Origin of the sequence: Microbacterium sp. (assembly GCF_052102115.1) — a bacterium.
In the GTDB taxonomy this organism is placed as follows: domain Bacteria; phylum Actinomycetota; class Actinomycetes; order Actinomycetales; family Microbacteriaceae; genus Microbacterium.
Window position 1 is genome coordinate 1 of the sequence record NZ_JBQDVP010000019.1, and the last position, 51751, is coordinate 51751.

The 51751-nt window shown below is 65.6% G+C and carries 59 protein-coding genes and 1 pseudogene; 30 read left to right on the top strand and 30 right to left on the bottom strand.

What is annotated here, in order from left to right; all coding sequences use genetic code 11:
* Positions 1-31 precede the first annotated feature (31 nt).
* From ACTICP_RS07905 to ACTICP_RS07915, 3 genes are read right to left on the bottom strand one after another with little or no spacing between them, the layout of a single operon-like run.
* On the bottom strand, positions 32-397 hold the full coding sequence (locus tag ACTICP_RS07905; RefSeq protein WP_441891134.1) for a HepT-like ribonuclease domain-containing protein: 366 nt from the start codon (positions 395-397) through the stop codon (positions 32-34).
* Positions 394-852, bottom strand: coding sequence for a nucleotidyltransferase domain-containing protein (locus tag ACTICP_RS07910; protein WP_441891136.1), 459 nt, complete (start codon positions 850-852; stop codon positions 394-396). Before ACTICP_RS07910 ends, ACTICP_RS07905 begins: the two co-directional genes overlap by 4 nt.
* Before the next feature lie 57 nt (positions 853-909).
* Positions 910-2253 (bottom strand): DUF222 domain-containing protein, encoded by a 1344-nt coding sequence (locus tag ACTICP_RS07915; protein WP_441891138.1) that lies wholly within the window; start codon positions 2251-2253, stop codon positions 910-912.
* Between the two features lie 509 nt (positions 2254-2762).
* On the opposite strand from ACTICP_RS07915, the gene ACTICP_RS07920 reads away from it, so the two are divergent.
* The gene (locus ACTICP_RS07920; protein WP_441891140.1) at positions 2763-3053 is read left to right on the top strand and encodes a hypothetical protein; all 291 of its coding nucleotides are present in this window, start codon (positions 2763-2765) and stop codon (positions 3051-3053) included.
* Positions 3054-3067: 14 nt separating this feature from the next.
* On the opposite strand, the gene ACTICP_RS07925 is transcribed toward ACTICP_RS07920, so the two are convergent.
* The 9 genes from ACTICP_RS07925 to ACTICP_RS07965 all read right to left on the bottom strand — a co-directional run bounded on the left by ACTICP_RS07925 (position 3068) and on the right by ACTICP_RS07965 (position 9913).
* The gene (locus ACTICP_RS07925; protein ID WP_441891142.1) at positions 3068-3634 is read right to left on the bottom strand and encodes a hypothetical protein; all 567 of its coding nucleotides are present in this window, start codon (positions 3632-3634) and stop codon (positions 3068-3070) included.
* An 87-nt stretch (positions 3635-3721) separates the two neighbouring features.
* Positions 3722-4681: a PfkB family carbohydrate kinase gene (locus ACTICP_RS07930; protein ID WP_441891144.1), complete on the bottom strand. Its 960-nt coding sequence runs from the start codon at positions 4679-4681 to the stop codon at positions 3722-3724.
* A 187-nt stretch (positions 4682-4868) separates the two neighbouring features.
* Complete coding sequence (gene panB, locus ACTICP_RS07935) at positions 4869-5738, bottom strand: 3-methyl-2-oxobutanoate hydroxymethyltransferase (protein ID WP_441891146.1); 870 nt, start codon at positions 5736-5738, stop codon at positions 4869-4871.
* Positions 5735-6145, bottom strand: a complete 411-nt coding sequence (panD, locus tag ACTICP_RS07940) for an aspartate 1-decarboxylase (protein ID WP_441891148.1) — start codon at positions 6143-6145, stop codon at positions 5735-5737. The genes panB and panD overlap by 4 nt, the downstream gene beginning before the upstream one ends.
* Positions 6145-6996: a pantoate--beta-alanine ligase gene (panC, locus tag ACTICP_RS07945; RefSeq protein ID WP_441891150.1), complete on the bottom strand. Its 852-nt coding sequence runs from the start codon at positions 6994-6996 to the stop codon at positions 6145-6147. Before panC ends, panD begins: the two co-directional genes overlap by 1 nt.
* Entirely contained in the window at positions 6993-7781 is a 789-nt protein-coding gene (locus ACTICP_RS07950) for a Rossmann-like and DUF2520 domain-containing protein (RefSeq protein ID WP_441891152.1), read from the bottom strand. The genes panC and ACTICP_RS07950 overlap by 4 nt, the downstream gene beginning before the upstream one ends.
* A gap of 123 nt (positions 7782-7904) precedes the next feature.
* Positions 7905-8570, bottom strand: coding sequence for a nucleotidyl transferase AbiEii/AbiGii toxin family protein (locus tag ACTICP_RS07955; protein ID WP_441891249.1), 666 nt, complete (start codon positions 8568-8570; stop codon positions 7905-7907).
* 9 nt (positions 8571-8579) lie between these two features.
* Positions 8580-9218, bottom strand: coding sequence for a hypothetical protein (locus ACTICP_RS07960; RefSeq protein ID WP_441891154.1), 639 nt, complete (start codon positions 9216-9218; stop codon positions 8580-8582).
* Between the two features lie 257 nt (positions 9219-9475).
* On the bottom strand, positions 9476-9913 hold the full coding sequence (locus ACTICP_RS07965) for a very short patch repair endonuclease (protein ID WP_441891156.1): 438 nt from the start codon (positions 9911-9913) through the stop codon (positions 9476-9478).
* A gap of 78 nt (positions 9914-9991) precedes the next feature.
* On the opposite strand from ACTICP_RS07965, the gene ACTICP_RS07970 reads away from it, so the two are divergent.
* Entirely contained in the window at positions 9992-11287 is a 1296-nt protein-coding gene (locus ACTICP_RS07970) for a DNA cytosine methyltransferase (protein ID WP_441891157.1), read from the top strand.
* Positions 11284-12108 (top strand): endonuclease, encoded by an 825-nt coding sequence (locus ACTICP_RS07975; RefSeq protein ID WP_441891159.1) that lies wholly within the window; start codon positions 11284-11286, stop codon positions 12106-12108. The genes ACTICP_RS07970 and ACTICP_RS07975 overlap by 4 nt, the downstream gene beginning before the upstream one ends.
* A 120-nt stretch (positions 12109-12228) precedes the next feature.
* On the opposite strand, the gene ACTICP_RS07980 is transcribed toward ACTICP_RS07975, so the two are convergent.
* Entirely contained in the window at positions 12229-12789 is a 561-nt protein-coding gene (locus ACTICP_RS07980; RefSeq protein ID WP_441891161.1) for a TetR/AcrR family transcriptional regulator, read from the bottom strand.
* Between the two features lie 71 nt (positions 12790-12860).
* Here ACTICP_RS07980 and ACTICP_RS07985 point away from each other — a divergent pair.
* The 3 genes and pseudogenes from ACTICP_RS07985 to ACTICP_RS07995 all read left to right on the top strand — a co-directional run bounded on the left by ACTICP_RS07985 (position 12861) and on the right by ACTICP_RS07995 (position 14640).
* Positions 12861-13861: pseudogene (locus tag ACTICP_RS07985) on the top strand (SDR family NAD(P)-dependent oxidoreductase).
* A 114-nt stretch (positions 13862-13975) separates the two neighbouring features.
* On the top strand, positions 13976-14212 hold the full coding sequence (locus tag ACTICP_RS07990) for a FitA-like ribbon-helix-helix domain-containing protein (RefSeq protein ID WP_441891163.1): 237 nt from the start codon (positions 13976-13978) through the stop codon (positions 14210-14212).
* Complete coding sequence (locus tag ACTICP_RS07995) at positions 14209-14640, top strand: type II toxin-antitoxin system VapC family toxin (RefSeq protein ID WP_441891165.1); 432 nt, start codon at positions 14209-14211, stop codon at positions 14638-14640. Before ACTICP_RS07990 ends, ACTICP_RS07995 begins: the two co-directional genes overlap by 4 nt.
* Here the strand turns inward: ACTICP_RS07995 and ACTICP_RS08000 are convergent, their stop codons facing one another.
* The 5 genes from ACTICP_RS08000 to ACTICP_RS08020 all read right to left on the bottom strand — a co-directional run bounded on the left by ACTICP_RS08000 (position 14641) and on the right by ACTICP_RS08020 (position 20073).
* A complete protein-coding gene (locus tag ACTICP_RS08000; protein ID WP_441891167.1) occupies positions 14641-15369 on the bottom strand; it encodes an SDR family NAD(P)-dependent oxidoreductase in 729 nt (242 codons plus the stop codon).
* Between the two features lie 63 nt (positions 15370-15432).
* Positions 15433-16449, bottom strand: coding sequence for an ABC transporter permease (locus tag ACTICP_RS08005; protein ID WP_441891169.1), 1017 nt, complete (start codon positions 16447-16449; stop codon positions 15433-15435).
* Entirely contained in the window at positions 16446-18026 is a 1581-nt protein-coding gene (locus ACTICP_RS08010) for a sugar ABC transporter ATP-binding protein (RefSeq protein WP_441891171.1), read from the bottom strand. The genes ACTICP_RS08005 and ACTICP_RS08010 overlap by 4 nt, the downstream gene beginning before the upstream one ends.
* Positions 18027-18066: 40 nt before the next feature.
* Complete coding sequence (locus tag ACTICP_RS08015; protein ID WP_441891173.1) at positions 18067-19044, bottom strand: sugar ABC transporter substrate-binding protein; 978 nt, start codon at positions 19042-19044, stop codon at positions 18067-18069.
* Between the two features lie 45 nt (positions 19045-19089).
* Positions 19090-20073, bottom strand: a complete 984-nt coding sequence (locus ACTICP_RS08020; RefSeq protein WP_441891175.1) for a sugar ABC transporter substrate-binding protein — start codon at positions 20071-20073, stop codon at positions 19090-19092.
* Between the two features lie 256 nt (positions 20074-20329).
* On the opposite strand from ACTICP_RS08020, the gene ACTICP_RS08025 reads away from it, so the two are divergent.
* The 9 genes from ACTICP_RS08025 (at position 20330) to ACTICP_RS08065 (ending at position 26997) form a co-directional block, all read left to right on the top strand.
* On the top strand, positions 20330-21151 hold the full coding sequence (locus ACTICP_RS08025) for an N-acyl homoserine lactonase family protein (protein WP_441891177.1): 822 nt from the start codon (positions 20330-20332) through the stop codon (positions 21149-21151).
* Complete coding sequence (locus ACTICP_RS08030; RefSeq protein ID WP_441891179.1) at positions 21151-21963, top strand: N-acyl homoserine lactonase family protein; 813 nt, start codon at positions 21151-21153, stop codon at positions 21961-21963. Before ACTICP_RS08025 ends, ACTICP_RS08030 begins: the two co-directional genes overlap by 1 nt.
* Positions 21960-22814 (top strand): SDR family NAD(P)-dependent oxidoreductase, encoded by an 855-nt coding sequence (locus tag ACTICP_RS08035; protein WP_441891181.1) that lies wholly within the window; start codon positions 21960-21962, stop codon positions 22812-22814. The genes ACTICP_RS08030 and ACTICP_RS08035 overlap by 4 nt, the downstream gene beginning before the upstream one ends.
* Entirely contained in the window at positions 22807-23718 is a 912-nt protein-coding gene (locus ACTICP_RS08040; protein ID WP_441891183.1) for an NAD(P)-dependent oxidoreductase, read from the top strand. The genes ACTICP_RS08035 and ACTICP_RS08040 overlap by 8 nt, the downstream gene beginning before the upstream one ends.
* A complete protein-coding gene (locus ACTICP_RS08045; RefSeq protein ID WP_441891185.1) occupies positions 23715-24125 on the top strand; it encodes a cupin domain-containing protein in 411 nt (136 codons plus the stop codon). Before ACTICP_RS08040 ends, ACTICP_RS08045 begins: the two co-directional genes overlap by 4 nt.
* Positions 24122-24523 (top strand): carboxymuconolactone decarboxylase family protein, encoded by a 402-nt coding sequence (locus ACTICP_RS08050; protein ID WP_441891187.1) that lies wholly within the window; start codon positions 24122-24124, stop codon positions 24521-24523. Before ACTICP_RS08045 ends, ACTICP_RS08050 begins: the two co-directional genes overlap by 4 nt.
* Positions 24513-25400: an NAD(P)-dependent oxidoreductase gene (locus ACTICP_RS08055; protein ID WP_441891189.1), complete on the top strand. Its 888-nt coding sequence runs from the start codon at positions 24513-24515 to the stop codon at positions 25398-25400. Before ACTICP_RS08050 ends, ACTICP_RS08055 begins: the two co-directional genes overlap by 11 nt.
* Before the next feature lie 104 nt (positions 25401-25504).
* Positions 25505-26170: a GntR family transcriptional regulator gene (locus ACTICP_RS08060; protein ID WP_441891191.1), complete on the top strand. Its 666-nt coding sequence runs from the start codon at positions 25505-25507 to the stop codon at positions 26168-26170.
* A 62-nt stretch (positions 26171-26232) separates the two neighbouring features.
* Positions 26233-26997, top strand: coding sequence for a carboxymuconolactone decarboxylase family protein (locus ACTICP_RS08065; protein WP_441891193.1), 765 nt, complete (start codon positions 26233-26235; stop codon positions 26995-26997).
* A gap of 26 nt (positions 26998-27023) precedes the next feature.
* On the opposite strand, the gene ACTICP_RS08070 is transcribed toward ACTICP_RS08065, so the two are convergent.
* Positions 27024-27632, bottom strand: coding sequence for a MerR family transcriptional regulator (locus tag ACTICP_RS08070; RefSeq protein WP_441891195.1), 609 nt, complete (start codon positions 27630-27632; stop codon positions 27024-27026).
* A 70-nt stretch (positions 27633-27702) separates the two neighbouring features.
* Here ACTICP_RS08070 and ACTICP_RS08075 point away from each other — a divergent pair, with 70 nt between their 5' ends.
* Entirely contained in the window at positions 27703-28209 is a 507-nt protein-coding gene (locus tag ACTICP_RS08075; protein ID WP_441891197.1) for a DUF4188 domain-containing protein, read from the top strand.
* 34 nt (positions 28210-28243) lie between these two features.
* On the opposite strand, the gene ACTICP_RS08080 is transcribed toward ACTICP_RS08075, so the two are convergent.
* Positions 28244-29392, bottom strand: a complete 1149-nt coding sequence (locus ACTICP_RS08080) for a sensor histidine kinase (protein WP_441891199.1) — start codon at positions 29390-29392, stop codon at positions 28244-28246.
* The gene (locus ACTICP_RS08085; RefSeq protein WP_441891201.1) at positions 29389-30087 is read right to left on the bottom strand and encodes a response regulator transcription factor; all 699 of its coding nucleotides are present in this window, start codon (positions 30085-30087) and stop codon (positions 29389-29391) included. Before ACTICP_RS08085 ends, ACTICP_RS08080 begins: the two co-directional genes overlap by 4 nt.
* Positions 30088-30232: 145 nt before the next feature.
* Here ACTICP_RS08085 and ACTICP_RS08090 point away from each other — a divergent pair, with 145 nt between their 5' ends.
* From ACTICP_RS08090 to ACTICP_RS08100, 3 genes are all read left to right on the top strand, one after another.
* Entirely contained in the window at positions 30233-30691 is a 459-nt protein-coding gene (locus tag ACTICP_RS08090; RefSeq protein WP_441891203.1) for a DM13 domain-containing protein, read from the top strand.
* Complete coding sequence (locus ACTICP_RS08095) at positions 30688-31176, top strand: DoxX family membrane protein (RefSeq protein ID WP_441891205.1); 489 nt, start codon at positions 30688-30690, stop codon at positions 31174-31176. The genes ACTICP_RS08090 and ACTICP_RS08095 overlap by 4 nt, the downstream gene beginning before the upstream one ends.
* A gap of 112 nt (positions 31177-31288) precedes the next feature.
* Positions 31289-31663 (top strand): nuclear transport factor 2 family protein, encoded by a 375-nt coding sequence (locus tag ACTICP_RS08100; protein WP_441891207.1) that lies wholly within the window; start codon positions 31289-31291, stop codon positions 31661-31663.
* A 3-nt stretch (positions 31664-31666) separates the two neighbouring features.
* Here the strand turns inward: ACTICP_RS08100 and ACTICP_RS08105 are convergent, their stop codons facing one another.
* The gene (locus tag ACTICP_RS08105) at positions 31667-31843 is read right to left on the bottom strand and encodes a hypothetical protein (RefSeq protein ID WP_441891209.1); all 177 of its coding nucleotides are present in this window, start codon (positions 31841-31843) and stop codon (positions 31667-31669) included.
* Positions 31840-32427, bottom strand: coding sequence for a TetR family transcriptional regulator (locus tag ACTICP_RS08110; RefSeq protein WP_441891211.1), 588 nt, complete (start codon positions 32425-32427; stop codon positions 31840-31842). The genes ACTICP_RS08105 and ACTICP_RS08110 overlap by 4 nt, the downstream gene beginning before the upstream one ends.
* Positions 32428-32499: 72 nt before the next feature.
* On the opposite strand from ACTICP_RS08110, the gene ACTICP_RS08115 reads away from it, so the two are divergent.
* Both ACTICP_RS08115 and ACTICP_RS08120 read left to right on the top strand, forming a co-directional pair.
* A complete protein-coding gene (locus ACTICP_RS08115) occupies positions 32500-33102 on the top strand; it encodes a biotin transporter BioY (RefSeq protein WP_441891213.1) in 603 nt (200 codons plus the stop codon).
* Between the two features lie 149 nt (positions 33103-33251).
* Positions 33252-36404: a BTAD domain-containing putative transcriptional regulator gene (locus ACTICP_RS08120; protein ID WP_441891215.1), complete on the top strand. Its 3153-nt coding sequence runs from the start codon at positions 33252-33254 to the stop codon at positions 36402-36404.
* Here ACTICP_RS08120 and ACTICP_RS08125 read toward each other — a convergent pair.
* Positions 36379-36867 (bottom strand): hypothetical protein, encoded by a 489-nt coding sequence (locus ACTICP_RS08125; RefSeq protein WP_441891217.1) that lies wholly within the window; start codon positions 36865-36867, stop codon positions 36379-36381. The genes ACTICP_RS08120 and ACTICP_RS08125 overlap by 26 nt on opposite strands.
* Positions 36868-37057: 190 nt before the next feature.
* Between ACTICP_RS08125 and ACTICP_RS08130 the strand changes: the two genes are divergently transcribed.
* The 6 genes from ACTICP_RS08130 to ACTICP_RS08155 all read left to right on the top strand — a co-directional run bounded on the left by ACTICP_RS08130 (position 37058) and on the right by ACTICP_RS08155 (position 42362).
* Positions 37058-37603 carry a large exoprotein gene (locus ACTICP_RS08130; RefSeq protein WP_441891219.1) on the top strand — a complete coding sequence of 182 codons (546 nt, stop codon included), beginning with the start codon at positions 37058-37060 and terminating at the stop codon, positions 37601-37603.
* The gene (locus ACTICP_RS08135; protein ID WP_441891221.1) at positions 37603-38229 is read left to right on the top strand and encodes a hypothetical protein; all 627 of its coding nucleotides are present in this window, start codon (positions 37603-37605) and stop codon (positions 38227-38229) included. Before ACTICP_RS08130 ends, ACTICP_RS08135 begins: the two co-directional genes overlap by 1 nt.
* Positions 38230-38333: 104 nt before the next feature.
* Positions 38334-40664 carry a phosphoribosylformylglycinamidine synthase subunit PurL gene (purL, locus tag ACTICP_RS08140; RefSeq protein ID WP_441891223.1) on the top strand — a complete coding sequence of 777 codons (2331 nt, stop codon included), beginning with the start codon at positions 38334-38336 and terminating at the stop codon, positions 40662-40664.
* 40 nt (positions 40665-40704) lie between these two features.
* Positions 40705-40905 carry a hypothetical protein gene (locus tag ACTICP_RS08145; protein WP_441891225.1) on the top strand — a complete coding sequence of 67 codons (201 nt, stop codon included), beginning with the start codon at positions 40705-40707 and terminating at the stop codon, positions 40903-40905.
* A gap of 188 nt (positions 40906-41093) precedes the next feature.
* The gene (locus ACTICP_RS08150; RefSeq protein WP_441891227.1) at positions 41094-41813 is read left to right on the top strand and encodes a DUF2786 domain-containing protein; all 720 of its coding nucleotides are present in this window, start codon (positions 41094-41096) and stop codon (positions 41811-41813) included.
* 195 nt (positions 41814-42008) lie between these two features.
* Complete coding sequence (locus tag ACTICP_RS08155) at positions 42009-42362, top strand: TraR/DksA family transcriptional regulator (protein WP_441891229.1); 354 nt, start codon at positions 42009-42011, stop codon at positions 42360-42362.
* A 148-nt stretch (positions 42363-42510) separates the two neighbouring features.
* On the opposite strand, the gene ACTICP_RS08160 is transcribed toward ACTICP_RS08155, so the two are convergent.
* Positions 42511-44715, bottom strand: coding sequence for a S1 family peptidase (locus ACTICP_RS08160; RefSeq protein ID WP_441891231.1), 2205 nt, complete (start codon positions 44713-44715; stop codon positions 42511-42513).
* Between the two features lie 282 nt (positions 44716-44997).
* On the opposite strand from ACTICP_RS08160, the gene ACTICP_RS08165 reads away from it, so the two are divergent.
* Entirely contained in the window at positions 44998-45414 is a 417-nt protein-coding gene (locus tag ACTICP_RS08165) for an META domain-containing protein (RefSeq protein ID WP_441891233.1), read from the top strand.
* 81 nt (positions 45415-45495) lie between these two features.
* Here ACTICP_RS08165 and gnd read toward each other — a convergent pair whose 3' ends face one another.
* Both gnd and ACTICP_RS08175 read right to left on the bottom strand, forming a co-directional pair.
* Positions 45496-46551 carry a phosphogluconate dehydrogenase (NAD(+)-dependent, decarboxylating) gene (gene gnd, locus ACTICP_RS08170; protein ID WP_441891235.1) on the bottom strand — a complete coding sequence of 352 codons (1056 nt, stop codon included), beginning with the start codon at positions 46549-46551 and terminating at the stop codon, positions 45496-45498.
* Between the two features lie 117 nt (positions 46552-46668).
* Positions 46669-46827, bottom strand: a complete 159-nt coding sequence (locus ACTICP_RS08175) for a multicopper oxidase domain-containing protein (RefSeq protein ID WP_441891237.1) — start codon at positions 46825-46827, stop codon at positions 46669-46671.
* Positions 46828-46874: 47 nt separating this feature from the next.
* Between ACTICP_RS08175 and ACTICP_RS08180 the strand changes: the two genes are divergently transcribed.
* Positions 46875-47537, top strand: coding sequence for a response regulator (locus ACTICP_RS08180; RefSeq protein ID WP_441891239.1), 663 nt, complete (start codon positions 46875-46877; stop codon positions 47535-47537).
* A 28-nt stretch (positions 47538-47565) separates the two neighbouring features.
* On the top strand, positions 47566-48330 hold the full coding sequence (locus ACTICP_RS08185; RefSeq protein WP_441891241.1) for a hypothetical protein: 765 nt from the start codon (positions 47566-47568) through the stop codon (positions 48328-48330).
* 89 nt (positions 48331-48419) lie between these two features.
* On the opposite strand, the gene ACTICP_RS08190 is transcribed toward ACTICP_RS08185, so the two are convergent.
* Genes ACTICP_RS08190 through ACTICP_RS08200 form a run of 3 tightly spaced genes read right to left on the bottom strand, consistent with a single transcriptional unit; the run spans position 48420 to position 51598 of the window.
* Positions 48420-49334, bottom strand: a complete 915-nt coding sequence (locus ACTICP_RS08190) for a glycine betaine ABC transporter substrate-binding protein (protein ID WP_441891243.1) — start codon at positions 49332-49334, stop codon at positions 48420-48422.
* A 48-nt stretch (positions 49335-49382) separates the two neighbouring features.
* Positions 49383-50303 carry an ABC transporter permease gene (locus ACTICP_RS08195; protein WP_441891245.1) on the bottom strand — a complete coding sequence of 307 codons (921 nt, stop codon included), beginning with the start codon at positions 50301-50303 and terminating at the stop codon, positions 49383-49385.
* Positions 50303-51598: a quaternary amine ABC transporter ATP-binding protein gene (locus ACTICP_RS08200; protein WP_441891247.1), complete on the bottom strand. Its 1296-nt coding sequence runs from the start codon at positions 51596-51598 to the stop codon at positions 50303-50305. Before ACTICP_RS08200 ends, ACTICP_RS08195 begins: the two co-directional genes overlap by 1 nt.
* Positions 51599-51751 lie beyond the last annotated feature (153 nt).

Here is a 51751-nt window from a genome sequence, read left to right on the forward strand (position 1 = left end):
TCCGCCGTCGGAGGCCCGCCCATCAGCAGACTCAACAACCTGCCTGGACATCACAGCTAGGGCGCTCGCGTTCGGCACGAACGGCGTCGGCGAGGCTCGGGAAGCTTCCGCTGACCGTCCGCCACAGCAGGTCGGCATCGACACGGGCGTAGTGGTGCACGACGAAGTCGCGCTGGCGAGCGGCCTGCCGCCAGATCGGGTCGCCGAAGCGTTCCGCATCGGCTGCGAGAAGGCGCTTCGCGAGATTGCCGGCGCGATTCGACAGTGCTTCGAGCGCCAGGGGCACGGCAGGGTCCGCGTCGAAGACATCGCGCCCGCGGGCCACCAGTTCGGCAGCCGTTTCAAGCGTGGTGCCGAGGTCATCGAGCCAGCGAGGGACTCGCTCGTCGGCGTTCACAATGACATCGCCTCGTCCAGGAGGGCCGCATCACGCCGCTTGTCGAGAGAGGCGACGGAGATCGCAGTCACGGGTACGCCGATGAGCACCTCCATGTCCATCTCGAACTGTGCGATATCGAAGAGAGTGGCCTCGTCGGCAGGAGTCACCAGAAGGTCGAGATCGCTATCGGCGTGCTGGTCGCCTCGAGCCACTGATCCATAGACGCGCACATCATCGAGGTGCGCCGCGTGCGCAAGGCGCTCGATCACGGGTTTGAGGTGACGGAGATGCTCCATCGAGACCCGCGCTGAGGTCTGAGCTGCGATCCGCTGGTACCCAGCGATGGAGAGCAGAACGACCTCAGGCTTGCGGTGCGACCCGATGGTGACGGGCGCCGCGGAAGGATCGTTGCGCAGCCCTGCGATGAGCTGCGACAACCCGGCGCGTGCATCAGCCACCGAGATGACTTCCATCACCAGCCTCCTGTACATGAATATGTACAGGTTTACCTCGGTCGACGGGTCGGCGGGTCAGGCCGCGATATCGAAGCGTGCGCGGCCGCCGAGCCTGGGGGTGCGAGCAGGGTCGACGTGCGCAGGCGGAATGAACCACACTCGTGCATTCACACCGGCACCGTCGATATGGATGTCCCATCCGTTGTCGTGGATGCGATGGTGACAGCTCTCGCACAGCAGTATTCCGTTGGAGAGATCGGTCCGTCCGTGATGACGTTTCCACCATCGCATGTGGTGCACCCTGGCCATCTCGGGGGGAAGGTTGCACATGGCACATCCGCCGTCGCGCTCAGCAAGAGCGAGGCGTTGCGCCTTGGTGAAGAAGCGCTTCTTCCGACCCCAGTCAAGAATCTCGCTGTCCCCGCCGAGAACGCAGGGGATCACGCCGCCGTCCGCGGCCATCCGTCGGGCTGCGGCTGCGCTGATCGGCTGGTCGATACCATCGATCGTGGCGGTTCCTGTGGTGGAATCCAGATCGTCGACGTGCATCCGGACGATGACCGTGGCTCCTGCGAGGGGAAGCTTCTCGCTCTTGCATCCGAGCGCGTGCGCGCAGAACAGGGCGAGCGCGTCGGCCTGCAGCATCGGCACCGTGCGGTGGTCGGCATCCGGAGCATCCGGATCGGGGGTGGCCTTACGCGCCGCGAATGCGGCACTCACGTACCCGCGAAGCGCGGCGACGATCGGTGCAGCGGTTTCAACGTCGAAGTTCCCGTTCAGGTGCACCTGTCCATCGCGCTCGAAGAACGTCAGCGACCGCTTGCTCCGCTGCTCGTCCTCTCGCGGCTCGATACCATCGGGATCCAGCCACGCTTCGATCCGCACGACGAGCCGGCGGAGTTCGTCGAGCGCGAGCCCCGGCGCAGCGTCGACCAGAAGCCGCTCACCCTCCGCCGTCCGCGCGGGACCGGCGGCGATACGACACCGCTCCAGCACCGCGACAATCAACGCCGATGCCTGCGCGCTGAGAGATCCAGCCTCCAAAGCCTCACCCACGAGCGGATACTTCGACGGCAGCCGGGCACCGAGCAGATCTGTGCGCGCCGCCGTCGCCTCGCCCACCTTGATCAGACGGACGGCATCACCTGTAGACACACCGATGGACGCCGCGATCAGCTTCGCCGGCGTGCGAAACCCGTGTTGCTTCGCCAGGGAATCGCTGCCCAACTCTGTACGCGATTCACTCGCAACCCCGGCGGCGACGCCCACGTGCACAGCATCCAACCGACGCTGTAGCACCCCGATCGCATCCGTCGCCGCGATGAGCTGTTCTCTAGAAAGATTGTTCGAGTCATCAGCATCCGCCCACACGTCATGGAGGCGAGAGAGCGCCTCGTGCAGACCGATTAGCTTTGACATGACTCAACAATACCGCAGTGATGCACTGTTTGTCGAACATTAATTCGAACGAGATCGAGATTGACCCGATTTCGTCTGCACGCAGACGTGCCAACGGGGAGATCGACATTCGTATCTTTGCGCTAATGCCGAACTGCTCCCGTAAGGTCCAGCATCGGCTCCTCGCACTTGCCGAGCGCACCACATCCGCTCATCCACATCCACTCAGCGGCTATGCGGTGGGGCAGATGCCCTAGGTGCCGCCGAGACGATCAGCCCGCTCTCCACAGAACCGGCAGTTGACGAGTTGTGCACCAATCGCGCCTCTCGCCTCTCACGCGAGACACGCAACGCGGCACGGTGGACACATGGGAATCCGATACTTTGCTCATCCAGTCTCACCACGTCAGATCGATCAGTCTCGACAGTGCCCACGCGCGTGCTTCGATGGGGCCGATGCTTGGGAGCATTGGGAGCCCGGTGATGAGCCGACACTGGACCTGGACAAGTGCTATCCAGAGCTTCAATGGATGCTCGGCGAGACTGAGACGTCCCCGGCCCGTCCGTCGTATGCCCTCGTCGAGGGTGCCGTGACGCACACGTCGTGGGGCTGGGTGGCGCATCGACGCGTCTTGGATATCGCCGAAGTACAGTTCATCGCCGACGATCTCGATGACGTCGTCGGAGGTGCCGAGCTGTCTGAAGTCGGATGTCGCTTCGGCGATCGCGAGCCGCACGCCATCGAGAACCTCATCAAGGCGCGTGACTTCACGCGTCGAGTAGCTGAAGCAGGTTTCGGCGTCGCGTACTCAATCGGGTGAATACGGCACACGGATCACGAGTTCTTCTCTTCGCCGGGATCGACTATCTCATCGATCTCAGAGTCGAGCATGCTCCGTTTGAGTGAGCGCTCCGGTGTCGATCTCGCTGCAAGCTTCTTCATCTCGTGCGTGCGGGGAGCCAGTGCTGCGGAAAGCAGATATGGGAGCACAGCCGCGATGAACCGGACCCGCGATATCGCGGGTCGCCAGCCCTTCTCTCGATGATCGCGGACTATGTCGGACCAGTGCGCCTCGGCAATCAACACCGCACGCGGGCCGCCCAAAACGATCTGCTTGGCACCAGGTTCACTTGCGCTGGCGCGCAGATTCGGCCCACCGGTCCTGTCCGAGTGCTCGTCGGCGTGCGTCGTTGACGCATCGCGCAGCTGCGCGGGAACATCGGCGGATTCTGCATACAGGCCGATCTGGCTCAACGTGACATCAATACGTTCGGCGACATGCTCGATAGTCGCTCCCTGCTTCTGATTGCCGACGACGTGCACCACGACGATCCCCGCACGGTACGGCTTAGTCTCCTTCGTCACACGCGGCTGCGCGCGCTTCTGCTTCTGTTTCGCCATAGCCCCCTCCGGCGACGACTGTACAGATGAGGTACGACAGTGCCGCCGCGCGAGGCAAGGCAACTACGTGACCCCAGCGCGGAGGCCTCACTTCCCGCGAAGGAACTCCTCGACCTCGGCCGTGGTCGGCGCCGTCGTCGGTCCGCGGCGGGTGACTTTGATCGCAGCCGAGGCGTTGGCCCGGCGGCAGGCATCCACCCACGTCGCGCCGTCGGCGATGCCCGCCAGCAGCGCACCCGTATGCGTGTCGCCGGCGCCATTGGTGTCGACGGGCGTCTGCGGAAACCCAGGCACGTAGGTCGTATCGCCTGCCGCGTGCACCGCGCAGCCTTCCGCGCCGTCGCGGACGATGGTGATGGCTTCGCTGCGCATCAGGGGTGCGAGGGCGTGTGCTTGCGCCACGATCTCACGGTCGGATGCTTCGACCGGAATCGAGCGCGCCGACAGCAGATCGCTCGCTTCTTCGGCATTGCTGGTCCAGACGTCCGTGTGCCGGAGCATCGTGTCGCGGACCTCGGCCGGCAGTGCGGCGAAGGCCGCGCCGGGATCGAGGACGACGACGGCTTCCTCCGGAAGGGACACCAACCACTCCAGCAGCGGCTGACGCGTCTGCTCGACCGCGAGCGTGTAGCCGGTGACGCACACGAGGTCGCCGGGCTGCACGTCGGCTGTTGCCAGTGAGTCGACCGTGATGTCGCGTTCGGCACCGAGAGTCGTGACGAAAGTGCGCTCAGCGGTCGGTTCGACCATCACGATGCACACGCCGGTGTCCTCTGCCGCGACCGGCGGAGCGGATACGGCGATCTCGTCGGCCACGAGCGCCGCCCGGATCAGATCACCGTTCGGTCCGGTGCCGAGCGCCCCGGCATGCACGCACTGCGCCCCGAGCCGGGCCGCGGCGAGCAGCACCGTGACCGCGCCCCCGGCGTACTGGGCGACGGAACCTGCCATGACGTTCTGCCCGCGCGCGGGCAGGTGGGGGATCTCCACCGTCAAGTCGACCAACGCCTGCCCGGTGTGGATCACTCGTGGTGCGGAGGTGCGCATGCGGTCAGCCTATCCACCGTGCTCGCCGGGCCCGGTCGAGGATGGGTCATCGCGCTAAACGAACATTTGCGGACCCCAAATGTTCGTCAAGTGGGCATAGAGTCACATTATGAGTCGATGACCGCGGGAGAAGCCGCATAACCTCGGCCGTGCCCACCAAGGTCGTCGGTGCCAGAGCATCGACCGGTCACCGCGCAGCGGTCATCTCCCGCAACTGCGCCGCCTCTTCCGCCGGCATCGAGTACGAGTGCTCCGGCGCGGGATACACCCCCGACCGAACCTCTTCGGCGTACGCGGCGACGCCGGCGACAGCATCCGTCCGCAGGTGTGCGTAGCGCTTGACGAACTTCGCCGCTCCCCCGTCGTAGAGCCCGAGCAGGTCGTGGAAGACGAGCACCTGGCCGTCGGCATCCGGCCCGGCGCCGATCCCGATCACGGGGATGTCGAGCAGCGGCACCAGTGCCTGCGTCACCTCGGACGGCACGGCTTCGACGACGAGCAGTGAGCACCCGGCATCCTGCAGTGCCAGCGCGTCGTCGATCACCGCACGCGCGGCTTCGGCGGTGCGGCCCTGTGCGCGATAACCGCCCAGGGCGGTGGCGGTCTGCGGGGTGAGACCGACGTGGCCGACGACCGGGATGCCGGCGGCGACGAGTGCGCGCGCACGCTCGACCGAAGTGCCGCCGCGCTCGATCTTCACGAGGTCGCAGTCGGCTTCTTTGATGAAGCGCTGCGCGGTCGCGATCGCCTGCCCATCGGATGCTTCGTACGAACCGAACGGCAGATCGCCGACGAGCAGCGGCGCGGTCAGCCCCCGCCGCACCGCTTTGGTGAGCATGAGCATCTCGTCGACGGTGACCGGCACGGTGCTGTCGTAGCCGAGCACCGTCATCGCGCCCGAGTCGCCGACGAGCACGACGTCGACGCCCGCGGCCTCGACGATCTGCGCGCCGGGGTGGTCGTATGCGGTGACCATGACGATCGGCTCACCAGCATCCTTCTTCGCGGCCAGCGCACCCAGGGTGACCCGTTTGCGCGGCGCCGCGTGCACGCTCATGCGCCTGCACCTACCGAAGAAGATGCCTCCGTCAGCAGCCGGTCTACGACGTCGTCAACCTGGATGATCGCGTTCGAACGGTCGACGTGCACGACGACGGGTTCGTAGGTCTCGAGGTCTTCGCGCGAGTACTCGGCGTAGGAGATGACGATGATCGTGTCGCCGGAGTGCACGAGGCGGGCGGCGGCGCCGTTGACCTGGATGACGCCGGATCCGCGCTCACCGGCGATCGTGTAGGTCTCGAATCGCGCGCCGTTGTTCACGTCGACAACGTGCACCTGTTCGTGCGCGAGGATGTCGGCGACCTCGAGCAGGTCGGGGTCGATGGTGATCGAACCGACGTAGTTGAGGTCACTGCCGGTGATGGTGGCGCGATGGATCTTCGACTTCAGCATGGTGCGGTTCATCAGGCGCTCCGTTTCAGGATGTGGTTGTCGATCAGTCGGGCGGCTCCGACGCGGGCGGCGACGGCGAGAAGCGCGTCGGCTTCGACGCTCGTGACGGGCTGCAGCGTGAGAGCGTCGCGGAGTTCGAGGTACTCGGGGGTGATGCCGGCGTCCGTGAGGACGCGGCGGGCGGCATCCAGCATCCGCTCTCCGTCTCGCTCCCCCGACGCGTGCACGACGGCCGCCGCGTCGAGGGCCCGGTTGAGGGCGGTCGCCTGCGCGCGGGGTTCCGGTGAGAGGTAGACGTTGCGCGAGCTCATGGCGAGTCCGTCGGGTTCGCGCACGATCGGGCACGCTTCGATGCGCACGTCGAGGTCGAGGTCGCGCACGAGGCGGCGGACGACGGCGATCTGCTGCGCATCCTTCTGCCCGAAGTACGCGACGTCGGGGCGCACGATGCCGAACAGTTTGGCGACGACGGTCGCGACGCCGTCGAAGTGGTGCGGTCCGCGGGTCGCGCCGTCGAGCATCTCGGTGACGCCGGAAACGTGGATGCTGGTAGCGAAGCCGTCGGGATAGATCTCGGATGCTTCCGGGGCGAAGAGGATGTCGACGCCTGCCTGTTCTGCGCGCGCGGCGTCGTGCTGCTCATCGCGCGGGTAGCTGCTCAGGTCTTCGTTCGCGCCGAACTGGGTCGGGTTGACGAAGAGCGAGACGACGACGAGGTCGTTCTGCCGGCGTGCTTCGCGCATCAGCGAGAGGTGTCCGTCGTGGAAGGCGCCCATGGTGGGGACGAGGCCGACCGTCTGGTTCTTCGCTCGCGCTTCGCGGACGGCGGCGCGCACCTCGGGGATCGTGCGGAGAGTTCTCATACCGCCGCCTTCTGGCGGGCGATGGCCCGGGTGGAGGCGGCGAGTTCGTCGAAGAGCGGCGTGACCTCGGGGTCGGCGTCGTCGATCGCGGCGCGCTGGCGAGCAACGGTCGCTTCGTCGCCGCGGGCGATCGGGCCGGTGAGGGATGCTTCCGCGCCCCGGCGCTGCCAGTTGTCGACGGTGCGGCGGAGGAGCGGGGCGAGTAGGTCGCGCGTTTCGTCAGCGGGGATGCCGGCGGATGCTGCGAGCTGCTCCGCCGCGCCAAGCACGGTGAGGACGAAGTTCGAGGCGAAGGATGCTGCTGCGTGGTAGCCCGCGCGGTGGGAGTCGTCGACCTCGAAGGGGCGTGCGCCGAGTCTTCGGGCGAGGTCTTCGGCGATGCTCCTGTCAGCTGGCGTGCGGCAGGCGATGGCGGCCCCGATGCCGTGGAAGACGTCGGGCGACTCGGTGCCGGTGAAGGTCTGCAGCGGGTGGATGCTGAAGTCGACGTCATCGAGTGGGGTCGCGCCGGAGACGTGTCCGATCCGACCGGCGCGTGGGCGGGCGGCGATGGCGGCTTCGGGGATCGCGGCGTCGGGGACGCAGAGGAGCGCGATGTCTGCCCGGGGGATCTGCTCGCTGCGGTGGAGCGGGCCGTAGACGGTGAACCCTGTGGTTCGGAGCGCATTCGCGAGCACGCCGCCGAGACGGCCGGCGCCGATGATGGCGATGGTCGATTCGGGCGCGAACGCAGGGAATGGATTCATCGTGGATTCAGGGTTGAGATCGGTGGGCTCAGATGCCACGAGTATCCGCCTGTGAGCAGGATCGGTCCAAATCCGGGATCAAAGTGCTCGGTACAACGCCCACTTTGCTGTGCTATTGATCTGCGTCTGGATGAACAGGCTTTGCATTATGCTCCCGCGCCGTCATGGGCCGCCGAGCTGGTACTCCGCTTCGTCAACCCATTCGCGACGGAGCGTCGCGAGCTCACGACGTCGCTGCTTGTTCGCGCGCGCCAGCGTGGGCACCAAGCCGAACACTCGCTCGACAAACCCCGGGATCAGAGCGTGATCACCACCGGTGGCTTCTATCAGCACGGAGATGGTCTCCGTCATTCCGGCCCCAGCGGCCAGCAATCTGTCGATCTCCCGCGCGTCTTTCTCACCCTTCTCAGAATCTGGTCTGTCGAGGATCGCCGCGAACTTCGTCGCTGTGTGCGCGTGAATGTTCAGCAGCCGCCAGCCTTTCATCGGCGCAGCTTCGGTGTGGTCGATAAGCTTCTCCACTTTGAGCTGAAGCTTGGTCCCGAGCGCGGACTCCCACGGAATGTACGCGTCAACATGCACTCCGTCTTTCGTCCCTCGCCCTTTGCGCCCTCCGCTATGTATGGAGTTCTCGCTGTAGTCAGGCAGCAGATCACGCAGCTTTTGCCGCAAACCAGGGTCCATGATGATGAGATCGATGTCTCGACTGACGTCACCGCCGACCCGCATCTGGGTCGCCCAGCCACCGATCAAGATCGATGGCTCGAGGTCGTACCCGAGATGGTCAAGCAGACCTTGAACGCGACCGAGCTCGTCCTGCGTCAACATGACCATCAGTTACTCCTGATCCCAGTCTCGTCTACCGAGGAATTTGGCCTCCAGCGCCAGCCGAAACTCCGAAGCCTGCCACCCTGGCGTCGCGAAAAGATCAGCGTACGTCTGCGCGAATGAGGTGTATCGCCGCCACGTGCGTGCGGCGCGCTTGTCCGCGAGCAAAAAAGTGACGTTGCCTCGATCTCGCCCGTAACCCGTATGGTGTTTCGCGTTCATCGCGGCCAACCGGTCCTTGACCATGTCGGCCACATCTTCGTCGCGCAGGTAGACCAGGTGCTCCGAGTAGTCCGATACCGTGTTCGTGCCGCCGAGCAGATCGATCGCCGCCTCTGCCCCGCCCGCGATGAAACCTTTCTCGTTCGTTGAAGCCCCTAGATCTGCCAGGTCAGTTGGTGCGAGGGTAACCACAGCGAACGCATCCGATATGACGCTCCGTGCTGCACCCAGTGACGTAAGCGCCTTCTGCGGGTTGACCAATGTGAAGCCCGCGTGATGCTGGCGCACGGCACCGATCTCGATCTGGCGTCGCAACGCGTACGCGGCGGTTGTGGCCGCGACGCCAGCGCGGAAGGCGAGGTCTTCGATGTTGTCCCAACGGCGTTGATCGCGCTCGACGGCAGCATCTACGAGTTCTCGCCACACCAGCTCGTTCCTCTTCATGACTGCACACCGCCTTTCGTCAATCACAGCTTTTCTTGTGCTTCAGTTTACAACTTTATTTGTGAATGAGGTAGCAGCTTCTGTTGCGATGGTTGGGTTGTCTCGTTTGCAGCGCCCAGACAGTATGCATGCACACATGCGGCCGACAAACCTCCGCTGACGGCACCACCGGCGAGCTTTCGTCCGACAGGCGAGGAGCGTCTCGGACCCGGATGACGCTTGCACCTCGAGTCACGGACCTACGACACCATAGAACCAGTGAGCCATGCGTCTCGCACGACTTCCTCAATCCGACTAACCACTGAGCCGGGCACCTCGTGGGACCAGAACCGGAGTACCGTCCATCCACGGTCCGTCAGCCGTGAGGTCGTCTCAATATCTCGGCGACGGTTCCCGGCGATCTTCGTGTTCCAGTATGCGACGTTCACCTTCGGCATCGTGCAGTGGTCAGGGCAGCCGTGCCAGTAGCACCCGTCAATGAACACCGCAACGCGAGCGCGAGTGAAGAGGAGGTCAGCTGTTCGCCGAAGGTCGGGCTCCACGCGGGCATTGACGCGGTAACGAAGGCCGCGGCCGTGCACCAGCCGGCGTACTGCCAACTCTGGTTTGGTGTCGCGCCCACGGTTGCCCTGCATCACCTTGCGCGTCGTCGCGTTCGTTGCCCATGACGCGCTCATGCACTCAAGGATAAGCCGGCACCGATCTTCGGGCGCGCCTGCCGGAACAGTTCCCTGGCGGTCGCTATAGTTGTCTCCATGTCGATCGATGTTCGCCGTCCTCTCGCAGTTGATCTCTTCGCCGGGGCCGGAGGGCTTTCGCTCGGCCTCGAGCAGGCGGGATACGAAGTTGCCGCGGCGGTCGAGTACGACCCGATCCATGCTGCGGTGCACGAGTTCAACTTTCCCTATGGAAAGACCTTCGCAACCGATGTCTCGAAAATCACGGGCAAACAGATCCGCAAGGAGTCGGAGATCGGTGATCGCGAGATCCATCTGGTCGCAGGCGGGCCGCCATGCCAGGGAATCTCCATGATCGGTCGTCGTGCCATCGACGACCCACGTAACGCGCTTCTCAAAGAGTTCGTGCGCGTCGTCCTCGAGCTGCGTCCACGTTACTTCTTGATGGAGAACGTCGCAGGCCTGATGGTCGGCAATCACCGCCAACTCATCGACGAAGTCGTCGAAATGGTCGAGGCAGACGACGCCTATCGCGTGGTGATGCCGATCAACGTACTACAGGCGGCGGAGTACGGAACGCCGCAGTCGCGGCGGCGAGTGATCGTTCTCGGTGCACGCACCGACGTCCCGCTGCCGAACTACCCGACCCCGACCCACACACCTCGGACCATCGGCGGACTCGTCCCAATGGCTCCGAAGCTTCCCTTGGGACCGAGCGTACTGGATGCTCTCAGCGATCTTCCTGATGCCGACAGCTTCGAGGAGTTGCTCCACGACGACAATGTCAGCCACGTCACCTACGGCAGGCCGAGCGAGTACGCGGCCCAGCTACGCGGCTCAAAGAAGGATGCGGCTGACTATTCGCGCCCTCGCCCGCGACTCGCAGATGAGCTGACGTCGTCGGCCCGCACCGTCCACACGAAGAAGTCAATCGACCGCTTCCATAGGGCCCAACCCGGGACGACGGAGAAGGTCAGCCGGTTTCTGCGCCTGCACCCAGAGGGGCTCTGTAACACACTGCGAGCAGGCACTGCTTCAGATCGTGGCGCCTATACCGCCCCCCGGCCGATACACCCGATGCACCCGCGCGTCATCACCGTTCGGGAAGCTGCGCGCCTACATGGATACCCGGACTGGTTCCGGTTCCACGTCACGAAGTGGAACGGTTTCCGGGAGATCGGCAACTCGGTGCCCGCGCGTCTCGGTCGTGCGGTGGCTGCGGCCCTCCTCAAGGCGGACGGAGTCACGCCCACGAAGGGCAAGCCCGTCAAGCTCGACTCGACGGATCTTCTGTACATGACGGCAGGTCAGGCGCATGAGTATTTCGGCCTCAAGGAGCGCGTGATCCCTCAGCGCGACCGCAAGGTGGGGTGACCGTGCCCAACCCCAAACAGGCGCCTAGATATGAGCGGATCCTGCGCTGGGTCTTCGAGCAGCGCTATCTCCCCGGCGACAGGCGCGTCGACTGGGTACGAGATGACCTCGACAGCGGGGCGGAAGCGCTGCTCCTACAACGCGTAAAGAATCTGGGCGACATCCCGTATACCTATCGCTTCAGGAAGGACATGCCCGCAGCGATCAATGCCAAAGCTCCGCCGGGAATGGAGTGGATCATCCGCGGTGCCGGTGACGGCAAGTACCGGTTCGACGCTATCCCCGCGCAAGTTCCGATCCTGCCGAACCCCGCCCTAAGCGTGACGAAGATCCCCGACGCCACGCCAGAGATCATCGCGGCCGCCGCGCTCAGCGACGAGCAAGCTCTGCTCGCGAAAGTGCGATACAACCGCCTGATTGACATCTTTCTCGGCGTAGCTTCCTACTCTCTGCAGAATCATCTGCGGACGAAGGTTTCCGACATCGGCCAGGTCGAAGTGGACGAAATCTACGCGGCAGTTGATCGCCATGGGCGCCAGTTCATCTTGCCGGTCCAAGCCAAGGGCGGATCCGACAGGCTCGGCATCACGCAGGTGGAGCAGGACATGGCGGCCTGCGCGGTGAAGTGGCCGAATATGCTCTGTCGAAACATCTCGGTACAGTTCGCAGGAGACGGCCTGATCGCGCTCTTCGACCTCACCGTGCAAGATGATCGCGTGGTCATTCGACGCGAGGCCCACTATCGCCTGGTCCCTGCTTCCGAGATCACCGTGGCGGACCTGCGCAACTATGACTTGGCCACGGGCGCAGAGGACTCCTGATCCGAAGCGCCGTGCCCTTGGCCTCCACACGGACACTCACGCGGCGCGATGTGTACGAATGAGGTGGGGCGTGCGGCGCCCCCTCTGTGGTCGTGTCAAGCCTTCGGGTACTCAGCCTCTCTACCCGATCCCCCGCATCAGCACCTCAACCACAGCATCCGCCCGCGCCGCATCCATCGGCCTTCCCAACAGCGCCGCGTACGACGACATCGCAATGAACTGATCCGCGACCGCCGCGGCATCCAGATCGGCCCGCACGTCCCCACGAGACCGCGCGACCTCGAGCCGCGCGACGATCTGCTCCACGATCGGATCGGCGAGCCTCTTGTTCAGCGCGGCGCCGAGCTCGGCATCCGTCGCGGTGACCGCGATCAGCGCGCGCGCGAGCTCCACGCTGGCACCGTCGCCGGCCTGGGTCGACATCGCCGAGAACCACGCGCGCAGATCGGCCGCCAGGTCGTCCGTCACCGGCAGGTCAGGCGACGGCAGCGAACCCTCCAGCAGCGCCTCGCCCAGGATCGCCGCCTTCGATGACCACCAGCGGTAGATCGTCTGCTTCGACACCCCCGCCTCGGCCGCGAGCCCCTCGATCGTCACCGACGCGTACCCGTCCGACGCCAGCGCGGCGCGCATCGCAGCCAGCACGGACTGCCGGGCTTGCTCACTGCGAGGACGAGGCATCCATCGAGCGTATCGAGGCGTACACTGATTCATAACGAGACGCACCGTTGCGAAACGGTTTAGGAGGAATCATGGCACTGACCGCACACTCCACCATCGGCGAATGGCTGAACGATCCCACGGGCGGCGACCTCGTCCGTGGGCTCCTCGCGCAGTCGGGCGCAGACCCCGAATCTCTCACCCCGGTTCTCGGCCTGCCCCTGCAGCAGCTCGTCACCCTCAGTCAGGGCCAGTTGCCGCAGTCGGTCGTCGACGATCTCGTCCGCGCCGCGAACGGCGGCGAGATCCCCGAAGAGACCGGGGCCACCGGCTGGACCGAGCAGGTCAGCGCCGGACGCTTCGCCGGCAGACCGTGATCGTCACGGGCGCGGCATCCGGAATCGGCAAGGCCACCGCATCCCGCATCGCCCGCGAAGGCGGGCGCGTGATCGCCTCCGACATCGCCGCCGACAAACTCGACGCGTTCCAGGCCGAACTTCCGGATGCCGACATCACCGTCGTCGCCGGAGATCTCACCCAGCAGGATGCCGTCGACGCCGTGCTCGCCGCGGCCGGCGACCGCGTCGACGGACTCGCCAACGTCGCCGGTATCAACGACGACTTCTCGCCCGCCGGCGAAACGACGGATGCTGTGTGGGACCGCGTCATCGCCATCAACCTCACCGCGCCCTTCAAGCTCATGCGCGCGGTCCTCCCGGTCATGGAGGCCGCCGGTCGCGGCGCGATCCTCAACGTCGCCAGCGAAGCAGGCCTGCGCGGCAACGCATCCGGCAACGCCTACACGGCCAGCAAGCACGGCATCATCGGCGTCACGAAGTCCGCGGCGTTCATGTACGGCCCCAAGGGCATCCGCGTGAACTCCGTCGCTCCGGGCGGCGTGGCCACCGGCATCCCAATGCCTCCGAACATGTCCGAAGCCGGCTCCGCGCGCCTCGCACCGTTCCAGCAGGCGATCCCGACCGTCGCGACCGCCGAGCAGCTCGCCGCCTCGATCACCTTCCTGCTTTCGGACGACGCCGTGAACATCAACGGCGCGATCGTCGCGAGCGACGGTGGGTGGTCGGTGCAGTAAGCGGCCTGGGTCAGCCTCGGCGCTTCGCCCACCTCTTCTCAGCGTTACGACGACACGTTTCCACATTCGACGTAAACTATGACTGCATTGACAGCAACGCAGTCAGGAGAAGCAATGTCGACGATTACCGTGCGCGGCCTCGACGACGACGTGATCCGCGCGCTCAAAGTGCGTGCTGCTCGCGAAGGCCGATCGATGGAGGCCGAGGTGCGCGGGATCCTCACCGCGGCAACGCGGTCTAACGATGCAGAGCTCGGGTTCGGCACGTTCCTCTCCGAGGCGTTCAACGGGGCCGGAGCTCCCGACATCCCACCCCGCACCGACTTTCCCGAGTCGGTCGACCTACCGTGATCGTTCTCGACACGAACATCGTCTCGGAGTTCATGCGCCCAGACCCCGCCCCTTCCGCGCTCGCCTGGCTCAACAGCATCCCTCGCGGTGACATCTGGACGACGTCGATCACCGTCGCTGAGATCGCTGCAGGCATCGCGATGCTCCCCAGCGGGCGTCGCCGTACACAACTTGCATCCGGATTCCAGAAGGTGACGCAGGGGTTCGACGAGCGCATCCTCTCCTTCACCGCCGTTGCCGCAATGCAATACGGCACGATCGTCGGCGAACGCACGCGCGCCGGAAGACCGATCAGCATCGCCGATGCGCAGATCGCCGCGATCGTCAAGCAGGCTCAGGCGACCCTCGCGACGAGGAACACCAAAGACTTCCACGGAACCGACGTGGAAGTGATCGACCCCTGGAGCGTGGACGAGCGGAGTTGGTGACTAAGGAGCCAAATATCCGCCATCCACGACCAGCGACGTACCCGTGATGTAGCTCGCCTCGTCACTCGCGAGGAACAGTGCGGCGTAAGCAGTCTCCCGCGGAACGCCTGGTCGCTTCAGCAGCGTGCCCGCGATGAGGGCTGCGTTGATGTCCTCCGCCTGATCGGCGTTCATCGGCGAAAGAATGTAGCCGGGGTGCAGCGAGTTCGCGCGAACCCCATCAGCTCCGTGCGCGGCGGCAACGTTCTTGGTCATGTTCAAGATTCCGCCCTTCGCTGCATGATAGGCATGAGCACTTGGCACAGCGGCGAGACCCCAGATCGATGAGACGTTCACAATCGCCCCTTTGCCGCTCTCGATAAGGTGCGGCAGAGCCGCGCGCATACCCAGGAACAGCCCTTTCAGATCGACATCGAGGATCCGATCCCAGATCTCACTCGTCGTCTCCAGGATCGGCTCGTAGGTGATGACGGCCGCGTTGTTAACGAGGATGTCGAGGTGACCATGACGGGCCACGGTGTCCGAGACGATCTCCGCCCACTCCGTCTCCCTTGTTACGTCGAGCTTCACGAACTCGATACCGGCACCCGAGCCCTTCGGGTCCTCCGGCTCGAGCACGTCGGCCGCGACGACCACGGCGCCTTCGGCGACGAAGAGCTCCGCCATCGCGCGGCCCTGACCGCGCGCCCCTCCGGTGATGATGGCTACCTTGCCTTCAAGACGACTCATTGCTTTCCTTTCGTTGATTTGGTTCACAGCAGGTCCAGCCGGCGGTCACCGACCGGACCTGCTCTACTCCTTGGCGTAGCGGCGTGCGAGTGTCGACAGCCCGACCGCAAGCACGAGGATCGCCCCTTTGAAGATCGGCTGGAACCATGTCGGTGCGCCGAAGATGCTCAGACCGTTGAATCCCACGGCGATGATCAGCACGCCGACCAGCGTGCCGAGGATGTGGAACTCGCCGTCGCGCAACGTCGCTGACCCGAGGAACACCGCCGCGAACGCATCAAGCAGGTAACCGTCTGCCGCAGCGAGCGTGCCACTGCCCAGCGTTGCCGAGAGCAGTGTTCCTGTCATCGCTGCACAGACACCGGCCGTCGCGAAGGCGATGATCTTCACGCGATCCACGCGTATGCCGGAAAGCCGGGCGGCTTCGGTGTTACCGCCGACGGCCTGCATCTTCATACCGAGCTCAGTCTTGTTCAGCACCACCCAGAGAATCGCCAGCACGACGAGCATGATGAAGATCGGGTTCGGGATGCCGAAAAGCAGGCGGCCGAGTGCGATTTGGGTGAACTCCGTGGGGACACCGGCAGCGATCGGGAAGGCGCTGTACGCGAACCCGACACCTACGAGGATCGTTCCTATTCCCAGAGTGGCGATCACCGCGTTGATCCGAACCTTGGTCACGAGGAATCCGCTCGTCGTTCCGATGGCGCCGCCGACGAGGAGGATCAGGGGCACAGCGAGCAGCACCGGCACGCCATCTCTAGCGATGAACCCGACGACCAGCAGGCCGGAGAAACTCGCTACGTATCCGATCGACAGATCGAACTCACCCACGACCAGCGCCATCGTCAGCCCCGCAGCGATGATCGCCGTCAACGACGACTGGTTCAGAATGTTGAGGAAGTTCGGCAGGGTGAGGAACGTCGTAGGGGCGCGAATCGTAAAGGCGATGATCATCAACGCCAGACCGATCAGTGTGCCGTACCTCGACACGATAAGCAGCGTCACACGACGTGCACTCCGCTTCGGGTCGACGGCCGGTTCTGCAGGCGGCTTGAGCTGCGCGACCGTTGCATTCATGAAGTTGCTCCTTGCTGTGTGAGGGATGCCGTAACGTCGGGTTTCGTACGCGATTCCGGCGTTGTGTGCGCATAGCTGAGCTCGATGATCCGGGCCTCGGAGATCTCATCGCCGTCGAGCTCGCCCGTCACGACGCCCTCGCACATGACGACGACGCGGTCGCAAAGCACGTCCAGCTCTTCGACGTCGGACGAGATCACCACCGTTCCGATACCGCTCGCAGCAAGCTCACGGATGGCCTCGTGGATCTCATGTCTTGCGCCGACATCCACACCTCGAGAGGGCTCGTCGAGGAACAGCACCTGCACCGCGGAGGTCATCCAACGCGCGATCAGCGCTTTCTGCTGGTTGCCTCCAGAAAGACTGCCGATGGGTACGTTCGACGACGCCGTCTTCACGCGAAGCTTCTCGATCATTGCGTCAGCGCGAGCGCGTGAGCGTCTCGACGATAGGAACGGCAGGCCCGGCACCATTCGCAACTGACGCAGCACGGCGATGTTCATGTTGTATGCGACTGACTTCTCAAGCACGAGTCCCTCCGAACGACGTTCCTCAGGAACCAACCCGATGCCGTCGGCGACCGCTCGCGGGATCGAACCGCCCGCCAGGACTTCCTGTCCGAGGCGGAACTCGCCGCTCTCCACTTTCGTCGCGCCGAGTGCCAGCTTCGTAAGTTCTGACCGTCCGGCCCCGACGAGTCCGCCGATACCGAGCACTTCCCCCCGATACAGAGAGAACGACACATCGTGAACCCGCGGCCCTCCGGCAACGTGTCGCGCCTCGAACAGCGGCGGCTGCGACCGGTCTATCGCGCTAATACGCTCCCGTGACGGTTTCTCAACCTCGCTGCCGACGATCGCCCTGATCAGGCCTTGCTTATCGAGCTCGCCTCGCGACGTGGTGCCGGTGACCCGTCCGTCGCGGAACACGGTGATCCGGTCCGACAGATCCAGCACCTCATCCAGCCGATGCGAGACGTACAAGATGGCGACGCCCGATGCTGCCAGATCGCGGATGACGCGGAACAGATCCCTGCTCTCCTGGTCGGAGAGGGATGCCGTCGGTTCGTCCATCGCAATCATTGCCGCGTTGCGCACCAGCGCCTTGCTGATCGTGACAAGCCACTGCTGCGCCACACTCAGCTCGCTCGCCCTCCGGTCCAGCGGGAAGTCGATTCCGATTCTCGCCGCCGCCGCCTCCGCGATCTTTCGAGTTCGGCGGCGATCGATCAAGCCGAGCCTCTTCTCCACCTTCGCGCCCAGCATGATGTTGTCGGCTGCGCTGAAATGCGGCACCAGGTTGAGCTCCTGATGGATGAAGGCGAGCCCTGCTCGTTCCGCCTCCACCGGGGAGGAGAACGACAGCTCCTCCCCGGTGACGGTGACCGTGCCAGTATCCGGATTCACCAGACCAGCAAGGCAACGGATCATCGTAGACTTTCCTGCGCCATTGGCTCCCACCAGCCCGTGCACCTCGCCCGCACGGATGTCGATGTCGACATCGCGTAAGGCATGGGCTCCTCCGAACTGCTTCGAAAGGCCCCGCACACGTAGCCAGGCCACATCGTCATGACTCATCGCAACCCTCTCAAATTCGGCATCCGCTCACGTCAGACGTTCAGCTCAGCGCGTCCGGGTGATCAGTCAGGAACTGCTCGATCGTCGACGAGTCGACGAGCACCCCGGGGACATCGATCGTCACCGGCTCCCACTCGTCGCCTGCGGCCTCCGAATCGAGGACCGCCTGGAAGAGCTCCTGCCCTTCCTTGAAGCCGTCCTGCCATATGATCTGCGTCATCGTTCCGTCTTTCACCGCCTGCAGCGCCCCTGGAGCGCCATTTATCGAGTAGACCTTGACATCATCCCGCCCGGCCTGGTTGATCGCGGCGATCGCACCGAGTCCTGGCTCGTCCCACGCCCCCCAGATGGCGTACGGCGTGCCGTCCGCGGGATGGCTTGCGAGCCACGCCGCAGTGAACGCCGTTCCGTCTTCCACCTGGCCGGGGATGGCCACCTCGTTCGCAGTCACCGCGATGTCGGGGTGCCCCTCCATCTCGGCGTCGAAGGCGATACCGCGATACAGGCAGAGGACCCCCGTGTGATACGTGAGCGCAAGCACCTCACCGGTATCACCGAAGTCGTCCAACATGGCGTTGACGGAATCCTCTCCGACCTTCTGCGCGCTCGTCGTCGCGACGATTCCGTCGATGAGTTCACCGCCCCAGCTCACGACGGGAATCCCGGCTGCAGTCGCCGACTGGAGTCCGGCGCCGATCGAGGAACTCGCGAAGGCGGAGACGAGTATGGCATCGACTTTCTGCGTGGTGGAGAAGGCCGTCATGGCGGAGTTGGCCTTGTCCGCCGATCCTTGCGTGTCGGTGACCACGACGTTCCAGCCTTCAGCCTCGGCGGCTTCGGTGGCCCCCTCGATTACGGCCGCGTTCAATGCGTCGGTTGCTACCAGCGCGACGATGCCGAGCGTCTTCTCTTCGCCGCCCCCGCCGTCGTCGCTCGGATCGGCCTCCGCCGCCGCGCATCCTGAGAGAACTAAGGCGCCCACGGCGAGCGCGGCGGCCAGGATATGTTTCGTTTTCATTGCTCACACCTCTCTGTGCGATTGATCGCTCGTCATGAGCCGATCTCAATTGATGGAGTCGGGATGCTCCGAGATGAACTGCTCGACTGTGGAGGCATCGACGACGATTCCGTCGATCTTGATGGTCTGCTGCTCCCAGCCTTCAGGGTTCTCGGTGTAGTCGAGGATCGCCTGCATCAGAGCAGCCCCCTCGTCCTCGCTCGGCTGCCAAACCACCGACGTGACGGCCCCGTCGCGCACATCGAGGATTCCGGGCGCGCTGCCATTGGTGCTGAAAGTCTTGACGTCGGTTCGCCCCGCCTGTTCGAGCGCGGAAACGATCCCTTCCATCGGCTCGTCCCAGCAGGTCCAGATGCCGTAGTTGCCCTGCCCCTCCGGATGGCTGGCGAGCCATGTCGTGGTGAAGTTCGCAGCGGACTGCTGCTGGCCAGGGACGACGACCTCGTTGTAAGTGATCTCGAGACCCGGCACCGCCTCGACGGCAGCATCGAACTCATTCTGGTGGTCGAGGCACAGCTTGCCCGGGTGGAAGGTGAGCGCAAGGAGATCACCCTCTTCGCCCATTTCCTCGACCAGTGCTTCGGCCGAAGCAGCGCCTACCGCCTCGTTGCTCGTCGTCGCGATGATCCCGTCCGCGAGTCCGCCACCCCAGATCGCGACGGGCACCCCGGCGGCATCGGCCGACGCCAAGCCGGCACCCAGCGCGGTGGACGCGTAGACCAGCACCAGGACTCCGTCGACCCCCTGAGTCGCGTAGCTCGTGATCGCGGCGTTCGCTTGGTCGGCATTGCCCTGAGTATCGGTGACGTTGACGGTCCAGCCGGCTTCTTCGGCTACCTCGGTCGCACCGCGGATCGCTTGCTGATTGATCGCGTTGTTCCCGATGTAGGCGACGATGCCCAGTGTCTTGTCGCTGTCGCTGTCGCCGTCGCCGCTCGAGGACGAAGGATCCGGCTGCGCGCCGGGTGAACATGCGGTGAGTGCGAACATCACCGCGGCGGCCACTGCCGCCATTGCCAATCGCTTCATTGCGCTGTGCCTTGTCTGGTCTGTGGTTGATTGAGCGATTGTCAACAGTCAGACATACCGTCTGATCGTATGACAATCTTTCGGGCAGTTTAGAGCGAAACACCGGGAGGATGTCAAGGGCGAAATAGCGAAAATGCCTTTAAGTGCGCAGAAAGATGTTCGCGATGACCGGGAAGAAGAATGCGCCTTGACAGTGTTTGTATGACAATCATATAGTCGGACGAGAAGCCCGATGAGCCAAACAAAGGAGTTTGAAATGCCCTCAGCAGAAGTGCCAGCCGCCAGTTCCGGAGAACTCTCCGTCTGGCAGATCAAGTACGGCGAACGCGTCGTCAGAATGAGCGACGTCTTCCACGACTTCAGCCAGTATGGTCTCTCAGACGCCGACCTGGATATGGACTACAACTTCTGGCTGATCCGTGACGCCGAACGAACGATTCTCGTCGACACCGGCTACGACATCTCGAAGCGTGACTGGCTCGGCGAGATCAGCGTGACGCCTACCCCCGAGGGTCTCGAGCATGTGGGTGTCGACCCCGCGAGCGTCGACATGGTGATCACCAGCCACTTCCACTACGACCACATCGGCTACCTCGGCCTCTTCACGAACGCGACAGTTGTGTCCGGACGGGCGGAGTACGACTACTGGTTTGCCAAGCGCGAGGCCGGAACCCTCGATGGTGAGTTCACAACCGCTGAAGATCTGGACGTGATCGCGCAGGCAGCCGCGGATGGTCGACTGCGTCTCGTCGATGCCGAGACTGAAGTATCAGACGGCATCACCGTGTACCCCGTCGGCGGTCACTGCCCGGGCGAGCTGCTCACGCTTGTGCGCACGTCGCCGACCGATACCCTCCTGCTCACCGTGGACGCAGCGCACTTCTACGAGCAGGTGCAGAACGAGTGGCCCTTCTTTGCCTTCACCGACCTCGATGAGATGCGAGCCGGTCTCACCTTCATCAACAGACTCGCCGACTCCACCGGCGCGACCGTGATCCCTGGTCATGACGCGCGCGTACGGAACAGGTTTCCCACTGCCCCGGGTGCCGCGGCTGAGGTCGCCACGGTCCTCGCCTGATGCCACGGTACGAGGTGACTGTCGCCCGCTACGGCACCCGTATCGGGCGTCGAAGCGAGGTCTACCTGAACCACGCGCTGTATCACGAAGCCGACGACACCATCGGCATGGATTACTTCGTGTGGGTGATCCGGAATCAGGACCACACGATCGTCGTGGACACCGGCTTCTCCTCCTCCGGCGGAGCGAATCGTGGCCGGACGACCATCACTCCGCCGTCCGAGCTCTTCGCTGAGCTCGGCATCCGCCCTGAAGACGCGCCGAAAGTGGTCGTCACTCATGGACACTACGACCACATCGGCAACCTCGCTCATTTCGATCGCTCGAATATTGTCATCGCTCAGGCGGAGCTCGACTTCTGGTCAGGCCCTCACGCGCGGCGGACTCAGTTTCACCATTCGATCGAGGATGACGAGCTAAAGACGCTCTTCGCCGCCGTCGACGAAGGAAGGGTGCAGTCCTTCACTGACCGGATCGAAGTGGCGCCTGGCGTCGAAGTCACGCGCGTAGGTGGTCACACCCCCGGCCAGTCCGTAATCCGGGTGCCCACATCGATCGGGACTGTGCTGCTGGCCAGCGACGCTGTCCACTACTTCGAAGAGCTCGAACGCGACATGCCGTTCAGCTCTGTTGCCGATCTGGTCGAGATGTACGAAGGATTCGACCGCGTGCATTCGATGCTCGAGTCCGGAGAGGTGCAGCACGTGATCCCCGGGCACGATCCCGAGGCACTGGCCCGGCTGCGTTCGATAGGCGCATCGTCTCGCGCGGACATCGTCACGCTGGGATCGATCGAAACGGTGTCACGATGAGCGGCAGGTTCGCGGACCAAGTCGCGATCGTCACCGGCGCCGGACGAGGCCTCGGCCGAGCTTCCGCCGAACGGCTTGCCGCCGAAGGTGCGCACGTGGTCGCCGTCGACGTGGACGGCGATAGCGCTGAAGCGACGGCGCGCAGCCTCGGAACCGAATCGATCGGCGTGGAAGCGGATGTGTCAAGTGAGACCGCAGTCGATCACTACATCGCGGAGGCCTTGTCACACTTCGACCGCGTCGACCTGCATCATCTCAATGCAGGCGTCTTCGGCAGTTTCACCGCGCTGCCCGATCTGAGTCTCGATGAGTTCCAAAGAGTGATGGCGATCAACGTCGTCGGTCAGTTCCTCGGGCTCCGCGCAGCATTCCGGCGCTACGAGCTCCAGCGGACGGCGGGTGCCGTCGTGGTGACAGCGTCGATCGCCGGTCTCACCGGCAGCGCAGATTTGTTGGCCTATCAGACGTCGAAGCACGCCGTTAACGGCCTCGTGCACGGCGCCGCTGTGTACGGCGGTCCTCTAGGCGTCCGCGTGAACGCCGTCGCCCCGGGGATCGTACCCACCGACCTCTTCGCGGATGCCGCGGGGACGACCGGAGGCAAAAACGATATGCAGCAGCGGGCGTCCACGACTCCACTGCGCAGGGCAGGTACCGCCGCCGAGATCGCAGCTGTCGCCGCCTTCCTGCTCAGCGAGGATTCCGCCTACATGACAGGACAGATCCTGTCCGCAGACGGTGGTGCGACGGTGGTCAACACCGTCCGTCCCTCCGGTGGCGCCGGCGGATGGAGCGCTCCCGAGCACGATCGTGTGTTTTACCAACGTGCGGAAAGGAACATCAATGGCTGAGGAGAGAGTCGGGTTCGTCGGGCTCGGCAACATGGGCGGCAGGATGACACGATGCATCGTCGATGCGGGGGTGCCGGTCCTCGGGTTCGACGCACGACCGGAGAACGTCAAAAGTGCCGGCGCCTCGCCCGCGCCGTCGATCGAAGCGCTCATGGGATCGGCCGACGTCGTCTTGCTGTCGCTACCCGACAGCAAGGTCGTGGAGTCAGTGGTCTACGGCGCGTCCGGTCTCGCGGCACACGCACGACCTGGCCAGGTGATCGTCGATCTGAGCACGTCAGCGCCTTCTTCGACGCGACGCATCCATGCCGATCTGAAGGAGGCGGGCGCCGAGTATTTGGATGCCGGGATCTCCGGCGGTGCCGCCGCGGCTGAGAAGGGCCAGCTCACCCTGATGGTCGGGGGATCGGTCGACGCCCTCAACCAGGTCCGACCGGTCTTCACGCATATCGCGGCCGGTGTCCATCACGTCGGCGCGATCGGGTCGGGACACGTCACGAAGCTCCTGAACAACTTCCTCAATGCCGTCGCTCTATCCGCGACCGCCGAGGTCATGATCGCCGCGAAGAAGTCCGGCCTCGACCTGCAAACCGTATTGGACGTGCTCAACGAGAGCTCAGGAGTGAACTTCGCGACGCTGAACCGGTTTCCGAAGATCATCCGGGGTGATTATCTCAAGGGCGGACTGACGAACTCCCTCATGCTGAAGGACGTGACGCTCTACACCGAGCTCCTCGCCGAGCTGGGCGTGGCCGGGCTGAACACATCGGGGCCGATCGCAAGCTTCGGTCTCGCTCGCGCTCTGGGGTATGCGGACGAAATCAGCAACACCGTCGTGGACGCGATCGGGGACATCTCCGGTGGCGTGCGTCTGCACGAAGAGCCGAACGGGGTCACCTCATGATTCGCATCTCCCCTCCCTCGCAGGCCGGAACTGTGGGCAAGCCCGGGTCGCAGTTCAGCGGGACCGCCTATCCGTACGTGACGCTGCCGTCGACCGACGGCGTCACGATCAACAACGTCGTGTTCACGCCCGGCGCACGCACGCACTGGCATCGTCACGAGCACGGTCAGATCCTGCAGGTGCTCGCCGGTCGAGGGCTCATCCAGAGCCAGGGTGCTCCGACCGAGGTTCTTCATCAGGGAGACACCGTGTGGATTCCACCGGGCGAGACGCATTGGCACGGCGCCGCACCCGACTCCTTCATGACGCACACGGCCATCTCGCTGGGTACGACCGAATGGGCGGAACCGGTCAGCGACGACGACTACACCGCAGACGTGGGATTCGAGAAGGAGACACCCGCATGACCGTTCAAGGCAAAACCCACAACGAGACCTTCGAAGAGGGTCTGGCCGTGCGGCGGGAGGTGCTCGGCGCAGCGCACGTGGACACTTCCCTCGGTGCAACGAGTGAGTTCTCGCGCCCTATCCAGGAGTTGGTCACTGAGTATTGCTGGGGCGGTGTGTGGGCGAACGATGAACTTCCACGAAAGACGCGGAGCCTCGTCAATGTCGCAATGCTCACTGCCCTGAACCGGTCCCACGAGCTCGCCGTGCACGTTCGAGGAGCGCTCAACAACGGTGCCACAGAGTCGGAGATCCAGGCGGTGCTGCTCCAGACGGCTATCTACGTGGGCGTGCCAGCCGCGCTCGAGTCCTTCCGCGTTGCCGAGACCGTCGTGAACGAGGTGCGCCGTGCCGGGTGACATCACTCCAACTCTCGGCTTCGTCGGGCTCGGAAACATGGGGGTCCCGATGGTCGCAAATCTGACCGCCGCAGGTTTCTCGGTCTTGGCGTACGACCCAGCGCCGGCGGCACGTCAGAGAGCGCTCGGAGCGGGGGCAGTCTTAGCATCATCGGCAGCAGAGCTCGCCGATCGCGTCGAGACGATGATCCTCATGCTGCCGAGCTCCCGAATCGTCACCAGCGTGGTCGACGAGGTGATCGATCATCTCCGAAGTGGCTCGCTCGTGATCGACATGAGCTCGTCGGAACCAATCCGCACGAGAGAACTCGCAGACAAGCTGGAGGCACGGGGCATCCGAATGGTCGATGCTCCGGTCTCCGGTGGCGTGACCGGAGCGGTTGCCGCACGGCTCACGATCATGGTGGGCGGAGACTCGTCGATCGTCGACGAGGCGACGCCCATCCTCGCTGCGCTGGGGCAGGTCGTCAGGGCGGGTGACATCGGTGCAGGCCATGCGGTGAAGGCCCTCAACAATCTCCTATCCGCGACCCATCTGCTGATCACCGCTGAGGCTGTAGCCGCCGGCGAGCGATTCGGCCTCGACCCTCAGGTGATGCTGGAGATATTCAATGGATCGAGCGGACGCAGCGCATCGACGGAGAACAAGTTTCCCAACTTCGTCATCCCCGGCACGTTCGACTCCGGCTTCGGTCTGCGTCTGATGCTCAAAGACATGCTCATCGCCACGCAGCTCGAGAAGCAGGTCGGATCCGTTGGCGACTTGAGCAAGAGCGCTGCCGAGGTATGGTCGCGAGCCGCCGATGATATGGATGCCGAAGCCGACCACACACAGATAGCCGAGTGGGTCGGCCGCCAGAGAGGAGCCCCACAATAGTAGTGACTTAGAATTGACGATCGTATGACCGTAGTTCAATCTGCAGATGGGCAGGGGAGATGACTCCGACCAACTCGCTCACCGAGTCGTGGACAGTAAGTCCGATGGGACGTGTGTCCGCACCGCTCCGAGAGCAGGTCATCGCCGCGCTCCGGCAGGCGATCCTCGACTTCCAGTTGAAGCCGGGACAGCGCCTCGTGGAGCGCGAGCTGATAGAGCGCCTGGGCGTGTCTCGCACGACGATCCGCGAAGCTCTGCGAGAACTGACTAGCGAAGGCCTCGTCACGGTGATCCCGCAGCGCGGCGCCATCGTGAGCGCGCCGTCACTCGCGGATGCCATCGACCTGTACGAGGTGCGAGCCGCCTTGGAGTCGCTAGTCACTCAGCGCTTCGTCGAGCGCGCGACTGACGACGAGATCGATCAGCTCAGCGGCACGATCGATGCGCTGGCGGAGGTCTCGGACAACTCCCACGACATCCGCGAGATCTTGCAGGCGAAGGATCGCTTCTACGACGTGCTCATAGCGGGTGCACGCAGCACAGCGCTGCAGCAGCTGCTCGAGGGCATCCAGGCGAGAGTTCAGGTTCTTCGAGCCACCTCTCTCTCCGAAGCCGGCCGTTCGCTGGAGGTCGTCCGCGAACTCCGCGCCGTCGTGGCCGCGATCGCAGATCGCGACGCCGAACAGGCCTCGCGTCTGTGTGCGGAACATGTGCGCAAGGCATCAGTGACGGCGCTGCACAACCTTCGCGAAACCGAAGAATCAGATTGAATCGACCCGGCCATACGGTCTTCGCCTCAGATCGACGTCGATCAACGCAATAGGAGAAGATCATGGCATTGACTGCCGAACAAGAACAACTGAAGCAAGAGTTCATCGAAGTGCGCGGGACGTGGGGCGATTCGTGGGAGTCGATCCTGCAGCTCGACCCAACCTTCTTTAGGTCGTATCTCGAGTTCTCCGCCGTCCCCTGGCGGAAGAACCACCTCGACGCGAAGACGAAGGAGTTCATGTACATCGCCGTCGATGCGGCGGCGACCCATCTGTATGAGCCCGGAATCCGTCAGCACATCAAGGCGGCTCTCGCTCTCGGGGCGACCAAGCAGGAGATCATGGAGGTGCTCGAATGCACCGCAACGTTGGGCATCCATGCGATGAACATCGGTGTGCCGATTCTCGTCGAGGTTCTCGGGGAGAAGGGGATGCGAACCGGCGCAGCCGAGCTGACCGAGTACCAGGAGGACGTCAAGGCCGAGTTCACGCGAACGCGCGGTTATTGGCACTCGTTCTGGGACGAAATGCTGGAGCTTGACCCGGAGATATTCGCCGCGTACACGGACTTCTCCTCAGTTCCGTGGCGCAACGGCACGCTGGAGCCGAAGATCAAAGAGTTGATCTACATCGCCTTCGACACCGCAGCAACGCATCTGTACGTGAAAGGACTCAAACTGCACATCGAGAATGCGATCGGATACGGAGCGACGGCACAGGAAATCCTCGAGGTGATGGAGATCGCGAGCGTTCTCGGTATCCACGCCGTGACGACCGCGGCACCCATACTTCTCGAGGAGGCTGACGCGGCTGAAAACCGCGGCTGAGGGACCGCGGCTGAGCGCGAACGGACTCACAGCGGCCCGAACTTCTCCGCCGCCGCGACCTGCTGCGCCACGCGGCGCAGCGCGAGCAGCAGCGGCTCGACCAGCACCGACCCGAGCACGACGTATCGCACCGCCGCCTCGACGGACTCGGTCGGAACCTCGGCGATCTCGACGTCCGCAATATCGCGCATGCTCTGCAGATACACCGGCAACGCTCCGTTCGCCAGGTCGAATCCGGCGTTCTCCAGCCCCTGCAGCGCACGCGCCACCTCGTGCAGCACGGCGTCATCGCACATGCCCGGTTTCCAGCCCAGGCCCGCGACGACTTCCTGCGCGGCAGTGAGATCCAGCGAGTCATCGGCGGGAGGCGTGATCGCGGCGTGCGCCGTGGCGAGCAGGCGGTGGGCGTCTTCGGGCGGGTCGTCCAGCGCGGCGAGCACCTTACGCGTCTCGGCGATGCTGACCCCCGCGGTGATCAGTGCGCGGATGACACGCAGCCGTCGCACATGCGTGTCACCGTATGCGGCCTGCGTCGGCGCGCTGCGCTCTCCCTCGGGCAGCAGACCCTCGCGCAGGTAGTACTTGATCGTCGGCACCGGCACATCGGTCTGCGCCGAAAGTTCAGAAATTCTCATCGCCACCTCTTGACTTCGATAGTACCGCTATCCACTATAGATAGTGAAGCTATCGAGACAGGAGGACGCCATGTCGAAAATCGTCACAGGCCGCATGACCCATCGCCACGACGGCGAACTCGTCGTGTTCCACATCGGAATGCAGATCAACCGCTGGTGGCGGCCAGACCTCTGGTTGCCCGCCTTCGTCGCCATGCCTCGGATGCTGCGCGAGCTGTCCATGGAGAACGACTCCGGACTCCTCGGGTACGAACTGCTCTTCGGTAACGGCGGTCCCTACGTCGTGCAGTACTGGTCATCGATCGAGAAGCTCTACGCGTACGCATCCGCACCATCGCAGGAGCACCGACCAGCCTGGACCGCGTTCAACCGGGCCGCCCGCAAGGCGCCCGGCGCCGTCGGAATCTGGCACGAGACGTTCCTCACCGAGCGCGCCGAGAGCGTCTACGTCGCAACCAAGCCGATGGGGCTCGCGAAAGCCACCGAGCACGTCGCCGTCGGCAAGCGCCACGACCGCGCGCAAGCACGGTTCACCGACGGGCGGACGGTCGCGGGTGAGCGGCCGGAAGCGGACTGAACGCGCCCCTCCGGACGCGGCGGGGTGGAAGCGGTCAGGCCCCCGCGCCGGACGGCAGCAGCACGTTCATGCGAAAGCCCTCATCGGTGCGCTCGGCCACGACATCTCCACCGTGCGCACGGGCCAGTCCGCGAGCGATCGACAGTCCGAGCCCAGCACCAGAGGCCACGGCATCATCCACGGTTGTGGTGCGCGCAGCATCCTCTCGCCAGCCGACGTCGAACATGCGGTCGAGGTCTTCCATCGCGACCCCGGCGCCGTGGTCGAGCACGCCGAGCACGAAGCGCCCGCCATCGATCTCGGTGGCCGAGATGACGATCTCGCTGCCCGATGGCGCATGGCGCACAGCATTCGTGAGCAGGTTCACCACGATGCGTCCGAGATGATGCGGGTCCGCCCACAGCACATGCCCGGCGATGCCGCGCTCGACGATCCGCACGCCGTGCCGCTGTGCAGCGGGCGCGACATCGGCGACAGCATCCGAGACGACATCGAGCAGGTCCACCTGCTGCGTGCGCAGCTGCACCGCCCCCGAGGTCAGCGTCGACAGCTCGAAGAGGTCGTCGACCATCCGGCTCATCGTCTCGACCTGGGCGCGCACCTCGCCGGCGAAGCGCTCCGGCGACTCCGAAACGCCGCCCTCGATGGTCTCGGCGAGCGCGCGGACGGCGGTGAGCGGCGTGCGCAGATCGTGGGCGATCCAGGCGAAGAACCTCCGCCGGGCCGAGTCGAGCTGCTCGAGTTCGCGGCGCGCAGCATCCAGTTTGGTCGAGACCGCGGCCAGCTGGGCCGACAAGTCATCCAGTTCGCGCGAGCCGGTCCGCTGCGCCTCGACGGCGCCGCCGTCGCCGATCCGCTCGAGCGACGACGAGAAGCGGCTGACCGATGATCGCACGGCGCGCGCCATGACGACCGCGACGATCACGCCGAGCAGAAGCGAGGCCCCCACGACGTACACCAGCACGGTGAGGTCGTGCTCGGAGATGTACATCTGCACCGAGATCGCGAGGACGGATGCCGCCATCGCCGCCACGCCGGCACTGGACACCACGATCAGCTGAGCACGCAGCGAGTGCCGACGCAGAACGCGCACGAGCAGCAGCGCGATCACCGCGACGACGGCCGCGCACAGCAGGCTGGTCAGAACGATGATCGCGATATCACCCGCGGTGAGCGCCATCATGCGAGCGCTCCGATCGGGCTGAACTGGTACCCGACGCCCCATTCGGTACGCAGATATCGCGGATCCTGTGGGTCGACCTCGATCTTCTCGCGGAGGCGGCGCACATGCACGGTGACCGTCGACGGCTCGCCGACCGTCCAGCCCCACACCTCGCGGAGGATCTCGTCACGAGCCAGCGTGCGGTCGGGATTGCGCACGAGGAACACCAGCAGTTCGTACTCGCGCCCGGTGAACGCCGTCTCGACACCGCGGACGAGCACCCGGCGCCTGGTGAGATCGATGTGGAAGTCGCCGGCGATCAGCTCGCCGCGCGCAGCCTCGGCGCTGCGGGCGCGGCGCACCATGGCGCCGATGCGCAGCAGCAGCTCGCGCATCGAGAACGGTTTGGCGAGGTAGTCGTCGGCACCCGACTCGAGGCCGTCGATGCGGTCTTCGACCTGTCCGAGGGCCGTGAGCATCATGATCGGCACGTCAGACGTGGCGCGCACCTCACGGCACAGTTCGTCGCCGCTGATGCCCGGCAGCATCCGATCGACGATGACGACGTCCGGGATGCCGGCCGCCAGCGCCGCGCGCGCCGACACTCCGTCGCCGTACTCCGAGACCGCGTAGCCGTTGGCTCGGAGGTAGGCGCCGACCGCCGCACGGACGGTCGGGTCATCCTCCACGACCACGACGCTCGGCGTTTCGTCCATGCCGTCGACCCTAGCCGCGGCGGGCGCCTGCACCACCTGCTTCTTACGGTTCTGAAAGGTCTTCCCTCAGCGGCCACCGGGGTTCGTAGCGTTCTTGGCATCACAACCGATGCGGCACTCGCCGCTCACGAACAGGAGAATCCCCATGCGCAAGATCGCACTCGCCGCCACCGCAGCCCTCGCGCTCGCGCTGACGCTCACCGCCTGCAGCTCGGCCGAGATGGATGCCGAGCCGATGTCCGACTCGTCGATGACGCAGGAATCATCGATGCCCTCCGACAGCGACATGTCCGAAGCCTCGACCGAGATGACCGGAGACTTCATGGGCCTCAACGACAAGGCGGTCATGGGCACCGCGACCGTGACGGACGACGAGCTGACGCTCTCGGAGTTCTCGTCCGACGAGGGCCCCGACCTGCACGTCTACCTCACCAACGGAACCGACGAGGCCGCGGTCACCGCCGGCACGATGATCGACACCGTCGCATTCGACGCCGCTTCGCAGACGTTCGATCTGTCTGGTGTCGACGCGTCCGGCTTCACGCACGTCGTGATCCACTGCGACAAGGCCAAAGCGGTGTTCGGCGCCGCTGAGTTGTCATGACGACTCGGCCGCACTGGACTCTCGCCGCGTCGCTCATCAGCGGCGCGGCGAGAGTCGCCCTCGGGGTGCTCTGGCTGATCCAGGGCGTAGTCAAGTACCGCGCCGGCTTCGGCGCCGCCGACATCCAGCTCGTCGTCGACAGCACGGCGAGCAACAGCAGGGCTCCGTGGTGGTTCTCCCCCATCGGGGGATTCATGGATGCTGCGCCCGGACTGTTCGGCATCGTGATGCCCGCGCTGGAGGTGCTGCTCGGCATCCTGCTCATCGCCGGCATCCTGACCCCTCTGGCGGCGTTCGCATCGATTGGCACCCTGATGCTCTACTGGGGTGCCGACCAGTTGGCCTCGCAGTATCCGGTGATGGTCGTGCTCTCGGCCGTCGTGCTGCTGGTGCCCGGGGCCGGGCGTTTCGGCGTCGACGGCTGGTGGCGGCACCGGCGGGCGCGGGTGGATGCCGGGACCGCCGTCGCTGGCGATGCTGTATGACAACCTGAGCGCGCGGTGTTCATGCCGCCAGGGTGGACACCGCGGATGGTCGGGGACTCAGGATCGGGGCGCCCCCGACCGGGATGTCGGTGGCCGCACGTAGCCTGCCGATATGGATGCCGAAGCAGCGCTGCGAGGACTCATGACCGCCATCGACGAGAGGCGATGGGACGATCTCGCGGGCTTTCTGCATCCGGAGTTCACCTGCCGCCTCGTGCACACTGGCGAATCATTCGACCGCGAGGGCTGGATCCTCTTCAACCGCGACTATCCGGGGTTCGAGCATCTGACGATCGAGGAGATCGTCGCCGGTCCGACCGAGGCCGCGTGCCGAACCCATGTCACCGGCCGCGATGCCGCCGGAGCTCAGCACTTCGAATGCGCGAGCTTCGTCCGAGTGCGAGAAGGCCTCATCGTGCAGCTCACCGAGGTGTGGACCGATGTCGAGCAGCAGGCGCCGCCCGGAACCCGCCCTGCCTCGAAGTGAGGGTTACTCCTGCTTGCTGAACGCGCCGCGCAGCGCCAGGTAGACGACCACGGCGACGACGGCGACCACCGCGAGCTTGGCGATGAACCACAGCACGCTGAACAGGACGCTGACGAGGGTCCATGCGATGATCACGGCGACGACGACGCCGACGATGGTCCACAGGCTGGTCTTGTTCACACTTCCAGCGTAACCGCCGCCCGCACCCCGGCAACGATCATCGCGAGCCCCGCATCGAAGGACGCTGGCTCGTCGACCTGAGACGGAGCGAGATCGGCGGATGCATCCGCCGCGCCGACGACCGCCGCGTGCAACCGCTGCTGCTCATGGAACGTGTAGCCGATCACGTAGTGCACGATGGTGTCGGCGGCGACCTCGGCCGCAGCATCCGCCAGTCCGATTTCGCGGGCCGCACGCACCAGCGCGGCGCGGGCTGGCAGTTCGAGCAGGCCGAGCGCGAGCGAACTGGAGACGATCTCAGCGCCGTCCTGGTGCGCCAGCAGGCGATTGCGCAGGCCGCGTGCGATCGCCGCGGCATCCTCGCCGCGCCCCTCCGACGCGGAACCGACGATCTGCGCACTCACCGCCGCGAGCAGTGCCTGTTTGTTCGGGAAGTGCCAGTACAGCGCGCTGACCTGCACGTCGACCTCGTCGGCGATGCGGCGCATCGAGAGACCCGGTAGGCCGCTGTCGGCCAGCACGCGCATGGCCGCGGCGACGACGGCGGGCTTGTCATTGCGAGCGGATGCTGGTGCGGCATGCATCCTGCTACTCTACCGAACAGTGTTCTGTAGAACAGTGTTCAAGAGAGCGCTGCCAATGCTTCAGGAGGAACCATGTCCGCACCCGCCGCCCATCTCGACCGCGTCCCCGTCCTGGCCGACCTCATCCGCGCCGGCTCGCCGCACAGCGCGCGCATCCGCGATGTGATCCTCACGCTCGCCGGTACGGCGTTCATCACCGTCGCCGGGTTCATCGTCATCCCACTGCCGTTCACACCGGTGCCGCTCTCGCTCGCCACCTTCGCCGTGCTGCTGACCGGAGCCGCCCTCGGCCCGCTCCGCGGCGGCCTGAGCGCCGGGGCTTACCTCGCGCTCGGCCTCGTTGGGGTGCCGCTGTTCGCGAACGGTTCGTCGGGGTGGGCGTTCTCGTCGTTCGGGTACATCCTCGGCTACGTCGCCGCGACTCTGCTCGTCGGCATCCTGGCCCGGCATCGCTCCGACCGCACCGTCTGGTCGACCCTCGGTCTCGCGACCCTCGGAACGCTTGCGATCTACGCGTTCGGCGTGCCGTGGCTCGCGGCATTCCTCGGCGTCGATCTCGCCACCGCGCTGATGCTCGGCGTCGTGCCGTTCCTCATCGGCGACGCGATCAAGATCGCCGGGATGTCCGCACTGCTGCCGGCGACCTGGCGCATCGTCGACCGCACGCGGCGCTGACGTTCGCCCGCGCGCCCGCCGGCCTCGAGAATCACTTTCCTGCACGAGACTCAGCCCGAGCGCGCGATTCTCATGCGGCGAACTGATTCTCGCGGGTATGCGTGCACTGCTATGGTGACCCCGAGCTCTATCGGGGGAGGGGTGAAGACGTGCTGGACGTGTCCGTCCTCGGATCTGTGAAGGCCAGCACCAGGGGGCGAGAACATCCGCTCGGGGGTGCGAAGCAACGCGGTCTTCTCGCGCGCCTGGTGGTGTCGCGCGGCCGCGCACTCCCGACTGAGCGTCTGATCGATGAGCTCTGGGACGAGCCCCCGCGCGATCCGGCGCATGCGCTCCAGGCCCGAGTCTCCCGACTGCGCTCGGCCGTGCCCATCGAGATCGAATGGCTCGACGGCGGGTACCGGATCGATCCGGCCGACATCCAAACGGATGCTGCGCGGTTCGAGCACCTCCTGCAGCTCGGTGGCACATCGCTGGCCGACGGCGACTTTCCGCAGGCCGCTGCGCTGATCGGCGACGGACTCGACCTGTGGAACGGCACGCCGTTCTCCGGTCTGCACGATCTGACCGCATTGCGCGTCGAGTCCGTGCGGCTCGAGAAGCTCTGGGCGTCAGCGATGGCAGACCGCATCGACCTCGATCTCGCCCTCGGACGCAGCGCCCCGGTCGTCTCCGAACTTCACGCGCTGCTCGAGGAGAACCCGCTCGCAGAACGCCACTGGAGTCAGCTGATCGCCGCGCTGTACTGCGATGGACGCATCCAGGAAGCACTCGACGCGTTCTCCCGTGCCCGCGCCACCTTCGCCGAGCAACTGGGGGTCGAGCCGAGCAGCGAGCTCAGCCGACTGCACTTGGGTGTGCTTCAGGATCAACCGCCGGCGTCGCTACTGCGCCTTTCGAGCACGACACTCGCCGAGGCGCAGGCAGGCAAGGTCGACGCCGCGATCGCGGATGCCCCGGTGCATTGCATCACGTCGAATCAACCAGATGTGCTCGCGGCCGTCGTTCGGGACGGGCGTATGCCAGTGCTGACCGGGCCGGACGGCATCGGCAAGACACATCTGCTCCGTGCCATCCGAGCCCAGTTCGAAGCCCAGCGCCGCGCCGTGTCACTGCTGACCGCTACTCCGCTCAGCAACGCCGTACCGCTCGGCATCTTCGCCGGCGTCCTGCCCGAGAAGTGGATGACGCCCGCAGCGCTCGTCGACCATTTCACCCGCCACCGCTCGACCTCTGTGCTGCTGGTCGACAACGTCGAACAGCTCGATGAGGCATCCCTCTTCGTCATCAGCCAGCTCATTCGCAACTCACGCCTGCCGATGATCCTCACCGCCACCGATCTCGGGGGTGCCCCCGACGACATCCGTGCCCTGTACGACAGCGGCGATATCGGTGAGATCACCGTCGCGCCGCTCACCTCAGCCGATGCCGACGAGCTCGTGCTGCACACCATCGGCGGTGCGCTCACCCCCGCATCTCGTCCCCGCATCTTCTCGCTGGCGCAGGGCAACCCGCTGCACCTGCGCGAGATCCTCACCGCGTCGGTGAACGAGAACCGTCTCGTGCGCACCGAACACGGCTGGGAGCTGCAGGACGAACCCGCCTCGACGAAACGGCTCACTCACCTCGTCGGCGAGCGCTACAGCGGCCTCGACGATGCCAGTATCGAAGCCGCCGCGAGAATCGCCATCGCCGGAGAACACCCGGCCTCGGCACTGGAGAACGCCGAACGGCGGATGCTGGCACGCGCAGGTGTCGTGGACTATTCGGCTCCGGGGTGGCTTCGGCTCTCGCATCCGCTGGACGGCGAGTTCCTCCGCGGTCGATGCAGTGACGCACTGTGGCGTGAGCTGTCGCTGGAAGTTCTCGACGTGCTCCGAAGCGACGAAGCTGCCGCATTCCCCGCTGTCCGCCGCCGCGCACAGATTCTCATGCTCGACCTCGGCGAACCCGTCGAGGTCGAGGCCAGCCTGGAGCTCGCACAGTACGCGCTCGGCGCGTTCGACGAGCGCCTCGCCAAGCGCGCGGCGGCAGCGGTCATCGACATCGAGTCCGACAACACCGCCGCCCACCGGATCGCCGGCATCGCGGCATCCATGCTGGGTGATCCCGACACGGCTGCCGCGCACTTCGCGACCGCTGAGCACACGGCGAAAACGCCCGAAGAGCAGACCGCGGCGGCGGCCGCCCACGCGCAGCACATCGGTCTGCGCCACCACGACGCTGCCGCCGCCCTCGCCATCATCGAACGCGTGCTCGGCGGGATGGACGATCCGACCGAGATCGCCCACCTTCAGCGCGATGCGCTTCGCTGGTCAGTGATCGCCGGGCAGACTCGTGAAATCGCGGACGCCCCGGGAGACACCACCGACGCGGTGGCCGTTCGCGGCCTCATCACCGCGGCGAATGCCGGCGTCGTCACCGGTCCCCTCGAAGATGCCACCCTGTCCCTGCAGCGACTGCACCACGCGCCGGCCGAGATCATCGCACTGGTTCCCGGCGGGGAATCGCTCATCGAACTCATCGCGATCATGGCACTGTCGAATACCGGCGATATCACGGCCACCCGGCGGCGCTTCGACGAGGCCATCGCCGACACCGACGTGCACGCTCCCGAAGCCCTCGGCAGCTGGGAGTATGGGCTCGCCCTCATCGACCTGCTCTGCGGCGACGTGCAAGACGCGTATGAGCGGGCAGCCGCTGCTGCCGTGCACCTTGAATGGCGCGACACGTCAGGGCTGTTCCCCGCGGCTCTCGCACTCGCCGGCGGCACAGCTCTCGCCGCCGGCCACGCCGATGAAGCAGAGGCGCGCTTCGATGCCGTCCCTCCCGCCGCCGACACCGACCCGAAGGTCGTCCTGCTCCGGGCGTGGGCCGACGCCTGGCGCGAGAACTGTGCCGGCCGAAGGGCGGCCGCCGCGCGCCTGCTGCTCGATTCGGCGCGCTGGCTGCTGGCAGCCCAGCACACCTTCTTCGCCGGGCTGCTGGCGCACTGTGCGGTGAAGGCGATCGCCGCCACCGGTGGCACCGACGCCCTGAACGACGCGATCGCCGTGCTGAAGGAAGCCAGCACGATCGGCCACGGTGGCCTGTTGGCGTTTCTGGTGCGCCACGCGGTGGTGACAGCATCCGGAGACCTCATCGCCCTCGACGAGGTCGCCCGAGAAGCCGAAACGCTCGGGATGCTGTCAACCGCCTTCGATATCTGGCTGACGCTGGGGCGGTCCGACCATTCTGCAACGGCGGGGCGGTCGCTGGCGCTGTGGTCGAACCCGGTTACTCCGCCTCTTCATTCGGGATGATGTAGCCCACCCTCGTCGGCGAGCCCTCTTCACCCATGATGCTCACATTGACGCCGAGCGAACCCTTCTTATAACCGGCACTGACCAGCTGTTCCATATCGGTGAATGCCACTTCTTCCCAGTCGGCGAAGTCTGACTTCACCTGTGCGGCGACTTCGCCCATATTCCGCGGATCCTCCACGACCACCATCGTGCCCTCGGGCATCGTCATGCTCTGAAGAATGTTGTCGGAGACCAGGGGTATCTCCTCGGGGAAGCCCTCGGGCAGCCCGCCGAGCTCGATACCCGCCTCGCCGCCGGTCATCCCCTCGATGAGCTCTTCTGCCGTATTCTTCGCCGTCTCCTCACTCGCCTGCTCAACGATGGCATCGAGCGGATTGGCGAAGCATCCGGTCAGCATCACGGTGACGACGATGGCGAGCGCGCCGCCAGCCGCTCGAGCGGGGGCGGACCTGCGCCTCATTGTTTCTCCCATAATTTTCCTTCTCTCAGGGCGCTCCGACCGGCCCTCTGCGCACATTCCAGCACCGTACGCTCACACGCGGCTCACGCGAGGTGCCGCCCTGACGCACGTGAGCGATCTGTGAGCGACGCCTGGTTGCATGTCGATGCACAGCGACAATGCACACACAGCGCATCGGCAAGGGGAGACCATGGAAATCTACTCAGGCATGCTCGCCGCCTATATGGCAGCACTCGTCGGCATGATCATCGTCGGCGTACTCGTCTACGCCATCACGGCATTCTTCATGTCCAAGCTCTTCGCGAAGGCAGGAGTGCAGGGAACGTGGCGGGCATGGGTGCCCGTGTACAACTTCATGGTGTTCTTCAAGCTCGGCGACCTCAGCCCCTGGCTCGTGCTCTACTGCTTCGGCGGATCGATCCTGCTCAGCTGGATCGGCATCGGGTTCATCTTCTCGCTGGCGCTGTTCGTCGGCGGCGGCGTGGCCGCGTACCGCATCGGTATGAAGCTCGGCAAAGAGACGGGATTCGTCGCCTTCTGGCTGATCTCGCCGGTGTGGCTGGGCATCGTCGCCTACGGCAAGGAGCAGTGGAACACCGCCGTGGCACCCGCGCAGTGGGCGGGCAACGCATTCCTCGCCGACCGCACCGTGTGGGACGGGGTTCCGGTGCAGACCTCGGGCGTGGTTCCGCCGGTGGCTGGTGAGACCGCCGCGCCGGGGAACCCGGCGGTCTGATGCCTGAACTGCGCATGCGCGTCGGCGCAGCCGCACTCACCGTGCTGACAATGTTTGCGCTGAGCGGGTGCGGCGACGACGATCAGGAAGCATCCGCAACTTCCTCTGCGGGTACTTCCGATACGTCGGATGCCACGTCTCCTGTCGCCGCAGAGGAAGACTCCGCCGCCGAAGAAGCGGTCGACGAAGTCGCAGATGGCGAGGAGTGCCTCCACGGCAACTGGTACCTCAAGAACGAGACGTTCCAGGCTCTCCTCACCGCGTCGGGAGGAGCCGGCGCCGAGGTGACAGGATTTGTCGTGCTCTCCTTCGATTCAGAGGGCAAGGCCATGACCACCTACGACGAGTGGACGACAGTGGTCGCGCAGGACGGCGGCACGGCGACAATGGTGCGCAACGGTGACGACGTCGGCACCTACAGCCTCGCCGGTGACACCCTCACGATGACGGAGACCGACGGCAACTCCGTCGTCAGTATGACGATCACCACCGGCGACGGACAGACGATGACTATGACCCCCGATCACGAAACAGCACCCGTGAGCAACGGAACGTTCACCTGCGACGCAGAGACCCTCACGGTGACCGCTGACGGGGGAATGACCGAGTTCTATCGGGAGCACTGAGCGGGATGCTGCGCTGACGCCTGTCTGCGCGGCATCCGCCCCGCCCACGCACACAAGTAGACTGGGTGCGCCCCGCCACACCTCTTCTTTCACTTGGAGCGCGCGTGACCACCGCCCCCGAAGCATCCGCTCGTCAGCACGTCCCCGACTCCGTCTCGAACGCCGAGGCGACGCCGGAGAAGGAGCAGCCCTACGGCGCGCTCGGGCTGAAGGACGACGAGTACGCCCGCATCCGCGAGATCCTCGGCCGCCGCCCGACGTCGGGCGAGCTGGCGATGTACTCGGTGATGTGGTCGGAGCACTGCTCCTACAAGTCGTCGAAGAATTACCTGCGCCGCTTCGGCCAGAAGGTCTCTGACGAGATGAAGAAGCGTCTCATGGTCGGCATGGGCCAGAACGCGGGCGTCATCGACGTCGGCGAGGGCTGGGCGGTCACCTTCAAGGCCGAGTCGCACAATCACCCGAGTTTCATCGAGCCGTTCCAGGGTGCTGCGACCGGGGTCGGCGGCATCGTCCGCGACATCATCTCGATGGGCGCGCGCCCGGTCGCGGTGATGGATGCTCTCCGCTTCGGCGCGATCGACCACCCCGACACCGCCCGGGTCGTGCACGGCGTCACCGCCGGCATCTCGTTCTACGGCAACTGCCTGGGCCTGCCGAACATCGGCGGCGAAACGGTCTTCGACGCGGTCTATCAGGCCAATCCGCTCGTGAACGCCCTCGCGGTCGGCGTCCTCCGCCACGAAGACCTCAAGCTCGCGAACGCCGAGGGCGTGGGCAACAAGGTCGTCCTGTTCGGCGCACGCACCGGCGGCGACGGGATCGGCGGCGCGAGCATCCTGGCATCCGACTCTTTCGACGACGGCGGCCCGACCAAGCGCCCCGCGGTGCAGGTCGGCGACCCGTTCGCCGAGAAGGTGCTCATCGAGTGCTGCCTCGAGCTGTACCGCGGCGAGCTCGTCGAAGCGATCCAAGACCTCGGTGCGGCCGGCATCTCGTGCGCGACATCTGAACTCGCGGCCAACGGCAACAGCGGCATGAAAGTCTCGCTCGACAACGTGCTGCTGCGCGACCCGTCGCTGACCGCTGAGGAGATCCTCATGTCGGAGTCGCAGGAGCGCATGATGGCGATCGTCGCTCCCGAGAAGCTGGATGCGTTCCTCGAGGTCGTGCAGAAGTGGGACGTCGAGACGTCCGTGCTCGGCGAGGTCACCGGCGATGGCCGCCTCGTCATCGACTGGCAGGGCGAGCGCATCGTCGACGTCGATCCCTCCACCGTCGCGGTCGACGGCCCGGTCTACGACCGCCCGGTCGCCTACCCGACATGGATCGACGCGCTGCAGGCGGATGCTGCGGAGCTGCTGCCCCGCTCGTCTGAGCCCGCGGTGCTGAAGGAGCAGTTCCTCTCGCTCGTCGCTTCGCCGAACCTCGCCGACACCCGCTGGATCACCAACCAGTACGACTACTATGTCGGCGGCAACACGGCTCTCGCGTTCCCCGACGACGCCGGCATGATCCGCGTCGACGAGGAGTCGGGGCTGGGCTTCGCGATCTCGACCGACGCGAACGGCCGCTACTGCCAGCTCGACCCGTACGCGGGCGCGCAGCTGGCGCTGGCCGAGGCGTACCGCAACGTCGCCGTCACCGGAGCCGAGCCCACCGCGATCACCGACTGCCTGAACTTCGGTTCGCCCGAGAACCCCGAGGTCATGTGGCAGTTCGGGCAGACCGTCGACGGCCTCGCCGATGGATGCTACGAGCTGGGCACCCCGGTCACCGGCGGCAACGTCTCGTTCTACAACCAGACCGGTGACACCCCGATCCACCCGACCCCGCTGGTCGGCGTGCTCGGGATCATCGACGATGTCTCACGCCGCATCCCGTCGGGCTGGCAGGACGAGGGGCAGAACATCTACCTGCTCGGCACCACCTCGACCGAGCTGAGCGGCTCGGCGTGGGCCGAGACCGTGCACCAGCATCTCGGCGGCCTGCCGCCCGCGGTGGACCTCGCCGGCGAGAAGCGTCTCGCCGGGCTCCTGTCGGCTGCCCGCGACGAGTGGCTGATCTCGTCGGCGCACGACGTGTCTGAGGGCGGTCTCGCCCAGGCCCTCGCCGAGGGCGTCATGCGCTTCGGCGTCGGCGCCCGGGTGTGGCTGACCGAGCTGATGGATCGCGACGGTGTGGACGCAGCATCCGCGCTCTTCTCGGAATCGACCGGCCGCGTCATCGTGACGGTGCCGCGCGAGGACGACGTGAAGTTCCGCGGACTCTGCGAGGGGCGCGACTACCCGGTGCTGCGCATCGGCGTGACCGACACCGTCGCCGACCTCGAGGTGACCGGGCTGTTCACGGTCTCGGCATCGGAGGTGCGCTCGGCGTCGCAGGCGACCCTGCCCGCGGCCTTCGGCCCGACCGTGGCAGAGCCCGTGGCGTGATGCCCTCCACGCCAACCACCGACGACGGGAGCAGCAGCGCATGAGCGACATCGAACGCCGCAGCAACAACACCCCGAGCACCGACACCGGCACCCCCGGCGGCGCGGGCAGCGGCGAGGAGGACTACGGGCGTCTCGGCCAGCGCCGCACCCGCCGGATGCGCATCATCGCCTGGGTGACGATCGTCTCGCTCATCCTGATCGGCGGCGGCTCAACGGTGCTGAGCCTGCTGTTCGGGTGAAGCGCCGTTCGCTGAACCCGCCGCTGGTGCGGGCGGAAATGTCACCCACGGGCGGAACTTCGCGCTGAGAACCGACTTGTCCTGCACAGCATCCGATTTCACCGAAGTGTCCACCAATCACGTCATCCCCTCTTCCAATGTCGGAGTGCCCGCGAAGACTGAGCGGCATCGCAGACGAAGGAGACACGATGAGCGAATCCAAAATGGATCTGATCGCGAAGCTGCTGGCGAAGGCCGAGAGCACGACGCCGGAAGAGGCGGAGGCCCTCACCGAGCACGCCGAGCGACTGATGGTGAAGTACGGCATCGAGCAAGCGCGGCTCGATGCGCGGCGGGCGAAGCTCGGCCAGGCACGCGAAGAGATCGTGCAGGAGCAGATGGTCTTCACCGGCTCCTACGCCCGAGACATCCGCGAGCTGGGCGGCAATGTCGCGTTCGCGCTCGGTTCGATCAGGCCGATGCAGTCGGAGCGGCCGGGCGGCGGATTCATCCTGTACTTCGTGGGCTTCACGTCCGACGTGCAGCAGGCGAAGATCCTCACGGCGAGCCTCGAGGTTCAGGCCATGGTCGCGATGCGGGCCTGGTGGGCGAGCCGACGGGAGTTGTACCGGTGGCATTCCGAGACTGAGAAGCGTCGCGCGCGCAGCGGATTCATCCGCGGATTCGGGGTCGGAGCCGCCCAGCGTCTCCGCGAGAGTCGCGCCACGATCCTGGAGGAAGAGGGGTCGAGCACAGCGCTCGTCCTGGCGGATCGCCTGGATCAGGTGGATGCCGCGTTCGACGACATTCCGCATCGTCGGGCACGAGCGCGCCAGGGTGCCGACCGGTCAGCTTTCACGCACGGGCATCGATCGGGTCTCGAGGCGAACACCGGCGGGAGCGCGGTCACGGTCATGAACCCAGCATGATCCTCGGCCGCGAGCTGCGCCTGATCGGTTTTGCTGGGATCGTGAGCGGTCGGATGCGCGCGATCCCTGTCCTCTGCGCGACCACGAGCGTCGCCTCAGCGTGAACGGAGCCAGGATCGAGTAGCCCGCTCAGCGCAGCCATCCGTGCAGATCGACGGCCATCCGTACGTCTGCAGGCAGCGCTACTCTATGGGCATGACCGACACCGAGCTGCGCACCCTGCTCGAGGTGCTGCGCCGCGAGGCGAACGCTCGCACGGAGTCGCTCTCCGCCACGCTCACCGAGCTCACGCACGATCGCAGCAGCCAGAGCGACGATGACGAACACGATCCGGAAGGCGTGCCCCTGTCGGCCGAGTGGTCCCGCCTGAGCGGCCTGCTCGACGGGGCTCGCGATGAACTGCAGCAGGTCGACGATGCGCTCGCGCGCATGGATGCCGGAACCTACGGCATCTGCGCGAACTGCGGCCGCCGCATCCCGATCGAACGCCTGCGCGTACGCCCGTTCGCCGACCTCTGCGTGCCTTGCGCCGAGAAGCTCGGCCGCTGACCGCCCGCTGAAAGGAGGATGTTGCCGGTCTCAGCGATTCGAGGCCGACAACTTCCTCCTTTCACGCCGCGCGATCCACTCCGACACGCCGAAGGCGGGCACCTCATCGAGATGCCCGCCTTGACGTGTGTGATCAGACCGTGTGCGATCAGACCTCAGCGTTCTGACGACGACGGATCATCAGCGTGATGCCACCGGCGAGCAGCGCCAGAGCACCAGCCGCTGCGGTGAGCGGGACGATCATGTCCGCACCGGTCGCGGCGAGGTTGCCATCGTCACCCGTGCCGTTGTCGCCACCGTTTCCGGCGTCGTCTCCGCCACCGTTCCCGGCATCGTCTCCGCCGCCGTTGCCGCCTCCGTCGCCGGCATCGGCCGGGACGACCTCGAAGGCCACGCTGGTCACTGCCGAAGAAGTGCCGTCAAACGCCTGCGTGACGCGAGCGGTGTAGGCACCCGGCTCGAGCTGGCTGCCGAAGTCGGCCAACCAGACGCCGTCGGCCACCGTCGCGGTGTAGGAGCCGTTGGTCGCGGCGAAGCCTCGCACCTCGCCGGCTGCCGGCTCAGCACCGGTCAGTTCGACCGTGACCGTCGCACCGTCGATGCCCGTGCCCTCGAGGTTCGAGGGAGCGTCATCGTGCGCGAAGGCGGTGCCATCAGTGATCGACGTCACTTCGGGCGCTGCCAGCACGACCTCGAAGGTCACCGTCGCAGCGTCCGACGTGTCTTCGTTCGCGGTCTGCACGGCGCTGACCGTGTGCGAGCCGTAGCCCAGCTCGAGGTCACCCACGGTCCAGTTTCCTGCACCGTCGACGGTGGTGGTGTACTCGGTGTCGTCGATCGTGACGACGACCTCAGCGTTCGGCACGCCAGTGCCGCTGACCTCGGTGACCACGTCGACGACGGCGGCGCCGTCAGCGGGCGAGGAGATGACCGGTGCCGGAGTCGGAGCCTCCTCGACGGAGAGCTCGTAAGCCGTCGCAGCGGAGGAGTCATAGCCGTTCACGCCGACCAGCGAGTAGGTGTAGTCGCCGACCTCGCCGGGAGCCGCGAACGAGAACGCGCCATCGGTGACCGCGACGGTGCTCGTGGAGCCGTCCATGGTGATCTCGACGGACTCAGCGCCAGGAGCGGTGCCGGTCACCGTCGAGCCGACCTCGACGGTCGAGCCCGATTCCGGGCCCGTGACGACGGGGGCGTCAATGTGCAGCGCCACCTCGTAGCCGTCGGTGTAGGGCAGGGCGTCGGTGAGAAGCGTCGACCAGGTCCACTGCTCGCCGCCGTTGTCTTCGGCGGTGACGCCGCCGCTGATGACGCCGACCGCGGTGCCGTCCTGGATGACGGATCCGCCCGAGTCGCCCTGCGTGGCCTCAACGTTGCTGGAGAAGCCCCGCACGATGTGACCGTCGATGTTCGACCACCCGTCGAGGATGTGCGTGTCCTCAGCATCACTGACGACGATCTCACCGTGGGTCATGCCGGTGGTGCGGCCGCTCTTCGTCACGGGCCCGGCGACCGGGTTTCCGACCGAAGTGATGTTCACGGTGTCGTCAGCCAGCGAGGAGAGGTCGTCCGTTGCGGACTCCCACGTGGTGACCTCGGGCAGCGGCGTGAAGCCATCCGCGACGTCGATCACCGCGATGTCGGTGAACTGCTGGTCTTCAAGAGGCACGTTCTCGTCGTAGCCGGTGCTGTTGCCCGGTCCGCCGAACTGGCTGAATCCGAACGATCCGACGTACTCGATGGGCTCCTCGAACAGGTAGCCCGGACCGTCGACCGCGGGGTCCTGACCGGGGATCGAGAGGATCGAGTTCTCCCAGCTCGTGGCGCAGTGGCCGGCGGTCAGCATGGCCGGGTCGCCGCTCGGTGACCAGGCAGCGAAACCGAACGAGCATGCGCCGATGCCGGACGGCGCAACGAGGCCGAGGTAGCCCTGGCCGCCGACAACGTCACCTTCGGCGAACGACTCGGGAGCGGCATCGACCGTCGCTACGATGGGGTCTGCAGCATCCGCTTCGAATGCGTCGGTGGCGAGGAATGAATCGAGTTGCGCATCGTCGACCTCGTTGACCTCGTCGGCCACCGTCACGACGACGGGGTCGCCGCTGGCGTTGTAGCCCCAGGCGATGATGTTGGCAGCGTCGGCCGCAACGGCGACATCATCAGACGGAGTCTCCGTGGAGACCGCGCCGTCTTCGACAGCCGTCTCTTCAGCGGTGACGTCCGCCGCTCCGCTCTGCTCCGGTTCGTCCGCGGTAGTCGCGTACGCCGGTGTGGAGAAGAAAAGCCCCCCCAGGGCAATTGTCGTGGCCGCCGTCAACGCAAGCGGGCGGCGCACCATCCCTCTGTTCTTCATGTGCGATTGTTGTCCTGTTTCTGTGACTGATGAATCTTGCGGTTACGTATACGTGCCCACCGAGACGCAGCGACAGCCACGTTCCGACCAGCAGAAAGAGCCCCTGATCGGGTCGGTCCACAGAGACTCCACAGGACACCCTACCCAGGCCACTCACAGTTTCGCGCCTTGGTTTACCAAGTATTCATAAATTCACTGGAAAAATCCCGTTTTTGCCTCGGAACAGCCATTTATTCACGCGTATGCACTTTGTGGTGTCGTCTACGCGGCTACCATGGCGGCATGAGCACACGCGCGACGAGACTGATCTTCTCTGCCCTCCTGGCCGGTTCTGTCGCGATGTTCGTGACCGCCTGTGCACCGGCTTCAGGCCCCGGGGCGACGCCGACATCGAGCGACGAACCCGTCGACATCGCGACCGAGATCGTGGGCCTGTGGGGCTCAGACGCGACCGGTGAACCGCACCTCGAGTTCGGCGAAGACGGCACGGTGACGGGCAGCGACGGATGCAACGGAATCTCGACGACGTACACCGTCGACGGCGAACGCGCCGAGGTCGAGAAGTTCGCTTCGACACTCAAGGCATGCCAGGGCGTGGACGACTGGTTGCGCGGCATCCGTTCGGTCGAAATCGACGGTGACACCCTCGTGGCGATGAATTCCTCCGGCGATACGATCGGCCAGCTCGACCGCCGCTGACCGCCCGGTGAAAGGAGGAAGTTGCCGGTCTCAGCGATCTGATGTCGGCAACTTCCTCCTTTCAACTCCCCGGGAACCGCTTCAGGGCGAGTCGGACTTGCGTGCGCCGGCCTCGAGCACGTCGCCAGCGGGCAGCTCCTGGTGCCCGCCGAACTGCAGGCGCATCGCCGAGAGCACCTGATTGGCGAACTGGTCTTCGTCGCGCGACGCGAACCGCTCGAACAGGGATGCTGCGAGCACCGGAACCGGAACGCCGACGTCGACGGCGGCCTTGACGGTCCAGCGGCCCTCACCCGAGTCGGAGACGCGACCGGCCAGCCCCTCGAGCGTGGGGTCCTCGCTCAGCGCTGCCGCGGTGAGATCGAGCAGCCATGATGAAATCACCGATCCGCGCCGCCAGAGCTCGGAGACCGCAGCCGTGTCGATCGGGAACTGATAGAACTCCGGCTCCTCGAGCGGTGCGATCTCGGCGGAATGCTCAGCTTCTCGCACTCCGGCATCCGCGTTCTTGAGCAGGTTCAGACCCTCGGCGAGCGCGGCCATGATGCCGTATTCGATGCCGTTGTGGACCATCTTCACGAAGTGCCCGGACCCCGAGGGGCCGCAGTGCAGGTACCCCTGCTCCTCGGGCGCGAGGTCGCCGGTGCGACCCGGGGTGCGCTCGATCTCGCCGACGCCGGGAGCGATCGTCTTGAGGATCGGCTCGATGTGGTTCACCGCGGTGTCCGAGCCGCCGGCCATGAGACAGTAGCCGCGCTCGAGGCCGAAGACTCCGCCGCTCGTGCCGATGTCGACGTACTCGATGCCCTTCTCGCGCATCGCCTTCGCCCGGCGCACGTCGTCGCGATAGTTCGAGTTGCCGCCGTCGATGAGGATGTCACCGGCTTCGAGCACCGCAGCAGCCTCATCGGCGACGGAGCCGGTGAGCGAGGCCGGCACCATCATCCACACGACGCGGGTCGGGGAAAGCTTCGCGGCGAGGTCGGCCATGCTCTCCGCGCCCGTGGCGCCCTCCGCGACCAGAGCGGCCACAGCATCCGCATTGACGTCGTAGACGACGCAATCGTGCCCGTCCTTCATGAGTCGTCGGACGATGTTCGCGCCCATCCTGCCGAGTCCGATCATGGCCAGTTGCATGTCTGCTCCTCACATTCGGGCTCGTCGCGAGCCGAGTCGTGGTCATCCTGGCACGGCATCCGGTGCGATGCCACCACTTGACCTCGTACTCGAGCGCCTACTTCGGAGAAGTACCCCTCAGTGCCCGGCGTGACCGCCGATCGCGCCGTCATCCGAGTCGTCGACATGCGCTGGACGCTCGGGCACCGCAACCTCATCCTCATCACCGGGCTCGATGACGACGAACTGGCCCATCATGCCCTCGTCCTCGTGCAGCAGCATGTGGCAGTGGTACATGTACGGCATCGTCGGGTCGGCGTAATCCTCGAAGCAGAAGGAGCAGCATGACCCCCATCCGCGTCGTGGTCGTCGACGATCAGGAGCTCGTCCGCGCGGGCCTGCGCCCCTTGGTCGAACGCGACGGCGACATCGAGGTGGTCGGCGAAGCCGCCGACGGGCGCTCGGGCCTCTCGCGCGTGCGCGAGCTGCGGCCCGATGTCGTGCTGATGGACATCCGGATGCCGGTGATGGACGGGCTGGAGGCGACGAAGGCGATCGTCGCAGACGCCGAGCTCGACGGCATCCGTGTTCTGATCCTGACGACGTTCGACGAGGACGAGCACGTGTACGAGGCGATCCGTTCGGGAGCATCCGGGTACCTGCTCAAAGACGTCTCGCCCGATGGCCTGCGTGCCGCGATCCGCACGGTCGCCGGCGGTGACGCCCTGCTTTCGCCCACGATCACGGCCGTGGTGATGCGCGCTGTCGGCCAGAGTCCGCATGAGCCCGATCGCACGCCGCTGGACGGGCTCAGCGAGCGCGAAGTCGAAGTGCTCACGCTCGTCGGCCGCGGGCGGACCAATGACGAGATCGCTGCAGACCTCTTTCTCAGCCCCGCAACCGCACGAACATATGTGAGCCGCCTGCTCGGCAAGCTCCACGCCCGCGACCGTGCCGCCCTCGTCGTGCTCGCGTACGAGACAGGTCTGGTCACGCCGGGACGATGACGGGGCCGCGCACTAGGCTGAACGCATCATGGAACCGCTCTTCGAATGGCTGAGCCACGTACCCTGGTGGGTCATCTTCCCCATCCTGGCGATGGCCGGTGGCGCCGCCAAGGCATGGGAGCAGGGAGCGAAGCGCCGGCACGAACGCCGACTCGAGACGCTGCGGCTCAAGGGCGAGATCAAGACCGCACAGCTCGCCGCACGCGGGCAGGCGCTGCCGCCGAAGGACGTGGCATCCGACTCTCAGCTCTCGTCGAAAGAGCTTCTGGAGCGCCTGTTCACCGAGCATGACGAGATCACCGCGCGCTGGCTCGACTACGAGCTCGACGTCGCCAAACTCATCGCCTACCCCGCCATGAGCGACGGGCGTCAGCCGCTGACGGCCGCGTTCCTGCGGGCGAAGAAGACCGCCGACAATCTGCGCCCATCGTCGGCGAGCGCCAAGGTCAGCGAACAGCAGGTCGCGGAGTATCTGGATGCTGTCGGCAACGCCGCCGTCGCCTTCGAAGTCGCCGAAAAAGACGCCAAACGGCTGCGCAACTCCACCTTCACGGAGGCTGAGCGCAAGAAGCTCGATCGGGCCCAGAAGCTGCTGAAGGTCGCCGTCGACGACTCGGCCACCCAAGCCGAGCGGAACGTCGCCTACAAGCGGGTGCGCGAAGAACTCGACGGGCTCATCGTGCTCAGCGACAGCGCCGTCGAGGTTCTCGAGAAACAGGTCGCCCGCGAGATCACGGCTTCACCGGCACCCGAGCCCGCCGCGAAGCAAGCGCCGCCCGACCCCGCGGTCTGACATCCGGCGGCCGCCCGACACGGCAGCATCCGTTGTGAACGAGAAAGGGCGCCGCGACCGAAGTCGCGGCGCCCTGAGAGCATGAGAAATTACTCGGTGACGAGCCAGTCGAACTGGTCGCCGCTCTCCTCGATCCAAGCGTCCACGGCAGCTTCCGGGTCGCCCTCGTACTCGTCACTGGTGACCAGGCCCTCGAGCGAACCGTACTGCTCGTCGTCCAGCTTGATCTGGCCGAACAGCTCGGCTGCCTCGGGGAACTCGTCGCTGGTACCGGCGTGGGCGATGAAGTTGAGCGTCTCCGGGTCGCCCATGGCGCCCTTCGGGTCCTCAAGGTCCTTCATGTCCCAGTCGTTGTACGCCCAGAACGGACGCCACAGCGTCACAACGATGTCCTCTTCCGAAGAGTACGCAGTGTCGAGCTCGGCGAGCATGCCCGCCGTCGACGAGGTGAGCAGCTCGTACTCGCCGTCGAGACCGTACTCGGGCATCGCCGAATCCTGGGTCTGCGCGGTCAGACCTGCGCCCGGCTCGATGCCGGTGATCTGTCCACCGAAGCGGTCTGCCTGACCGGCGAGGTCTTCGATCGAGTTGATGTCGTCCATGTACGTCGGCACGGCGAGCGTCAGCACGGCACCTTCGTAGTAGGCGCCGAGGTCCTCGAGGTCGTCGCCGTACTGCTCCATGTACGCCGCGTGCGTCACCTCGGGCCATGCCGAGGGGTACACGTCGAAGTCGCCCTGGGCGAGCCCGGTGTACAGCGGACCAGCCTCGGTCATCTCTTCCATCTCGACCGTGTAGCCGAGCTTCTCGAGCTGGTCCTGCGCGAGGTAGGACATGCTCAGACCGTCGGTCCAGCTGGGCAGGTAGCCGAGCGTGATGGTGCCCAGGTCGCCGCCGTCGTCTCCTCCGCCGTTGTCGCCGCCACCGCCTGCACAGCCCGCGAGGGCCAGGGATGCGGTGACACCGATTGCTGTGATGGCTGTGATGTGCCGGAACTTCTTCATGGTGCTTCCTTTCGTATCTTCTGCTGCGTTTCGTATGGGTTCAGGGGGTCATGCAGGAACGGTCTGCGCCGCGGCATCTGCCTGCGCTGCGCTCTTCGCGGCGCGGCGGCGCGCCAGGATTCCCAGCAGCGACGACTTCTGCGAGCTCGGGTCGCCGAGGGCCGCGGTGACGCGATCGAGGAAGATGGCGATGAACACCACGCCGAGACCGGCCTCAACACCCTGAGGGATGTTGATGGTCGACAGGGCCGCTGCAACTTCCTTACCCAGACCGTTGGCACCGCCGATACCGGCGATGACGGCCATCGACAGGGCGAGCATGATGACCTGGTTGATACCGGCCATGATGGTCGGCATCGCGAGCGGAAGCTGGATGCCGCGCAGGATCTGCCCCGGGGCGGCGCCGAATGCGTGCCCGGCCTCGACGGTCTCAGAGTCCACGCCGCGGATGCCCAGCTCAGTCAATCGCACGCCGGGGGGCAGCGAGAAGATCACGGTCGCGATCACGCCCGGCACGAAGCCGACGCCGAAGAACACGATCACCGGGATCAGATACACCATCGAGGGCATCGTCTGCATGAAGTCGAGCACGGGCTTCACGAACGCGCTGACGCGGTCGTTGCGTGCGGCCCAGATCCCGAGAGGAACGGAGATCGCCACGGTCACCAGCGCGGCGATGAGCACCAGCGCCAGAGTCTCCATCGCGTGATCCCACTGATCCATGCCGACGATGATGGTGAAGGTCACCGCGGTTCCCACCGCGAGCTGCCACGAACGGAACAGCCAGGCGATCAGCGCGAACAGGACGATCATCAGCGGCGCGGGCAGGAAGTTCAGCACATCGGCCAGACCCTCGACGAGGAAGCCGACGATGTTCGAGATGATGTCGAGCAGGATCTTGAGATTGTCGCGAATCCAGTCGACGATGACATCCGCGACTTCACCGATCGGAATACGGAACCCGTCCATCAGTTCGCCTCCTTCGCATCGGCGGCCGGCGCTTCGTCGGCGGACTCCCCGAGAACCTCGTCGATGACCGTGGTCGGTATCGGCTGCAGCGGAATCGTCAGTTCTCCGGTCGCGTTCGGGCCGGGTCCGAGAGCGGTCAGCAGCGTCACGCGCGGGATGACCCCGACCAGGCGGTCCTCGGAATCTGTCACCGCCAGCGGGAGCCGCGACTCGGCGGCCGGGACGAACAGGTCGGCGAGCACGTCGGACTCGTTCACGCTCTGCGGCACCGGCTTGAGGATCGACTGGAGCGAGCTCTCGCCGTTGCGGATGAGCTTGACCGCGTCACGGTCGGTGATCATGCCCAGCAGCTTGCGGTCGCGTCCGACGACGTACACCGCCGAGGAGTACGCATCGCGCATCTCGTGCAGTGCCGCGCGGGGTCCGCCGCTCTCGGGAACGACCGCGCGCGGACGCTCCATGACGTTGGCTGCCGTGAGCACACGCGCCCGGTCGACATCCTGCACGAACTGCTCGACGTATTCGTTGGCAGGGTCGGTGAGGATGTCCTCCGGCGTGCCGATCTGGACGATCCGGCCATCGCGCATGACCGCGATGCGGTCACCGAGGAACATCGCCTCGTTGAGGTCGTGGGTGATGAAGACGATGGTCTTCTGCAGCTTCTGCTGCAGTTCGACCAGCTGCTCCTGCATCTCGCGGCGGATCAGCGGGTCAAGGGCGCTGAACGCCTCGTCCATGAGCAGGATCTCGGTGTCTGCGGCGAGCGCGCGGGCGATGCCGACGCGCTGCTGCATTCCGCCGGACAACTGGCTGGGCAGCTTGTCGCCCCAGCCGGTGAGCCCGACCATGCCGAGGACCTCGCGGGCCTTCTCGAGGCGGGTGGCGCGGTCGACGCCCTTCAGCTCGAGCGGATACGCGACGTTGTCGGCGACCGTGCGGTGCGGCAGCAGCGCGAAGTGCTGGAAGACCATCGACACGTTCTCACGGCGGATCTCGCGCAGGCGCGATGACGGGATGCCGGTGATCTGGTCGCCGTTGATCACGACGGTGCCGTCGGTGATGCTGTGGAGGCCGTTGAGCATGCGGATGATGGTGGACTTGCCCGATCCGGACAGGCCCATGATGACGAAGATCTCGCCCTTTTCGACGGTGAAGCTGGCGTCGATGACGGCGGCGGTCCCGGCATCCTGCACGTCGGCACGGGACTCCCCGGCCTTCAGGCGCTGGACGGCCTGCTTCGGATTTCGCCCGAAAACTTTGAAGAGATGGCGCGCTTCAAGAACGGTCTCGGTCACTTTTCCCCCGCGGCTGTCGATTCTTCGGGTCTCGAAGCCGACTCGGTTGCGTCCGGGTGGTGTTCACAAGGCCGTTTCGACTTCCCTGCGCTAGCGGCTCGGACGACGAGTTTCGGACTCCCCGTAAAGAACACCGACCATACGTCCACGCCC

What these genes read in the sequence shown, in the direction of transcription:
- gnd (WP_441891235.1), bottom strand. Translation starts at nt 46,551, where the DNA reads ATGCAACTGGCCATGATCGGACTCGGCAGGATGGGCGCGAACATCGTC.
- ACTICP_RS08100 (WP_441891207.1), top strand. Translation starts at nt 31,289, where the DNA reads ATGGATGCCGAAGCAGCGCTGCGAGGACTCATGACCGCCATCGACGAG.
- ACTICP_RS08190 (WP_441891243.1), bottom strand. Translation starts at nt 49,334, where the DNA reads ATGAAGAAGTTCCGGCACATCACAGCCATCACAGCAATCGGTGTCACC.
- ACTICP_RS07990 (WP_441891163.1), top strand. Translation starts at nt 13,976, where the DNA reads ATGTCGACGATTACCGTGCGCGGCCTCGACGACGACGTGATCCGCGCG.
- ACTICP_RS08115 (WP_441891213.1), top strand. Translation starts at nt 32,500, where the DNA reads ATGTCCGCACCCGCCGCCCATCTCGACCGCGTCCCCGTCCTGGCCGAC.
- panB (WP_441891146.1), bottom strand. Translation starts at nt 5,738, where the DNA reads ATGAGCGTGCACGCGGCGCCGCGCAAACGGGTCACCCTGGGTGCGCTG.
- ACTICP_RS08060 (WP_441891191.1), top strand. Translation starts at nt 25,505, where the DNA reads ATGGGACGTGTGTCCGCACCGCTCCGAGAGCAGGTCATCGCCGCGCTC.
- ACTICP_RS08020 (WP_441891175.1), bottom strand. Translation starts at nt 20,073, where the DNA reads ATGAAGCGATTGGCAATGGCGGCAGTGGCCGCCGCGGTGATGTTCGCA.
- ACTICP_RS07930 (WP_441891144.1), bottom strand. Translation starts at nt 4,681, where the DNA reads ATGCGCACCTCCGCACCACGAGTGATCCACACCGGGCAGGCGTTGGTC.
- ACTICP_RS08160 (WP_441891231.1), bottom strand. Translation starts at nt 44,715, where the DNA reads ATGAAGAACAGAGGGATGGTGCGCCGCCCGCTTGCGTTGACGGCGGCC.
- ACTICP_RS08050 (WP_441891187.1), top strand. Translation starts at nt 24,122, where the DNA reads ATGACCGTTCAAGGCAAAACCCACAACGAGACCTTCGAAGAGGGTCTG.
- ACTICP_RS08110 (WP_441891211.1), bottom strand. Translation starts at nt 32,427, where the DNA reads ATGCATGCCGCACCAGCATCCGCTCGCAATGACAAGCCCGCCGTCGTC.
- ACTICP_RS08135 (WP_441891221.1), top strand. Translation starts at nt 37,603, where the DNA reads ATGCCTGAACTGCGCATGCGCGTCGGCGCAGCCGCACTCACCGTGCTG.
- ACTICP_RS08145 (WP_441891225.1), top strand. Translation starts at nt 40,705, where the DNA reads ATGAGCGACATCGAACGCCGCAGCAACAACACCCCGAGCACCGACACC.
- ACTICP_RS08005 (WP_441891169.1), bottom strand. Translation starts at nt 16,449, where the DNA reads ATGAATGCAACGGTCGCGCAGCTCAAGCCGCCTGCAGAACCGGCCGTC.
- ACTICP_RS08045 (WP_441891185.1), top strand. Translation starts at nt 23,715, where the DNA reads ATGATTCGCATCTCCCCTCCCTCGCAGGCCGGAACTGTGGGCAAGCCC.
- ACTICP_RS07910 (WP_441891136.1), bottom strand. Translation starts at nt 852, where the DNA reads ATGGAAGTCATCTCGGTGGCTGATGCACGCGCCGGGTTGTCGCAGCTC.
- ACTICP_RS08040 (WP_441891183.1), top strand. Translation starts at nt 22,807, where the DNA reads ATGGCTGAGGAGAGAGTCGGGTTCGTCGGGCTCGGCAACATGGGCGGC.
- ACTICP_RS08025 (WP_441891177.1), top strand. Translation starts at nt 20,330, where the DNA reads ATGCCCTCAGCAGAAGTGCCAGCCGCCAGTTCCGGAGAACTCTCCGTC.
- ACTICP_RS08185 (WP_441891241.1), top strand. Translation starts at nt 47,566, where the DNA reads ATGGAACCGCTCTTCGAATGGCTGAGCCACGTACCCTGGTGGGTCATC.
- ACTICP_RS07920 (WP_441891140.1), top strand. Translation starts at nt 2,763, where the DNA reads ATGCTCGGCGAGACTGAGACGTCCCCGGCCCGTCCGTCGTATGCCCTC.
- ACTICP_RS08155 (WP_441891229.1), top strand. Translation starts at nt 42,009, where the DNA reads ATGACCGACACCGAGCTGCGCACCCTGCTCGAGGTGCTGCGCCGCGAG.
- ACTICP_RS08125 (WP_441891217.1), bottom strand. Translation starts at nt 36,867, where the DNA reads ATGAGGCGCAGGTCCGCCCCCGCTCGAGCGGCTGGCGGCGCGCTCGCC.
- ACTICP_RS08075 (WP_441891197.1), top strand. Translation starts at nt 27,703, where the DNA reads ATGTCGAAAATCGTCACAGGCCGCATGACCCATCGCCACGACGGCGAA.
- ACTICP_RS08015 (WP_441891173.1), bottom strand. Translation starts at nt 19,044, where the DNA reads ATGAAAACGAAACATATCCTGGCCGCCGCGCTCGCCGTGGGCGCCTTA.
- ACTICP_RS08000 (WP_441891167.1), bottom strand. Translation starts at nt 15,369, where the DNA reads ATGAGTCGTCTTGAAGGCAAGGTAGCCATCATCACCGGAGGGGCGCGC.
- ACTICP_RS07980 (WP_441891161.1), bottom strand. Translation starts at nt 12,789, where the DNA reads ATGCCTCGTCCTCGCAGTGAGCAAGCCCGGCAGTCCGTGCTGGCTGCG.
- ACTICP_RS08010 (WP_441891171.1), bottom strand. Translation starts at nt 18,026, where the DNA reads ATGAGTCATGACGATGTGGCCTGGCTACGTGTGCGGGGCCTTTCGAAG.
- ACTICP_RS08095 (WP_441891205.1), top strand. Translation starts at nt 30,688, where the DNA reads ATGACGACTCGGCCGCACTGGACTCTCGCCGCGTCGCTCATCAGCGGC.
- ACTICP_RS08150 (WP_441891227.1), top strand. Translation starts at nt 41,094, where the DNA reads ATGAGCGAATCCAAAATGGATCTGATCGCGAAGCTGCTGGCGAAGGCC.
- ACTICP_RS08080 (WP_441891199.1), bottom strand. Translation starts at nt 29,392, where the DNA reads ATGATGGCGCTCACCGCGGGTGATATCGCGATCATCGTTCTGACCAGC.
- ACTICP_RS07925 (WP_441891142.1), bottom strand. Translation starts at nt 3,634, where the DNA reads ATGGCGAAACAGAAGCAGAAGCGCGCGCAGCCGCGTGTGACGAAGGAG.
- ACTICP_RS08030 (WP_441891179.1), top strand. Translation starts at nt 21,151, where the DNA reads ATGCCACGGTACGAGGTGACTGTCGCCCGCTACGGCACCCGTATCGGG.
- ACTICP_RS08085 (WP_441891201.1), bottom strand. Translation starts at nt 30,087, where the DNA reads ATGGACGAAACGCCGAGCGTCGTGGTCGTGGAGGATGACCCGACCGTC.
- ACTICP_RS07970 (WP_441891157.1), top strand. Translation starts at nt 9,992, where the DNA reads ATGTCGATCGATGTTCGCCGTCCTCTCGCAGTTGATCTCTTCGCCGGG.
- ACTICP_RS08130 (WP_441891219.1), top strand. Translation starts at nt 37,058, where the DNA reads ATGGAAATCTACTCAGGCATGCTCGCCGCCTATATGGCAGCACTCGTC.
- ACTICP_RS08180 (WP_441891239.1), top strand. Translation starts at nt 46,875, where the DNA reads ATGACCCCCATCCGCGTCGTGGTCGTCGACGATCAGGAGCTCGTCCGC.
- ACTICP_RS08090 (WP_441891203.1), top strand. Translation starts at nt 30,233, where the DNA reads ATGCGCAAGATCGCACTCGCCGCCACCGCAGCCCTCGCGCTCGCGCTG.
- ACTICP_RS08195 (WP_441891245.1), bottom strand. Translation starts at nt 50,303, where the DNA reads ATGGACGGGTTCCGTATTCCGATCGGTGAAGTCGCGGATGTCATCGTC.
- ACTICP_RS07915 (WP_441891138.1), bottom strand. Translation starts at nt 2,253, where the DNA reads ATGTCAAAGCTAATCGGTCTGCACGAGGCGCTCTCTCGCCTCCATGAC.
- ACTICP_RS07965 (WP_441891156.1), bottom strand. Translation starts at nt 9,913, where the DNA reads ATGAGCGCGTCATGGGCAACGAACGCGACGACGCGCAAGGTGATGCAG.
- ACTICP_RS08035 (WP_441891181.1), top strand. Translation starts at nt 21,960, where the DNA reads ATGAGCGGCAGGTTCGCGGACCAAGTCGCGATCGTCACCGGCGCCGGA.
- ACTICP_RS07955 (WP_441891249.1), bottom strand. Translation starts at nt 8,570, where the DNA reads ATGTTGACGCAGGACGAGCTCGGTCGCGTTCAAGGTCTGCTTGACCAT.
- panD (WP_441891148.1), bottom strand. Translation starts at nt 6,145, where the DNA reads ATGAACCGCACCATGCTGAAGTCGAAGATCCATCGCGCCACCATCACC.
- ACTICP_RS08175 (WP_441891237.1), bottom strand. Translation starts at nt 46,827, where the DNA reads ATGTACCACTGCCACATGCTGCTGCACGAGGACGAGGGCATGATGGGC.
- ACTICP_RS08070 (WP_441891195.1), bottom strand. Translation starts at nt 27,632, where the DNA reads ATGAGAATTTCTGAACTTTCGGCGCAGACCGATGTGCCGGTGCCGACG.
- panC (WP_441891150.1), bottom strand. Translation starts at nt 6,996, where the DNA reads ATGAGAACTCTCCGCACGATCCCCGAGGTGCGCGCCGCCGTCCGCGAA.
- ACTICP_RS08165 (WP_441891233.1), top strand. Translation starts at nt 44,998, where the DNA reads ATGAGCACACGCGCGACGAGACTGATCTTCTCTGCCCTCCTGGCCGGT.
- ACTICP_RS08065 (WP_441891193.1), top strand. Translation starts at nt 26,233, where the DNA reads ATGGCATTGACTGCCGAACAAGAACAACTGAAGCAAGAGTTCATCGAA.